Source organism: Leptospira noguchii serovar Panama str. CZ214 (genome assembly GCF_000306255.2).
GTDB classification, from domain to species: Bacteria; Spirochaetota; Leptospiria; order Leptospirales; family Leptospiraceae; genus Leptospira; species Leptospira noguchii.
The window spans coordinates 1-57671 of the sequence record NZ_AKWY02000019.1; the positions used below are offsets into that span (position 1 = coordinate 1).

At 34.0% G+C, this 57671-nt stretch carries 33 protein-coding genes and 3 pseudogenes; 20 read left to right on the forward strand and 16 right to left on the reverse strand.

Going from position 1 to position 57671, the window contains the following annotated elements; all coding sequences use genetic code 11:
* Positions 1-560, forward strand: a 560-nt coding sequence (locus LEP1GSC059_RS07610) for an IS982 family transposase (protein ID WP_020980620.1), incomplete at its 5' end; no start/stop codon positions are given.
* Positions 561-718: 158 nt separating this feature from the next.
* Here LEP1GSC059_RS07610 and LEP1GSC059_RS07615 read toward each other — a convergent pair.
* Entirely contained in the window at positions 719-1678 is a 960-nt protein-coding gene (locus LEP1GSC059_RS07615) for a lysophospholipid acyltransferase family protein (RefSeq protein ID WP_017213827.1), read from the reverse strand.
* Between the two features lie 682 nt (positions 1679-2360).
* Between LEP1GSC059_RS07615 and LEP1GSC059_RS07620 the strand changes: the two genes are divergently transcribed.
* The 4 genes from LEP1GSC059_RS07620 to LEP1GSC059_RS07635 all read left to right on the forward strand — a co-directional run bounded on the left by LEP1GSC059_RS07620 (position 2361) and on the right by LEP1GSC059_RS07635 (position 9391).
* Complete coding sequence (locus tag LEP1GSC059_RS07620) at positions 2361-3074, forward strand: 7-carboxy-7-deazaguanine synthase QueE (protein WP_020980628.1); 714 nt, start codon at positions 2361-2363, stop codon at positions 3072-3074.
* Positions 3075-5921: a DEAD/DEAH box helicase gene (locus LEP1GSC059_RS07625; protein WP_002176453.1), complete on the forward strand. Its 2847-nt coding sequence runs from the start codon at positions 3075-3077 to the stop codon at positions 5919-5921.
* Between the two features lie 78 nt (positions 5922-5999).
* On the forward strand, positions 6000-8426 hold the full coding sequence (pheT, locus tag LEP1GSC059_RS07630) for a phenylalanine--tRNA ligase subunit beta (protein ID WP_020980580.1): 2427 nt from the start codon (positions 6000-6002) through the stop codon (positions 8424-8426).
* A gap of 401 nt (positions 8427-8827) precedes the next feature.
* Positions 8828-9391: a gamma carbonic anhydrase family protein gene (locus LEP1GSC059_RS07635; protein WP_017213828.1), complete on the forward strand. Its 564-nt coding sequence runs from the start codon at positions 8828-8830 to the stop codon at positions 9389-9391.
* Positions 9392-9514: 123 nt separating this feature from the next.
* On the opposite strand, the pseudogene LEP1GSC059_RS07640 reads toward LEP1GSC059_RS07635, so the two are convergent.
* The 4 genes and pseudogenes from LEP1GSC059_RS07640 to LEP1GSC059_RS07655 all read right to left on the reverse strand — a co-directional run bounded on the left by LEP1GSC059_RS07640 (position 9515) and on the right by LEP1GSC059_RS07655 (position 13088).
* Positions 9515-10019: pseudogene (locus LEP1GSC059_RS07640) on the reverse strand (hypothetical protein).
* 192 nt (positions 10020-10211) lie between these two features.
* Complete coding sequence (locus tag LEP1GSC059_RS07645) at positions 10212-10844, reverse strand: LIC_13215 family putative lipoprotein (protein ID WP_017213829.1); 633 nt, start codon at positions 10842-10844, stop codon at positions 10212-10214.
* 317 nt (positions 10845-11161) lie between these two features.
* Positions 11162-11746, reverse strand: coding sequence for a cytochrome C oxidase subunit IV family protein (locus LEP1GSC059_RS07650; protein ID WP_002146746.1), 585 nt, complete (start codon positions 11744-11746; stop codon positions 11162-11164).
* Positions 11747-11819: 73 nt separating this feature from the next.
* Entirely contained in the window at positions 11820-13088 is a 1269-nt protein-coding gene (locus LEP1GSC059_RS07655; RefSeq protein WP_036057304.1) for a hypothetical protein, read from the reverse strand.
* A gap of 44 nt (positions 13089-13132) precedes the next feature.
* On the opposite strand from LEP1GSC059_RS07655, the gene LEP1GSC059_RS07660 reads away from it, so the two are divergent.
* Positions 13133-13927 (forward strand): LIC13212 family protein, encoded by a 795-nt coding sequence (locus tag LEP1GSC059_RS07660; protein WP_020980589.1) that lies wholly within the window; start codon positions 13133-13135, stop codon positions 13925-13927.
* 1076 nt (positions 13928-15003) lie between these two features.
* On the opposite strand, the gene LEP1GSC059_RS07665 is transcribed toward LEP1GSC059_RS07660, so the two are convergent.
* Entirely contained in the window at positions 15004-15213 is a 210-nt protein-coding gene (locus tag LEP1GSC059_RS07665) for a hypothetical protein (RefSeq protein WP_002176426.1), read from the reverse strand.
* A gap of 648 nt (positions 15214-15861) precedes the next feature.
* A complete protein-coding gene (locus LEP1GSC059_RS07670) occupies positions 15862-17199 on the reverse strand; it encodes an MFS transporter (RefSeq protein ID WP_002176419.1) in 1338 nt (445 codons plus the stop codon).
* A gap of 148 nt (positions 17200-17347) precedes the next feature.
* On the opposite strand from LEP1GSC059_RS07670, the gene LEP1GSC059_RS07675 reads away from it, so the two are divergent.
* The 4 genes from LEP1GSC059_RS07675 (at position 17348) to LEP1GSC059_RS07690 (ending at position 19642) form a co-directional block, all read left to right on the forward strand.
* Entirely contained in the window at positions 17348-17575 is a 228-nt protein-coding gene (locus LEP1GSC059_RS07675; RefSeq protein WP_002176430.1) for a (2Fe-2S)-binding protein, read from the forward strand.
* Positions 17572-18240: a RibD family protein gene (locus tag LEP1GSC059_RS07680; protein ID WP_002176436.1), complete on the forward strand. Its 669-nt coding sequence runs from the start codon at positions 17572-17574 to the stop codon at positions 18238-18240. The genes LEP1GSC059_RS07675 and LEP1GSC059_RS07680 overlap by 4 nt, the downstream gene beginning before the upstream one ends.
* A 217-nt stretch (positions 18241-18457) precedes the next feature.
* Positions 18458-19090 (forward strand): biosynthetic peptidoglycan transglycosylase, encoded by a 633-nt coding sequence (locus LEP1GSC059_RS07685; RefSeq protein ID WP_002176406.1) that lies wholly within the window; start codon positions 18458-18460, stop codon positions 19088-19090.
* Between the two features lie 51 nt (positions 19091-19141).
* Positions 19142-19642, forward strand: a complete 501-nt coding sequence (locus LEP1GSC059_RS07690; protein WP_036025185.1) for a PaaI family thioesterase — start codon at positions 19142-19144, stop codon at positions 19640-19642.
* A gap of 937 nt (positions 19643-20579) precedes the next feature.
* Here the strand turns inward: LEP1GSC059_RS07690 and LEP1GSC059_RS07695 are convergent.
* Positions 20580-21497: a cation diffusion facilitator family transporter gene (locus LEP1GSC059_RS07695; RefSeq protein WP_002176451.1), complete on the reverse strand. Its 918-nt coding sequence runs from the start codon at positions 21495-21497 to the stop codon at positions 20580-20582.
* 1264 nt (positions 21498-22761) lie between these two features.
* On the opposite strand from LEP1GSC059_RS07695, the gene LEP1GSC059_RS07705 reads away from it, so the two are divergent.
* The 4 genes from LEP1GSC059_RS07705 (at position 22762) to LEP1GSC059_RS07720 (ending at position 30478) form a co-directional block, all read left to right on the forward strand.
* Positions 22762-23775 (forward strand): hypothetical protein, encoded by a 1014-nt coding sequence (locus LEP1GSC059_RS07705; RefSeq protein WP_017213834.1) that lies wholly within the window; start codon positions 22762-22764, stop codon positions 23773-23775.
* Positions 23760-24206 carry a hypothetical protein gene (locus LEP1GSC059_RS07710; RefSeq protein ID WP_017213835.1) on the forward strand — a complete coding sequence of 149 codons (447 nt, stop codon included), beginning with the start codon at positions 23760-23762 and terminating at the stop codon, positions 24204-24206. The genes LEP1GSC059_RS07705 and LEP1GSC059_RS07710 overlap by 16 nt, the downstream gene beginning before the upstream one ends.
* A gap of 28 nt (positions 24207-24234) precedes the next feature.
* Entirely contained in the window at positions 24235-25959 is a 1725-nt protein-coding gene (locus LEP1GSC059_RS07715; protein WP_020980567.1) for a GMC oxidoreductase, read from the forward strand.
* 316 nt (positions 25960-26275) lie between these two features.
* Complete coding sequence (locus LEP1GSC059_RS07720) at positions 26276-30478, forward strand: adenylate/guanylate cyclase domain-containing protein (RefSeq protein ID WP_036025204.1); 4203 nt, start codon at positions 26276-26278, stop codon at positions 30476-30478.
* An 888-nt stretch (positions 30479-31366) separates the two neighbouring features.
* On the opposite strand, the gene sph (LEP1GSC059_RS07725) is transcribed toward LEP1GSC059_RS07720, so the two are convergent.
* Complete coding sequence (sph, locus tag LEP1GSC059_RS07725; RefSeq protein WP_017213838.1) at positions 31367-33043, reverse strand: sphingomyelin phosphodiesterase; 1677 nt, start codon at positions 33041-33043, stop codon at positions 31367-31369.
* A gap of 725 nt (positions 33044-33768) precedes the next feature.
* On the opposite strand from sph (LEP1GSC059_RS07725), the pseudogene LEP1GSC059_RS24130 reads away from it, so the two are divergent.
* A pseudogene (locus LEP1GSC059_RS24130) lies at positions 33769-34438 on the forward strand (LIC13197/LIC10919/LIC10469 family protein).
* Between the two features lie 543 nt (positions 34439-34981).
* On the opposite strand, the gene sph (LEP1GSC059_RS07735) reads toward LEP1GSC059_RS24130, so the two are convergent.
* The 4 genes from sph (LEP1GSC059_RS07735) to LEP1GSC059_RS07750 all read right to left on the reverse strand — a co-directional run bounded on the left by sph (LEP1GSC059_RS07735) (position 34982) and on the right by LEP1GSC059_RS07750 (position 44102).
* Positions 34982-36655 carry a sphingomyelin phosphodiesterase gene (gene sph, locus LEP1GSC059_RS07735; RefSeq protein WP_020980630.1) on the reverse strand — a complete coding sequence of 558 codons (1674 nt, stop codon included), beginning with the start codon at positions 36653-36655 and terminating at the stop codon, positions 34982-34984.
* A gap of 1480 nt (positions 36656-38135) precedes the next feature.
* Complete coding sequence (locus LEP1GSC059_RS07740; protein WP_017213842.1) at positions 38136-38846, reverse strand: class I SAM-dependent methyltransferase; 711 nt, start codon at positions 38844-38846, stop codon at positions 38136-38138.
* A gap of 233 nt (positions 38847-39079) precedes the next feature.
* Positions 39080-40648, reverse strand: coding sequence for a GMC oxidoreductase (locus LEP1GSC059_RS07745; protein ID WP_020980581.1), 1569 nt, complete (start codon positions 40646-40648; stop codon positions 39080-39082).
* 46 nt (positions 40649-40694) lie between these two features.
* Entirely contained in the window at positions 40695-44102 is a 3408-nt protein-coding gene (locus LEP1GSC059_RS07750; protein WP_017213843.1) for an alpha/beta fold hydrolase, read from the reverse strand.
* A 1215-nt stretch (positions 44103-45317) separates the two neighbouring features.
* On the opposite strand from LEP1GSC059_RS07750, the gene rsgA reads away from it, so the two are divergent.
* Both rsgA and LEP1GSC059_RS07760 read left to right on the forward strand, forming a co-directional pair.
* Positions 45318-46397: a ribosome small subunit-dependent GTPase A gene (rsgA, locus tag LEP1GSC059_RS07755; RefSeq protein ID WP_002176488.1), complete on the forward strand. Its 1080-nt coding sequence runs from the start codon at positions 45318-45320 to the stop codon at positions 46395-46397.
* Between the two features lie 506 nt (positions 46398-46903).
* Complete coding sequence (locus LEP1GSC059_RS07760) at positions 46904-49366, forward strand: hybrid sensor histidine kinase/response regulator (protein WP_020980594.1); 2463 nt, start codon at positions 46904-46906, stop codon at positions 49364-49366.
* Between the two features lie 58 nt (positions 49367-49424).
* Here the strand turns inward: LEP1GSC059_RS07760 and LEP1GSC059_RS07765 are convergent, their stop codons facing one another.
* Positions 49425-51119 (reverse strand): B12-binding domain-containing radical SAM protein, encoded by a 1695-nt coding sequence (locus LEP1GSC059_RS07765; protein ID WP_020980576.1) that lies wholly within the window; start codon positions 51117-51119, stop codon positions 49425-49427.
* 111 nt (positions 51120-51230) lie between these two features.
* Between LEP1GSC059_RS07765 and LEP1GSC059_RS07770 the strand changes: the two genes are divergently transcribed.
* Positions 51231-52517, forward strand: coding sequence for an esterase/lipase family protein (locus LEP1GSC059_RS07770; RefSeq protein WP_020980633.1), 1287 nt, complete (start codon positions 51231-51233; stop codon positions 52515-52517).
* Here the strand turns inward: LEP1GSC059_RS07770 and LEP1GSC059_RS07775 are convergent.
* On the reverse strand, positions 52507-53502 hold the full coding sequence (locus tag LEP1GSC059_RS07775) for a glycerophosphodiester phosphodiesterase (protein WP_201028163.1): 996 nt from the start codon (positions 53500-53502) through the stop codon (positions 52507-52509). The genes LEP1GSC059_RS07770 and LEP1GSC059_RS07775 overlap by 11 nt on opposite strands.
* Before the next feature lie 363 nt (positions 53503-53865).
* On the opposite strand from LEP1GSC059_RS07775, the gene LEP1GSC059_RS07780 reads away from it, so the two are divergent.
* Positions 53866-54357, forward strand: coding sequence for a GlcG/HbpS family heme-binding protein (locus tag LEP1GSC059_RS07780; protein WP_002176456.1), 492 nt, complete (start codon positions 53866-53868; stop codon positions 54355-54357).
* Positions 54358-55058: 701 nt separating this feature from the next.
* Here LEP1GSC059_RS07780 and LEP1GSC059_RS07785 read toward each other — a convergent pair.
* Complete coding sequence (locus LEP1GSC059_RS07785) at positions 55059-55466, reverse strand: GFA family protein (protein ID WP_002176493.1); 408 nt, start codon at positions 55464-55466, stop codon at positions 55059-55061.
* A gap of 1312 nt (positions 55467-56778) precedes the next feature.
* On the opposite strand from LEP1GSC059_RS07785, the pseudogene LEP1GSC059_RS22920 reads away from it, so the two are divergent.
* A pseudogene (locus LEP1GSC059_RS22920) lies at positions 56779-57516 on the forward strand (IS5 family transposase).
* Positions 57517-57671: the final 155 nt, after the last annotated feature.

The window sequence follows — 57671 nt, forward strand, 5'->3', positions numbered from 1 at the left end:
TCATTGATTCTACAATTCTCAAAGTATGCGACAACAGAAGAATCCATTCTCATAAAGTATTTAAAAACATTGCACAACGAGGGAAATCAAGCACAGGCTGGTTTTACGGCTTTAAATTACATTTAATCGTAAATGATCAAGGTGAAATATTATCATTTATGGTCACTCCTGGAAACGTCGACGACAGAAACTCGAAAGTGATTTTCCCACTTGTTAAAAAGATTTACGATAAACTTTTCGGAGATAGAGGATACATCAGTCAATCTCTATTTGAAAGTCTTTATGAAAAGGGAATTCAACTCATTACAAAACTTAAAAAGAATATGAAAAATAAATTAATGCCCTTGGTTGATAAAATTCTTCTAAGAAAAAGAGCTATCATTGAATCGGTTAACGATGAACTTAAAAATATCTGCCAAATTCAACATACTAGACATCGGAGTTTTTGCAATTGGGCTGTTAATCTTTTAAGTGGTTTAGTTGCATTTTCATTCTTTCCAAAAAAACCGTCTTTGAATTTGAGATCTAAAGACAATTTACAACTTTTAATCTCTCCTTAGACCGAATTCACGTTAATTAAATAGGTACTCTATTATGTAGTTCTGAATAAGACGAATGGATAAAAATCGTTTTTAGAGACGGCTTCTATATAAAAATCCAAACAATCAGCTTGAGTAAACTTAGAAATATTATAAAAACTTAAATTATGAAAAGTGAATTAAATTTGACCGGGAAAATCTCCCGGTTTTGTTCTCCAACGTCTATGGACCCAAAAGTATTGTTCTGGAAAAAGTTTTACTTCTTCTTCTAACGCCTTTGTCCAAACTTTGGTGTAGTGACGAATTGCGGTTTCTCTATCTGGAAACGCTTTTTTATCCACAAAACCTAAGTCTTTGACTCGAACGATCACCTTTCCATTTTCTCCGCAAAGAACCGAATACAAAAGCATCTTTGCGCCTGTAAGATAAGCCATTAAAGCGGGGCCCTGATAGGTGGAGGCGGGGCGATTGAAAAAATTTACAAAAATTCCGACTTTACCCGCATTTTGGTCCGAGCCAAAACCTATCCAATAACCTTGTTTTAACATTTTGGTCACTTGACTGGATTCTTCTGTGGAAACGAGTTTGATTCCGTTTTTTGTTCTAAGTTTATAAATCAGTTTATCCACGAGAGGATTTCTAACTTTTTTATAAATCCCTCCGCCTTTCATACGGATTCCCATAAACTGAACTAAAATTTCCCAAGTCCCAAAATGACCGGAAATCAAAACGACTCCTACACCTTCTTCGTTTGTTTTCTTTTCGATCTCTAGAGATTTCGGATCGTACACCAAATAACGGTCCATCCATTTTTGATTCAAACGAGGAGCAAATAAAGTACCTGCAACTAAATTCCCGATATGAAGAACACTTTTCCAAACGAGTTCTTTCTTTTGAGATTCAGTATATTCTGGAAAAGCGTAGGAAATGTTTTCGTACGCAATCTTTCTGTGTTTTCTTGCAAACGGATAAAGAAGAATTACAAGAAATTTTCCGTATAAAAGACACAAACGATACGGTAAAATTTGAAACGGAAGATAAAATAAATAAACAAAGATAAAAGCAGGTATATAACGAATCAAGAGGACCCCGGAATTTTCTTTTCTTACAAATGGATTGGGTTCTATCCGGATTGACAAGCAAAAGAACAAGCAAATTTTCTTTGAACTCAAATTGTATGAGTTCCTACACTTTGAGTAAATCAGAATCAATATAACGAATCTTACAAGTTTATTATTTAGAGTTATATAAAAGAATACCAATATTTTGCATTCAAGCAGTGTTTTGCATAAAATCCACTACTGAATTTATAGTTCTGAGTAAGATAAAATTCTTGAATGTGGGAACTCCCTGTTTTTAGGAATATGAAAACTGAATCCGAAAAAATGAAGTGAAATACTATCGTTTTTCAAAGAAATTAAAATTTGAATCACAAACCAAATGGCAGGAACTTTTACATTTCTTTTATGAAATCAAACTTACTATTAAATTAAATACCGCAAATTTTAATCATAAAACCCTGTTTCAATACGGAATGTTGAGGATTCTGTTATATAGTTCTGAGTAATAGATTCTTTGAAGTGTAGGAACTACTGCATTATTTTTGAGTTTACTGTCTAATCTGTCAAATTGTGAGAACTCTTACATTCTCAAAAAACTTTTTGTCTACACCAAGTGTTACAAAGGAAAAAATTTGTCTTTTAAAAATACAACTCCGAGGGTTGACCGCAAAGGGTAGTTTCTAAATTCTGGAATTTGGATTTTTATTTTTTTGCGAACTTATCTTTGGTCTAAAGAAAAATCTTGTACTCGAAAGAACCCATGGACAATCTGAAAACGTCTATACATGAAATCTATCTTTCTCTTTCGGGAGAAGGGATTTCAACGGGTATTCCGACTATATTTGTTCGAATGGCTGGGTGTTCTCTTCGTTGTGGAATGGTTGTCGGAAGAAAATTATGGTGTGATACTCCGTATGCGTTGTCTCCAAAAGCTGGAGAAGAGATGAGTGTAAACCAAGTCTTGGATAAAATCCAAGAATTAAGTGTTGTAAATATTCAGATTTTACTGACTGGGGGAGAGCCTCTGGAAGGAAGAAATCGAGAATTTAGTATCACTTTAGGAAACGAAATTTTTAGAACTAGAAATTCTTCCAGTCCTTACCCAAGACCTAGGGTGGAAACTAACGGAGCGGAATTGATCGAAGGAATGGATCAATTTGTTTTTACAATGGATTATAAACTTCCTGGTTCCGGAATGGAAGATCGAATGAATTTGAAAAACTTGGAAATTTATAAAGAAAGAAAAAATCCTTTGGATGAGATTAAATTTGTGATCCGAGATAAAAAAGATTTCGAAAGGTGTTTGGAAATAATCGAAAAACACGCGTTAGTTGGAAATCTTTTGGCATCTCCAGTTCAAGGAGAGTTATCCCCCGAAATTCTTTCAGAATGGATGAAATCTTCTCTTGGTTCTGGGCTTAGACTTTCATTACAAACTCATAAGTATATCTGGGGAGATCAAAGGGGAGTTTAGTTGGAAGAAGTTTTACAACTCAGCCTAGACTTTGAATCTAAATCAAGTTCTGGTTATCGAGGAGATTTTTGTTACCTAACTAATTCTCCCGAATCTGGAATCGGAAAGATAGTTTCTTCGGTTGAAGGTAAATTTGCAATTGAATTCTCCACTTCTCAAACGAAAAAGACAGTTTCCGAAAATTCTACTTATTTGAGAATTCTTCCCAGTTATCCATTATCGCTTCGAAATGTGGAAGAACACTCTCATCTGATGAATTTGGCTCTCACTGCCTACGAATTAAAACTCACACACGCATTTGATAAACTTTCGGCTCTTTCAAATTCGAGGACTAGACTACTTCCACATCAGATTGAATCCACGTATATCGTAGTTAATAGCTTACGTCCACGTTTTATTCTCGCGGATGAAGTTGGTTTAGGAAAAACGATCGAAGCCGCTCTGGTTATGAAGGAACTTATCTTTCGAAGGGGATATAAAAAAGTTTTGATCGTAGCACCTTCTCCTTTGTTGGTTCAGTGGCAACAGGAGTTGAAAAATAAATTCAACGAAGACTTTAAAATTGTTAAACGAAGAAATTTTCACACAGACGGAGAAAAGAACTGGAGAAATTTTCAACACGTAATCACTTCCATTGACTTTATTAAAAATCCAAAATATGCCGAAGAAATTCTAAAAACAAAATGGGACATCGTAATCTTTGACGAAGCTCACAGATTGAGAAGAGACTATCATAAAATTACACGTGCTTATCTATTTGCTGAAAAAATTTCTAAGAAATGCGAATGTCTTTTGCTTTTAACAGCAACTCCATTTCGTGGAAAATTAGAAGAACTTTATTATCTAATGCATCTTATCGATCCAAACATTTTGGGTCCGTATCATACATTCGTAAATGATTATATTCTAGGAAACAAAGCGGATCTTAAAGATAAAATTTCCAGGGTTTTACTACGAAGAAGAAAAATCGAAGTCGGCGGATTTACCAAACGATTTGCCAAAACGGTCCGAATAGAATTATCGCCGGTCGAAAGGGAGTTTTACGAAGAGACGACTAATTACGTCAGAAGAGAATACAATCTAGCTATGAGAACTCAAAACCGTGCGATTGGGTTTGTAATGATTGTATTCCAAAAACTTTTGGATTCTTCCGTGTTTGCACTTTTGTCTGCGCTTACAAAAAGAAAATTTCTTTTAGAAAACAGATTTCATCATATTCAAAAAATGGAATCTAATTTGGAAGAATGGGATTTAGACGAAACCGAAGACGTGGAGGAATTTGTTTCAGGTTTGGACGAATCGGTTCAATTGGATCTTCAAAGTTTAAAAAGGGAAATTCTTTCCCTCAATCGGTTGATACTTTTAGGAAAAAAAATCAAAGAAGATAAAAAGTCCATTAAATTAAAAGAAACGATTCTCAAACTTCAAAAAGAAGGACATTTAAAATTTATAATATTTACTCAGTTTAGAACCACCCAGGATTTTTTGGCCTCGGTTCTTTCTGATTTTCAAGTCACTTTGTTTCACGGTTCTTTGAGTGCCGACGCAAAGGAAAAAGCGATCGTAGAATTTAAAACAAAAACGGAAATTCTAATTTGTACTGAAGCCGGAGGAGAAGGAAGAAATCTTCAATTTGCAAATGTTCTTTTTAATTACGATCTTCCTTGGAGCCCGCTTAAGATAGAACAGAGGATTGGAAGGATCCATCGATTTGGTCAGAAGGACAACGTGTTCATATTTAACTTTGCAAGTAAGGACACCGTAGCAGAAAGAATTTTAGAAGTACTTACAAGTAAGATCCGTTTGTTTGAAGAGTCGATCGGATCTTCTGACGAACTTTTAGGCGCGATCGAAGACGAGTTGGATTTTAATTCTTCCTTTATGAAGTTCGTTACCGGTAATAAGTCCAAAACGGAAATGGAAGAAGAAATAGATAACCGGATCAAAATTGCCAAAAAAGGTTTTGAAAAGTTAGGCGCTCTTGTTACTCCTAAATTGATCGATTTTAATCTTCAAGATTATTACAGTCATACACTTGAAGAGCGTTCGTTTAACAATACTCATTTGGAAGAATTTGTTTCTCGTTTTACCAAAATTTTTCCGGAAGAAGCGGGTTTTCAATTGATCCGGAAAAAACCGCAAATTTACGAAATTGATTCTCCGCAATATAAAGGAAAATACGGAACGTTTGATTCCGAGTTGGCGCTTCAAAACGACAGTTTGGAGTTTTTGGCTTTTGGTCATCCTCTAATAGATAAAACGGTTTCTTATCTGATTCAAAATCAAAAAGGATGGAATACTTCTTTTCATTCTATTTCTAATAAAGAATATTATGTTTTTCTGGTAGAGTTTCAATTTACTCTCAATCGGACCGAGTTATTTTACTTTGAAACAAACCCTAATACTGGTTCTGTAAAACAAATTGAAACACTTCCAGAAGAGCTTAGGGAATACAATTCTTTGACAAGATCGTTGGCGATTTCTCCACATCCCGAGCTACCAACTCGACTGGAAGAAAATTTAATTCGAACTTTTATTTCTTTAGATGAAATTGTAGAATCAAGAAAAAAAGAACTCGGGGACCAAACCTTAGATCTTTTTCAAAAAGAAGAATTTAAAATCAGAACCAGCAATCAAAACACTCTAAGACAACTCGAAGAAAAATTGATGCGTCAAGAGGCCGCGTTTAAATGGGAAGGAAAGCCAGAAAAAAAATCGGCCATGAATCGAACTAGAAATGAAATTCAAAAAGTGAAAGAAGATTTTGATCGAGAGCTTCGTAAGGTGAGAAACGGCAAAACGATTCAACATCGATTTCAACTTTTTCAAGTATATCTTCCTTCTTGAACTGGAAAAGTTTTACTGCTCGACATCCGATTTTAATCGAGGTTTCTGGAACTTAATCATTGGACCGGAGTTCTATACGTGAAACTTTCTTTAGATTGGATGAACGATTTTACACCCTTGAAGGAGGTGGGACTCGATGCGATCTTAAAGAAGATTGCGATTTCTGTTTGTGAGATCGACGACGCGGCACAGTTTCGTCCTGAATTGGATTTTGTAAAAATTGTTCGGATCGAATCTCTGGAAAAACATCCTTCTGCGGATAAACTCCAAATTGCTCAGGTTTTTGATGGAGGTTCTAAATCTCAAATTGTAACCGGAGCGACTAACGTAAAAGTAGGCGATCTGGTTCCTCTAGCGATTCCGGGAGCAAAACTAGGGGACAAAGAAATTTTAGAATCTGAACTTAGGGGAATCAAAAGTTCGGGGATGTTATGCTCCGAAAAAGAACTTTTTTTGTCGGAAGAAAGTAACGGTGTCTGGATTTTAAATGGACTTGACGAAGCCAAGGTCGGCAAGACGGTTCGTTCATTGTTATATTATGATGATATTATATTTGAAGTTGATAATAAATCTATTACACATAGACCGGATCTTTGGAGCCACTTTGGTTTTGCGAGAGAACTCGCTTCTCAACTTCGTTTACCGATTATTTTTAATCCTTTCGAATCTCTTTGGAATTTTGACTTATCTGTCAAACTTCCGCAAGTATTAGAAAATCAGAATGCACATTCTTACTACGCGTCTTCAATTTCTGGGATTTCTGTCTTTCCCTCAAAAAGAAAATTTCAGTCCAGATTGCAAAAATGTGGAATTAGAGTGATTAACAACATAGTGGACGTTTCTAATTATGTGATGTTGGAAATGGGTCAACCCACTCATTTTTTTGATAAGAAATTTTTAGAAAATCAAGGTGGAATTTCTCTCGAAGTTTCTTTTGCAAAAAAAGGGGAAAGTTTTGCGCTTTTAGACGAAACTTCTCCTACTTTAGAAGAGGAAATTTTATTGATCCGTAATCAAGGGAAACCTGTAGCAATTGCAGGTGTGATGGGAGGTAAAGAATCTGCTGTACAAAATACTACGACGGAAATCGTAATGGAATCCGCAGTTTTTGCAAGAGAAAGGGTTCGTAAGTCTATACGTTCCACCGGCATTCGATCCGATTCGTCTGTTCGTTACGAAAAAGGGCTGGAAGCAACTACAACTCTTCCTGTAATTCGTCGCGCGCTTAATCTTTTAAAAGAAAATGGTTGTTCCAAATTGAAAGCAAGCGAGCCAGTAGGATTTTTACATACTCCTCATAAAGAAATTCGTATCCATACGGATATTCATTTTATTAATGCGAAGTTAGGTGTTACTTTGTCTCAAGGGGACATTACGGATATATTAGAAAGATTGCATTTTACAGTTTCTTGGAAAGGAGAACATTTGGAAGTTTTGGTCCCTAGGTTTCGTCATAATTACGACGTGACTATTCCGGAAGATCTTGTAGAGGAAATCGGAAGAACCAAGGGTTACGATACGATCCAAGTAGTTCCTTTGTTGGCGGAAGTCAAAACTCCAATCCGAAACCTAAGTAGGGAGTTGGAAAGAAAGTGTAAAACTTTTTTTGCTATAGCTTTAAAATATCATGAAGTTTTTAATTATTCTTTTCAATCTTACAAAGAAAACGAATTTTCTGGAGACCCTAAGCTTTCGGTAAAAATTAAAAACGAAATGCCAGAAGAACAATCCGTTTTGAGAAATTCGCTTTTGCCGTCCTTATTAAAAAATGTCCGTACTAATCAGGATCGATTTTCGGATATAAAGATTTTTGAATTTGGTCGTGTATATTTTAATCTTCCAGAACCGGAAAATGAAAAGAAAATTTTTGCTTTTGCGGTTTCCTTTGATAGAAAAAGTTCAGAAACCGATTTAAAACTTTTAGAAGAAGATTTTTTGAAAGTAAAAAAAGAGATGGAGTCTTTTTTAGAATCCATTCAAATTTTTGAATATACTTGGAAAATACAACAAGAAACTATCTTTCATCCGGGCGCAAATTTGTGTTTGGTGATAAAATCCAGAAAAGATGACTCAGAAGTCTTTGTAGGTTATTTAGGATATGTTCACCCAGCAATTTTAGATTCTTTTGAACTTAAAAAAAGGGTAATTTACGGTTCTTTTGAATTTGAACGGATTGTAGAACTTTGGAATCAGAATCGGAAAGTTTCTCGTTTTGTGACACCTTCTCAATTTCCGGAGGCAGAAATCGATCTTTCAATTTTGGTTGGAGAAAAAGAAAACACAAACGTATTTACAGATCTTGTAAAATTGGAAAAAATTCCCGAATTACAAGAAGGTTGGGTATATTCTCAATTTATGGGTGGGAACGTTCCCGAAGGAAAAAAGTCAGTGAGTTATCGTTTTCGATTGGTGAACTACGAAAAAACTTTTACTCAGGAAAGAATCAAAGAAATTTCGGACCAGTTAGTCGCTCTTGCGGGAAAAAGCGGATTTGTTTTGAGGTAGAAAACTAGCTTCAAAACCTAGAAGGAACTAAAAGATAATCCTTTAGAAATTTCTAATAAATGCTGTAGTTTTATAGAAATCCTCACATTTTTACGTTTATAAATTTTATAGTGGCGTTTTTGAAAAATGAATTCCCTATCTATTTTTTTTTATGGAAACGGTCAATTGAAAGCTTTTGTTAATCTGGGCTATGGAAATTTTCAAAAACCCTATTAAAATTTAGATTTTGGTATAAGTTCAAAATTCATTCTAAATATATAATTTATAAAAATTGAATTTACTGTATAAAATTTTATTTTTAAAAGTTTGCCATCAAATTTTATGAAAGGCTAATCAAAACATATCATTTTTTGTAGACTTGTTAGAATCCTTTATTAAAGTCGTTTGGGGAAAAAATCCAAATGAATATTCATCAAACTGCATTTATTCATCCTCAGGCGACTGCAATTGGTCTTGTTGAAATGGGGCCTTATTCTTCTCTTTGGCCAGGAGTGGTGGTTCGTGCTGACATGAATCGAATCGTTTTGGGTAAAGGGGTAAATATTCAAGACAATTCTACTCTTCATACTGATTCAAGTCGCGGAATCACGATTGGAGATTATACATTAGTTGGTCATAATACTATGTTACACGGATGTAAGATCGGAAAGGGTTGTCTGATCGGAATCGGAAGTATCGTTTTGGACGAGGCTGACGTTGGAGACGGGGCAATGGTAACCGCTGGTTGTATGATTCGAGGTGGAAAAAAAATTCCTCCTGGAGCTATGGTTATACAAAAAAATGGAGAATTAAAGATTTTAGAAGGAAAAGCAAAACCCATTTTAAGTGTAGCGGGTTGTTTGGAATATATTGCTCTTTCGGATCGATTTCAGAGAGGAATTTTTGGACCTTTTACTCCGGAAGAGGAAATTGAATTTCAAAACCGTGCAAAAACGATCTTAAAAGAAATTGGAATTCCTTATTAACATTAAATATATATTTTGCGAACATACGTTTATAAGTTGGAAAAGTTTACACATTTTGAAGAAATATTTTAATTTCGAAATTATTGTATATTCCATTTTTTAAAATTGTTTGTAGAACTTGAATCAATCTTTTTTCCTAAAACCTAATTCCAAAAAATTTTGGTTAAATAGAGTTTTATTTTTTGAATTGAGGGCGTTCACTTTTTTCTCTATAATCCTAATATGCAAATCGACGTAATCGTTTCGATAAGCGTCTCCTTCTTTTATTGTAAAATCTATGATCGAAAAAATTCTACCTCGTTTGGTAGGCTTACTGATTTGAAATGGAAGTTCTTTGTGACCTTCGCCGTTCAACGAAATTTTAAATAAAGATATAAAATTGGTAGGAAATTCTGTGTTTGCCACCCAATACGATCTGATATTTACCATGTGTTTTTGTCGGAAATCGAACCAATGCAGAAAAATCCTGATTCAATTTGAAGTTTAAATAAAATGGATAACTGGAAGTTTCTTCTTCTCTAAAATAATCAGTAAGTGTAATATCATGACTCCATATTTTATTTGTCGAAAGAAAAAATAGAAATAGTATCCATAAGAATAATTGAATTTGTTTTGAAAAAAGTTTCATTTAAGTATAACTCCTTTTTGCGATTTTAAGTTTCTAAAAATTTTATTGTTTTTATTAGAATTGTTGAAAAATTAATTTTCCATCAGTTTCTGTTTCATGAAACTGTAGATTAAAACAGTTTTGTTGATCTGAACTATGGAATTTTTCAACAACTCTATTATATTTCTGAATGTGGTTGATTTGAAATTAAGCTTATAATTTAACAAACTTATTTAGAAGTTCCAAAACTTTGGGGCCTTTGGATCGTGAGTCTTTATCTAAAAATGTTCCCGTAAAAACGTGAGCTTTTTTATTAACAATAAAAATTCTTTGGTAATTATGAACTTTAACATTTTTGCCGCCGATAAATTGTTCAAACCTACTTTCTAAAAGCAAACTTTCCATTCCGTGAATTTTAGATTTTTTAGGAGGGCTGATCATTTCGTATTTTTGAAAGGCTGTCGGATAGAATCCGGTGATTGCGGAAACATAATCATCCAAGGTAATCTCCCTAGGCTGCTTAGAAAGATCTTCAACCGTATAATTGATGTTTGTATTGAATGGTTGGACTTGTGTACTATTTTGAGGATATTCAAATAGAAAAAAATTAACTCCTACTATTTCCAAAGCCTTTTTGATCTCTGGGTTTGGTGTAGCGTTTTCTGTTTGGTCTATAAGATTTTGATTGTCGCTAAAATACCAACCTTCGTAATCAAGCCCGAGTCCGAGAGCTGGAATTTGAACCACTTGTGCATTTGGATCGAGTTTATGTTCTTTTTTACAACTCAGGAATATAAGTATCAAGATAAATAATAAAAATGGAATACGAATTAGATTGTGTTTCATAAAGGATTCTCCGGAAAATGAAAAAATCTTGGATTAAGAAAAGTGAGTCAATTGATTCTTAGGAAATTTTTTTAAAAACTCAAAAACAACGATTATTCAATCAAATTGTTATTATAAGACATTACTAAATTAAAAAATTATTTTATAAAGAACAATTCTATTTTAATTAGAACTTACGTTTTTAACTCTATCTAAAGAGTTCGAATTTTTACAAAAGTTTAAATCAAGTTGTTCTATGAATTAAATTTCCGAAAATAGAAAAGCCGATCATCAAGATCGGCTTAAGCTTACGTTTTAAAAAGATCAGCGTTTATCGATTAGAACGCAAAAGAAAGTAAAACCTTAAATCTTGTAAAAATATCCGCTGCAGAAAATCCGAACAATAGAAGAAGAAACAAAAATCCGGATCCGAAAATAACCCTGTTCATCAAAGTATCGTATTTAAGATGCATAAAATATCCGAGAACTAAGGAAGCCTTTGCAGTCGCTACCGCCATTGCTATGATTACGTTCATTGCACCGAAGTCGATACCCGCAACCCAAACGGTGACAAATGTAAAAAAAATCAAAGTAGCAAAAATCAGAGAATAAGTTTTAACAGAAATGATATGGTGTGAACCGTGCCCTTCTTCTTCGTGAGCCTTTTTTACAGGACTACCTTTTAATTTTTCTTGGCCTTTTAAAACTACTTCTTGAAGGAACTTTCCTAATTTATTGTCTTTGTTTCTTTCAATAAAATCTTGGAGTTTATTTTCTTCTAAAACTTGGGAAGAAAAGTTAACGGTAAACCCCACGAGAGTCGCTTTGATAATCGCTCCGGCTCCGATTACAAATCCGGTAAAGGGAATTAAAAATCCAATGCTGACGATTACGTAAAGTGCGTAGTTTAAAAACAGTTCCATTTTTTATCCTAAAGTTGGTTGCGGATGGTTTATAGGACATACTGCCAGGGTCTGAAAAAGCCTCAAGTACATTTCAGTAAAGAATTCGTTTCCTCCATTCGGAATAAAACTTTTGGATTCTGTCTTGCATCCTTTCTTCGGAGTTTTTTAAAAATTTCAAAAGAATCCAAGAAGTCCCATACGGTTTTCCGGATGCAAAACGATCCGGAGTTAAAGGAAAAATTTCGATTTCTTGGGATTTGCCCCAATCGTAAATCCATTGTGAATAATTCGGGATCGTTCGTTTCAAAGGCAAAGTAAGAATGGAAAGGTTTTTTTCGAACGTGTTTCTTTTTTGTTGAAATAGAACGGATTTAGAAAATTCGAATAGAATTCTTCCCATAGACCATCTGTAATTGGTTTCACTGATCCTTTGTATTTTTTTTATGTTTTGAGAGTAGAATTCGAAACCGTCGATTGAAACCGGACCTTGATATTCTGGAGAAAAATTTTCGGATAATTTTTTTACGATCGGTTCTAAAAGAAAAAAGAAAAATTCAGATTCTTTTTGGGAAGTAATATAAGCGCCGTTATATGTTCCTCTTTCATCGCAGATTTGGATCGTACTTCCTAAAAATGTGGGAACTACTGCATTAAAATCATAGAGGCACGAAAAATCATAAGTTCTCTGAACCCAAGGTTGTGCCACACAGGGAAACCAAGCAGATTCTTTTTGAAGGTCAGAGCTTCCCCACTGTTCCGAAGTAATAGAAGTGAATTTGAGAATTTTATGTCTTCCCGAAAAACTAAATTCCGGCTTAAGAACAATTTTATCTGTCTGTAGTTCCGACCATTCTGAAATTAAATCGTAGAGGTCGTAAGATCTCTCTAAAATTTTTGAGGGAATATCTTGAAAATCTTGTTCTGATTTCCAACGGGTCAAAAGGATCTTAGAGTTTAATCTTTTGGAAAGACTTGCTTTTTCAGAAGAAAAAAGAATTTCCCCCGAGTCGTTTAGATTGGAAACGGAGCCCCATTCTTCCCAGATTCTAATCGGATCGATAGTAGAAGAAGATTGAAGAATTTTCTTTGAGTTTTTTTTGAAAAGTTGGAAATCACAAAATTGAATTCCTCTATCTTTCCAAAACTGAGTCCAACTCGGGTCTGGAAGCTCGTGTAAAAACAAAATCGTAGAAGGATTACAAATCGATTGGAAAAGAAAAAATAGTGTTTCCAAAGACCGATTCTTTAAATCTAATCTTTCAGGTGCTATACTGGAAGATCTTAACTCTTCTTCGAAAAATCCGTTGAACCTACAATAACGAGTCATAATACTTCGAAATTTTTTAGTTTGTAAAATCAAGAATGAGGGATCAGAATTTCGATAATCTGAATAAGGGTAAATTTATGAACATCCGTATTTTTTTATTTCTGATCATTCTTACCATTTTTGGTTTAGGGGCAGCGCCTAACAAGGTATTAACGCTGGAAGAGAAGGAAGAATTAAGACAGGTTGAAACAGTACGCAAAAGTGGTTTTACGGATATAGAAGTGGATAATCTACACGCTTCGATTGCCGGAAATATTTTAAAAATCAATAATTTACTTGGAAACGAAACGTATAAAAAAGCGCTCCGATATATTGAAGACGAACCACGTGAAGCCGGTAAGTTTTTATTTCAAGACAAAGAAAATAAACAATACCTTCAATTGGATTTAGGTCTTGGTCAATCTTTTGCTGATTATCCGAAAACGTATCTATATCAATCTAAGATTTACATTTACCCTGGAACCGACGGTAAATCTCTGGAAAAGATCATTCTTCAGTTTAAAAGGACGAACGCAAAAGGAGAGGTTTTTATTCGAGAGATGAGAAGACTCATCAATCATTCTCCTAAAGGGCCAACTTTTTTAGGAGATGGAAAAAGAACCCCTAACAATAATAGTGAAATTCTTTTAGAATTTTTTTCGAGTCACGACACAGATTTTCTTTGGCCTGATAATCCTATTCAACCCGTACCTGCAAGTGTAACCACTAAGTTAAACGACGTCACAAATCCTCTTCCTTATAACAAACAAAAACAGATCATTCTCCAATACAAAAGATATTTGAGAAAGGTAGATAAGATGGTAAGTCTTAAACTCCATACTATGGAACTGGACCAGAAGATGATGATTTCTAAAATGTTGGAATTTCAGTGATTTAAAGAAAGTTACTATAAAATTTCAAAAGATGCACCAATCAAATTTTTGCATGAGATTGACCATTGCTAAATTAAACGTGAGTTCGACGTAAGAAAATTTGGACGAATCCGGCTGCCGTAAGCAGCCGGACCGGGCTCTCAGCTCTGGTCAATAAATTGCATGCAGGAAACGTTATATAATAATCTTCTTTAGTTTTTAATTTATTGACCTCGCATCGATCCCTTTCGCGTAAAATTCTTTTAGTTTTTTGGGACAAGTTCTTAATAAATGCGAAATCGATTATTATGTTGAGTTTGAGGAAGTTTTTGTTGAATTTAGTAAGTAAAAACGTTTTAGTTTCACAAATGTGGGAACTCCTGCTTTCGTCGGGAATTTAAAGGCCTTTACTCAGAGTGATATAACAAAGTACCGGGCATTTTGCTTTAAAACAAAGTTTTGCAATAGAGTTTTTGAAAAATGAATTCTCCATCTATTTCTGTTTTATGGAAACGATCAATTCAAGCAGTTTTGTTAATCTGGACTATGGAATTTTTCAACAACTCTAATATTCAATTTTATAGGATCAGTGGACAAATTCTAAATTCAATTGATACGAGACAATGATGATCAGATCTACTTCAAAACTTTGAATGTAGGAACTCATGCAAAAATCAAATCACTAAAAATTTTCAAAAAGTAGCAAGTTGTATAAAAAAACGGTTCCTGTGGGAACTCACACATTTTATTAAGAGCTTGTCCCAAGGCCTCAAAGAATTTTACGTGACCATTCTTTAGAAATTTTTAATAAAATATAGTAGTTCCTACAATTAAGTCACATTTGGGAATTTGCAAATTTCTAATATTGTTTAATTTTTGTAGTAGTTCCCACATTTTATCAAACTCAGCAAACACCTATCGGTGTTTAGGTTTTGGGACAAGCTCTAAAAGTTATTTCGAAAATATCTTAAAACAATTGAAATCGGTATTTTAAACAAAGATAAAATATTTTCGAGATAGGATCTAAAAAATTTCTAAAGGAAGTACTTCTGTCTTTGGAGTTTTGGAACAATTTCTGATAAAATTTAGAAATTCTCTTATTTTTTGATTAAAAAATCACTAATGACCTTTTCTTGGGTTAGGTATTTTTTATTGAGATAAGAGATCGCTAAATTGATAAATCTTGGAACTTCTTTTCTCGCTTCCAACAAATCCAATTTCGTTTGAGTCAATTCGTCGATCGTAGATAGAGCTAATCTTCTTTGACTTTGATGAGATTCAAATTCGTCTTCGGTTTCAAAAGCCATCTTTTTTTCCTTATTGGAACACTCTATCAGTTACTTTAGAAAATCTTTATAAAAAATCCATTCCAAAGTTTTAAAATCAAATTTTTTTTATGTTCGATAAAGTGTGGTAGTTCCCACAAGTTACGTCGCATTATAAATTACAGATTTGTAAAATCCTTCTTTACGGTTTAATTTTCGTATGAGTTCCCACATTTGAAGTTTTAGAACAAAATCAAAAATGAGTCTTCCAATTAAATTTCTGGATAGAATTTTCACTTTAAAAACTGTTATCAAATTAAAATTCGTTTTATAAAAGCTACCTTAGAAATAATTTATTGCGCTTGATAAAAGTGAAATTTACAAGATTCTAAACTCGTCTTTGATGTAACATTTATGAAAATTAAGTTCATTCCATCCAAACTTATTTTTTTAAAAAAATTGGTGCTAAAACATTCAAAAAACCCGTATACGATTAGAATAAAACTATCTTTAAAAAATGCAAGTCATTCCCAATAGGAAAACTTCTAAGAATTTATCTTAACGTGAGTTGGGTGTAAAAAATAAAATGTGGGAACTCACACAAAAGTAACATTTTCAAGAAGTTAGTAAGATTTCTTTATAAGAATATGTAATAGTTTCCACAAAATTTATTTTATAGCTTCCTTGAATTCAAATTTCTTTATACTCTATTGCTGCTTGAATTCCTCTTTTTTCATCTACAAAAAAGTTGATTAAAAGAGAAACGATAAAGAAAATAGAGACTACTAAAAAGGAATTTCTTAAATCAAAAAGAACCTGTAAACCTCCTACGGCAACTAAACCGAATGCTGCGGCTATTTTTCCGGATAAACCCCAAAGTCCGAAAAATTCTCCTGATTTAGATTCCGGAGCGAAAAGACCTACAATCGCTCGGCTTGCGGATTGTGTGGCTCCAAGACCTGCTCCTGCAAATACAGTAGTTCCTACAAATACCCATTGTTTTGTAGTTGGGATTCCGATACCGGTTAAAAATGTTGTTAGATCTTCTACCCAATAAATCAATAGAAGACAGGCAACCCATAATAAAAGTGTAATATTAAAAGTTTTCTTTGCGCCTATTCTATCTTGAATAAAACCGAATATGATTGCACCGATTGCCGCAAAAAGTTGGATCAACAAAAACATAGCAATCTCGTGTTCTTTTTGAGTTTTAATTTCCTGAGCTCCATAAATAAAAGCGAAACTGATTACGATTCCAAGTGCCGCCATTGCAAAAAATAAAGACACAAGATACAAAGCCATATCTCTGAATTTATGGATTTCTTTCAGAGTGGAGATGACTCTTTCCACTCCGATTTTAAGATAAGAAAGTCCTTCCGGTTTTTCTTTTCCTGCTGTATATTCTCTTAAAAGAAGAAAGGTAGGAATTCCGGCAAACAAAAAGAAAAATGCTGTGTAAGGACCAACCATACGAAGACTACCGAAGTTCTCTATCGTTTTTGGACCCAAAGTGTTGACTAACGCAACCGCCGCGATTCCTCCAAAGTATCCAATCCCCCAAGCATAACCGGAAATTTTACCTAGATCTTCTTTCGGTCCTAAATAAGGAAGAAAACTGGAAGCGAAATTTTCGCCGGATGCAAAAAAGAAATTAGAAAAGATGATTAAAATAAACGCTAAAAAATATTGCCCCGGAGCAATTACGAACCAAAGCGCGCCTGTTGAAATGATACAAAAAACGTAACTATAAAATAGAAATTGTTTTTTCCGCGCGGAATAATCTGTGATTGCTCCGAATATTGGACCCGTTACAACTACCAAAAGATAGGAAATTGCAAGCGCAATTGACCAAAGAAGATTTCCGTATTCGAATGGATTTTCTTGGTTGGAAGAAGCCGGGACTACCAATTGGCTGAAAATAATTCCGTAAGTTACACTAATGATGACTGTCGTATAAGATGAGTTCGCAAAATCGAACATACACCAGCCGAGAATTTCTCGAAATGGGGCTCTTTTAATGTCTTGCATGGTTTGCCTTTCTATTTTTGATCAGAAATTTCGAAAGCTATTTTTTTGAAAACAGGGTGTCAAATGAAAACCGTAAAAAATTTCTCTTGCATAGGATTTTCGAATCTTTAATCTGAATGAAAGACCTCGTCCAATAAAATAAAAGAATATGGATTCCTCCTTTTTTAATCAAGTTGATCTCTACCAACTCATGCGCCCTCGAAAGGTTTGTGTATGCAACCAAATTTCCGAAGAAGAAATTTTGACTTCTATCCGAAATGGAAACGATACACTTCAAAAACTTATGGATGATACCGGTGCTTCAACTGGCTGCGGAACTTGCTCCAATACAATTCTTAAAATTTTAGCCAAAGAACTTAAAGTTTCGAAAGAATGAATTCTCTTCCAAACGTATCCATCAATATGGCTATGACTTTGGACGGGAAGGTTTCTCGCCCGGATGGAAAGTGGTATGGACTTTCTTCCAGAAACGATAAAAAAAAAATGGATGAAATCCGCTCCAAGGCGGAGGTTTTAATTTTAGGAAAAAATTCAATTTTAAACGACGATCCTGTAGTACATCTTCGTTATGTTGATAACGCTCAAGATCCTCGTCCTGTGATTTTAGTCAGGTCCGGAACGATTCCGAAAGATAAAAAAGTATTCCGTTTTTCTAAAGAACTCCCTTTGATTTTTTGTTTAAACGAGAATCATCATTTGATCCAAGAAAATCTTTCTTCTTGCGCGCAAATCATTCCCATTTTAGGAAATGACTTGAGTCCTTTAGAAGTTCTCAAGGTTCTTTCCGAAATGGGTTATAAGGAGATTCTTTTAGAAGGTGGACCCTCTTTGAACGATTCTTTCTTTCGGTTGAATTTAGTTTCTAGAATTTATATTACGATCGTTCCTTTTATAATCGGAAAAAAGGATCTTCCTTCCATTACGGGCGGACATGAGGAATATTTTGGTTTTGATTTAAAAAAATGGAATTTGGTTTCTTCGAAAACATTAGAAAATGAAATTTTTCTAATTTATGAAAATGAGATTTTAATTCGGTATTGAGATTTTTTTAAATCTTGTAAAATGTCAAGTTTCGTTTCTTGGGCTAAATTTTTTTAAGATACAATGAATAGAGTTGAAAAATTAATTTGCTACTTAGTTTCTGTTTTATGGAAACGCTCGATTGAAGCAGTTTTTTTAATTTAAACTATGAATTTTTTCAACAACTCTAATACAAAATGAAAAGAAGTATAGTGAAACAAATTTGGTGTGAGTTTTTATGAAACAAAAAGATTCCTTTTATACTTTTTGTTTAAAGTTTCTTCTGATTTTTTTTGTAGTGGTTTTGATTTACGAACAATTCTTTCCGGAAAAAAAAATTTTAATACAACAAGATCGACTGGTTTATTTACCGGATCAAAAGAAATCTGTTCCGTTAGAATTGGAATGGGTGTTACTTTCTGAGATTCCTGAGGAATGGATTTTTTATACCGTTCAAGTGGAAGACAAAAGATTTTATTCTCATAAAGGTTATTCTATTTCTGATATTCATTCTAGTTTAATTTCCTCCGTTTTGTTTTTTAGGAAAATTAGAGGCGCAAGTACAATCACACAACAGTTGGCCCGAACTCTTTTTTTGTCTCGGGAAAAATCATTCTCTAGAAAATGGAAAGAAATTCAAATTGCTTCCGCGTTGGAAGATGAACTCGGTAAGAATACAATTTTAGAATACTATATCAATAGCGTTTACTGGGGAAGAGGAATGAACGGATTGAATCAGGCTTCAAGGTATTATTTTAAAAAGAAACCAACTGATTTGAAATCCAATCAGTTTAAGGCGTTGATTCAGATTTTAAAAAAACCGGATGCTTACACTCGAGAAGAAGTGATTTTACTTTCAAAGAACTTATAAATTATTTTTCGAAAACAATCAAAAATCTTAAATCTATGAAAGAATGGGAGCATAAATATGTCGGTTTCTGTAACACAAGCGTGGAGTGATATGAACAAGATGGCGGATAAAATGTTCAAGGAATATGGGCTTACTCTTGAACTTCCACCTAAATCATTCCAAGAAATGAAAGCTGAGTTCGTTGAATTTGAACCTCCGAAAAGGCTTGTGGTTCGAATTCCTTATGACGCTCGTTTTACAAATCCGGTTGGGATTTTTCAAGGTGGAATGCTTTGTACCGCTTTGGATAATACATTTGGTCCTCTTTCTTATCTTGCGGCCAAAAGACCCTGCGTTACAACCGATTTGTCCACTCAATTTTTTAGAACCTTCTCGCTAAAAGACGAATACGTTTTGATCGAAGCAAAGGTTGTTTCTAAATCTCCAGCTATGATGACTATGCAGGCAGAAGTTAGAAATCCTAAAAACAAACTCGTTGCAATCTCTACTGCAAGTGTTTTGATTTTACAGGAATCGATGTTAAAAAGAATGACGAGTAAACAAGAAGATTAAAATTTTTGAATTTACTTTTTGCTTTAATTAAGGGCTATCTCAAAAGTATTTTATCTTTTTCTAAATGCCAATTATTCTAAAATATTTTAGACGTCGTATGGAAAATTTTAGAAATATAAAATATACTAATATGCTTCTTGGAATTTGCGATTTCTGGCAAAGTTATAATTGTCTTCGAAATTGGTGAGTTTACTTCCTGGAAAGAATCTAATTTTATTAAATGAAATATAGTTTTGATATTAGAAAATCTATATAAAAACTAAAAGAGATCGTCGTTCAATCAAATGTTTGTATAAAATTGCCGTTTTGCAGTTATCGCAAAAATAAAAAAACTACTTTATCAATGAAGTTTTTATTAGAAAAAATTATGCCGTTTGAACGTATAAAAACGATACTTAAATTTTACGAACAAATTGTATAAAAATCAGTAGTGCGGGTTGTTTATAATATTATCTGATTTGCGCGCAAATCACTGTTTGAATGTGAGCTGGTGTAGGAAAATGGGGGAAGGGTTTTTCAAAAATGTGAGTTTTACAATTTGTTCGTAAAATTTCGATTTGCGGTAGTTCCTACAAATTAAGTCACATTGAGAATTTTTAAACATTTACTTTTTATAATTTAGTTTTCGTAGTAGTTCCTGCATTTTCAAAATCTATCTGTAAAAAATGGATTTGTAAGAGTTCCCACATTTTATCTTTACAGAAAATTCGGGTTTTATAGGAGGAATCTCTTACATCGAATTCACGTTGTTTTAAAACAGAAATTATCTATCAGGTCGGTTCTAAGTAACTTGAGTTGGTATAATCAATGCGAAAGCGATTATAATGTTAAATTAAGGAAAATAACATTGGGTTTTTATTTTCCCAAATTTTCTTACTATAAAATAGTATTATTTTTATTGAATGTACTAAAATGAAAAGTGGTTCTATGCAAAATGTCAGTTACAATCGATTTGTTCGCAGTTTTCTCTTTCTTCTTCTGTTTCTAGTGTAACGTGTTCAATTTTTAAGCCTTTTAAAATTTCTCTTGCTTTTGACTTTATAATTCTCTGATGTTCGAAAGTAAGGTCGTTTTTTAAAACGAGGTGTGCCGTAAGTGCGTTTTCAGTGGTACTTAAAGACCAAATATGAATATGATGAATATTTAATACACCCTCTATGGATTTGAGTTCTTTTTCTACGATTCTAGATTGTATTGTTTCCGGTGTGGAATCCAAGCTTAATCTTAGACTTTGCCTGAATAGAGGAATATTACCGTAAAGAATCACCGATCCCACTAAAAGGCCAACAATCGGATCGATCCAAAAAAATCCGAGCCACTGGATCAACAAACCGGAAACGATTACACCCAGAGATACCAATCCGTCCGCGAGAAGATGCAAATAGGCGCCTTTCATGTTGATATCTTGGTCTTTGCTTTTATGAAATAAAAAAGACGATGAAAAATTTACCACAACACCTACGAACGCTACTATAGCAATCATACCGCCTGGAACGGAGCTAGGTTTAGATAACTTTTCAATCGATTCGAATACAATAAAACCCACGGTTCCAAAAATAAGAATGGAATTGAGTAGGCTTACTAAAATTGTAGATTTTTTCCAGCCGTAAGTAAATCCAGGAAAAGGTTTTTTCTCTTGCAACTTAATTGCGATCCAAGCCAGTAACAAAGAACTTACATCCATTAAGTTATGGCCCGCGTCTGAAAGTAAGGCGAGAGATCCTGACGTTAAGCCGATTCCGGCTTCGATTCCGGCGTAAATTAGGTTAGCGATCATTGCAATGATAAGACTTTTACCCGCACGGGAGTTGTGGGAATGATCGTGAGAATGGTTATGCGAATGATGATGTCCCATGAGTTGTTGTAAACGATATAGTTCTCAGATTAGGGAAGCTACAAGTTTGTAAACTGAAAAATAGGTTCTTTGTTGAGAATCGATTCTCTGGAAGAAATTTTTTTCGTCGTCTGAGTAGAAAACTTTCTCTTATATATTCTATTTTTATAAAGTAATTTGTAAACTTTCATTTTATTAAAATTCGTTTTAGAGTCTTATTTTAATTTAGTTATAGTCTTTTTATTAAAATATAATCGAGTTATTCAAAAATTTCATAGCGACGATTAACAAAACTGTTTCAATCGACCGTTTCCATAAAACAAAAACTAAGTAGAAAATTAATTATTCAACAATTCTATTATAAATATTTTTTGGTATAAATTTTAAGAGAAATCTATCGTTGAACGCAGAATTTTATTCACTCTATTTTTATAACTCTGAGTAAGACTTATAAAAATAGAGTTGTTCAAAAATTTCATAGTGACGATCAATAAAACTGCTTCAATCGACCGTTTCCATAAAACAAAAACTAAGTGGAAAATTAATTATTCAACAATTCTAATCATATTGTGAGTTTGTCTAAAAAATTAAAACGTAGATTTTTTAAAAAAAGTGATCATTTGGAAATACGTGCGACTATAATCTATCTTTGCTTAAAATGTCGATTCCAATTATTTTAAGATGGCTTTTTCTGATTTCTATAAAATTAAGTGCCGCGAATTTTAATCGTAAAACTTTGTTTCAATATGAAATATTGGGAATTTATTATATAGCTCTGAGTAATACTTTTTTTAAAAATCTACAGTTTAGTTTTATACGTCTTTCTAGTAAAACCGGTTTTGGTAGAATGGATAACTTGTTTGACGTTTTAAGAATATTCCGGTTTTGAAAGTTTATTTTGTTCTTGAGAATCAAAGTTTCTCTAAATCCGATGTGTTTAAAAAAACGTATTTATATGAACTGATAGTTATCTATATGACGTGCACCTAATATTGTGCACTCGAACGTATTTTTCTGATAAGGATTCTTAATACTTTTTTATATAACTCTGAATTGGTTATAAACTGATCCTGCATAGAAGTAAGTAGTATGAATTTTAAGATGAATTTCCCGTTTAGAGGGGAATTTTGAACGATTTATTTCAGGCCAATCCGCATTCTTAAAATATCAATGTTTTGAAATTCAAACTTTTGATTTCAAACTACTTTAAAAAATATCTAGAAAGTCATCTGAAACCGAAACAATTGTTGCAATTGTTACTAAAAAAAGTATTCATTGTCGATCTATGTCTTGGAAGAAGTTGGTTTTATACGTTTCAATTTTCTCAATTCTACTATGTCACGGTTTAAATGCGTATCAAGAGGACGGACATTTTTATACGGTTCAAACTGTTTTAAATAACTTTCAGACTTCTTCTCCACTTACTAAAGAAGAAACTGCGCTCGTCGCTTTTTGCACTCAGCTGCCGGATGAAGTTCCAGAATTGGATGCGATTTCAGTATATCAAAAGTTTGCTCTCAAATATCCTTTGGATTATACTCGTTGGGTTTTTACGGATCAGGGTTCTCCCGAAATTTTAGGTAGAATGGCCGAAATACAACAGTTGTTACACGGTTTAACTGGCGGGAATAGCGAACATCTACGAAATGTTGTCATTGTAACGTTAGATCGATTGCGCACCGAGCTTACTTCTAAAAAGGAAAAGTCTCCAGAAAAATTATGTGCGTTAGGTTTTGCTTTTCATCTTTTGGGAGATTCATTCGCACATCGTAAATTACTGAATTCTAAAAAGATGTATCCTACGGGTAGAGGTCACGCTTCGGATATGACCTTGCCGGATCATCCGGTTTACAACGATGATAGAGTTTTAGAATGGGAAAAGTATGCAAAAGGGATTCCTGGTTTATTTCGTTCCGATTTAAAAGAAATTGTAATTAAAGACGACTTTCAAAAAGCCAGAAAACTTACCGGAAATAATTATCCTTGGCACTGTATTTTTGGAAGAAAATGCGAGGATAGACTGAGAAAAATTCTTTTGCATCGATTGAAAGAATCCGATTCTTTTCCGAAATACAATCCGATCCAGAAAGACCGTTATCCGGCCGCCAACTGTCAAGAATACGTTCAAAGAGTGGTGGAACAAAAAGATATTCCTTTTACTCCCGATTGTGGTAAGTCTTGGAAAATTTATAAACAAGTTTCTTTGGACGTTTGGAAACGTCTCGGTTACTTTCAAGACGAAAACTCCCGTAAACAAATCCAACTCTACGGCGGAGACGACTTATGGCAAAATCTTTGAGTAAAGTGGACCAAGAAGAACACCCTCGTAAAAAAAGAAAAAGAAAAGTAAAAAAGAAATCTATCTTTGGGGAAGTATTGATCGTATTTGCAGGTTTTCCGATTTTGATCGCTTGGATTTCACTTCGTACTTTCTTTTGTTGGGGTAATTTGAGTTATACGGGAGAAGCTTTTTGTACCGTTTCCGGTGCAATCAATCCACTCCTTTTGGTTTTAACTTCAGTTCTAATTTTTTTGACGTTTGTGGACCTTCATAAATTGGGAGATGAACTAGAAGAATTACCTAAATGGTCTTCGAAGCGGATTTATAAAGGGTTTCGATCTCTGGAAAAAGCGGATAAACTTCATTTTCTATTTTCGTTTGTTTCTTTTTTAGGAGCTTTGGTCATTGGCTTGTATCTTCTAAATTATTTTGAATTTAGTTTATTTTAATATATAAATATTATTATTCGGGGTTGTCATGAAAAAGTACGAAGCGGTCGTGATTGGTACTGGATTTGGTGGAGCCGTGAACGGTTGTAGGCTGAGTAAAAAATGGCCAGGTAAGGTTTTGATTCTGGAACGTGGAAAACGTTATCCAAAGGGTTCTTTTCCTCGTTCTCCTCACGATATGTCTAAGAATTTTTGGAATGTTCCCGAAGAGAACAGCTCTAAAGTTCGTCCTAAAAAACTTTCCAAATTAAATCAAACTGGTTTATTCGACATTCGAAATTACAAAAATATGGACGTGGTCATTTCTGCCGGACTTGGTGGAGGTTCTTTGATTTACGCGAACGTATTTTTAGAACCTCCGGATTATATCTTTGATGAGCGTTGGCCTGCAAACGTAAAAAAGAAAAGTTTAACACCATATTATAAAATTGTAAAGGAAGTTTTAGGTTCTAGGCCAATTCCTTTAAACAATGATCCTCGTAGAGAAATTGTTAGAACGGTTCTTTATCAAAAGTTTGCAAAACACGCGGGCAGAGAATCTAAACTGGCGGACATCAACGTATTTTTCGGAAACGATTTTAAAAAACCGACTCCGATAGGACTTCAGGAAAAAAATAGATACGGAGCTGTTCAGACTTCTTGTACGTATTGTGCGGAGTGTGATATAGGATGTAATACTCATTCTAAAAACACTTTAGATCTAAATTATCTTTTTGTTGCGGAAAATAAGTACAAGGCGGAAGTCAGGACGGAACATTTGGTTCAAAAGATTGTTCCTCTTGGTCCAGATGGAAACGACAATTCTTCTTATCACGGCGAAAACGGTTATCGTGTTTATTTTAGGGATCTTTCTGGTCAAAAAAGAGAACTGGTCTCTGTGTTTACAAAACGAGTTATAGTTTCCGCGGGCACGTTAGGAAGTACTGAACTTCTTTTAAAGTGTAAGGAAGAATTTAAAACCCTTCCAGACATTTCGGATTATTTAGGAAAACAATTTTCAGGCAACGGGGATTTTTTATCTTTTGCGATCAAAGGAAAGGAACCTGCTAATCCGAATTATGGCCCGGTGATCACTCAATATACCGATTATAATTTATTTAAGAGTTATAATCCTAAAAGGGCTTTTATACTTCAAGACGCGAGTTATCCTGTTTTTGCATCTTATTTTGCTGCAGCATCTGTTCCATGGTTTTTAAGAATTGGATTTTTCTTTCATATGTTTATAGAACTTTTTAAAAGATTTCTTAATGGAAAAATTTTTGGAAAGATAGGTTATCTGATGGGCGAATTGTTGAAAGGAGATCTCTCCTATACTTCAGCAGTGTTATTATGTATGGGAATGGATAGAGCGGACGGTTCGATGGTTTTAGATCGTAAAAAAAACCTTCAAGTTCAGTGGCCACAAAAGGATAACATGCCTCTTTATGAAGCCATTTTAGGTGTGATGAAGGATTTTGCTTCGTTTATCAAAACTGATTTTTATTTTCCACTTCCAACTTGGTCTTGGCCGATTCGAAATAACGTTTCCGTTCATCCACTTGGTGGTTGTATTCTCGGAAATTCTAAAACTGATTCTGTAACATCTTCGGATTCTAAAACTTTCGGACAGGTTTTTTCGTATCAAGGACTTTACGTTGCGGATGGAAGTCTTTCTCCTACTGCAATTGGAGCAAATCCTTCTATGACTATTGCTGCTCTTTCTGAAAAAGTCGCTGAGGGAATTACAGGAATCAAACCAACTGCCAATCTTTAGTTAGGATGTGTATAACTTCAGAATGTTGAATGTGGGAACTCATACGTTTTATATGTATTTGGAAATCAGATGAGGAGACGTAATTTGTGGGAACTACTGTGAAGTTTAATAATAAAAAGATAACGTTCTCAAACTATGCAAAGAGACGTAATCAGTGGAAACTACCGCATTTTGTTAAAAATTTACTGAATGATTTGAAACGATTTTGCTTGGGATTTTGTTATAAATCTTTAAGTCATATCGATTTATCTATCAGGCTTGCAAAATTGAATACACGAAAATAATATTCGTTTTTAGGATTATTATGAATAACACAATGGAATCTTTCAAAGACACACTGGAATTGATCAGACCTTATTTACCTTCCGGGATTGTTCGAAGGCTGGCGGATTTTGGAGAACCGAGACTACAGAGGTCTCAGTCTTTTGAGGGAGCCATTTTGTTTTTTGACGTTGTGGGTTTTACTCCTACAACTCTTGCATTGGCTGCTAAAGGTACAAGGGGAATAGACGCTTTACAAACTGTTCTTTCCAATTATTATACAGGATTGTTAAAACATCTCAGTGAATGGGGAGGAGCTGTTTATCAATTTGCTGGAGATTCTGTTTTAGTCAGTTTCGAAAAAAGAGAAGGAGAAACTGCCGAGGAGGCTGCGCTTCGTGTCGCAAATTGTGCATTAGGAATTTTTAATTCGATTTCAGAATATAGTTCCAACGAACTTTTAGGAGAAACCGTAAATCTCCCAGCTCGAGTTGGTTTAGCTTATGGAGTATATCAAGAATTTATATTAGGGGAACAGGACCGGTTTTTAAGGGCCGTGATTGCAGGACCTCCCGTGGATCAATCTATTGCCTCCGAAAAACAAGCGTTAGGTGGAGAAATAATTCTAAGTTCGAGTCTTTGGAATCTTCTTCCCGATTCTAAAGTAGGTGAGAACGTAAATTCAGATTTTTTTCGTTTAGTCGATTGCGAAAAATGCGAAAACCCACTTCCACCTCCTTCTCGTTCCACTACGGAAGAAAGGTTTTCCGACGAACGTTTCTTCAAACGTTGTAGACGTTTTATTGTTCCAGAATTGTATCAAAGAGTGACAAGTGTTCACAAGGCTTTTTCTGGAGATTATAGAGAAGTAGCTTCTGTGTTTGTACGAATCGACGCACCTTTGGAGTCACATACCGATTCCAAAAACTTCAATGACTTCTTTATTTATGTTCAAAGTGTTGCTGCTTCCTGTTCGGGAACTTTTGTACTTACAGATCTTTCCGATAAAGGAGGAGTTTTTAGTATTTTATTTGGAGCCCCCGCTGCTTTGGAAAATAAAGAAGCTCTTGCTGCTCGGTTTGCGGTTCGACTGATGGAAGGTGCTTCCAATTATTCTGCGGCCAAAAATTTACAAATTGGTATTTCGACTGGAATGGCTTATTGCGGAGATTTAGGCGCGCCTTTTAGAAAGGATTTTACTGCCATCGGAGAAATGATGAATATCGCCGCGAGACTTGCGACTCTTTCAGGTTATAGCGGAATCCTAATTGATTTTCAGACGAAAAGTAAATTAGGAAAAAATTTCTCCTTTCACGAAGTGGGCGACGTAGAACTCAAAGGTGTAACTGGTGCCAAGAAGATATTTCAACTAACGTCTGAGCAAAAAAATATTCCAGGACTTTTGATCCAGTATAAGGATAAAATGATCGGAAGAAAGGAAGAGATCGATCGCCTGCATAAGATGTTAGATTCTTCTATAGAAAAAGGAGGGGTGGTTTGTAGAATTATTGCGGATGCGGGTCTTGGTAAGTCTAGACTAACCAATACGTTTATTGATCAGGCATACGATCGTAACGTAGAAATTCTGATCGGTTATTGTTATCCCTACGAAAAATTTACTCCGTTTTATCCTTGGAAGGAATTATTAAGTTTATTTTTAGGAATTTTCGAAGATGATTCTAATGAAACAAGGGTTGCTAAGGCCGAAAAAGTATTAGTAAATTTGAATTCTTTTGATATCGCTTGGGCAAAAGCGTTAGTTGCTTTGATGGGAGTTCCCGTAGAAGAAGATCCTCTAACTAGGGAAATTGATCGAAAACAAAAGAATGAAAGACTTTTTGAAATTATCATTTCCTTATTACAGGAACGTGCAAACCAAAAACCTTTGATGCTTGTATTTGAAGACGTTCATTGGATTGACGAACTGTCCACCCGTCTTTTGGAAAAACTAGCGTTCCGATTGTCTGAAATGAAAGTTATGCTTCTTCTTGTGTCTAGACCCGAAGGACAATTTGCAGAAGACTCGGTTTCTCCGAACGAAGAATTGATTCGTTTGAAAGAATTCAAACCGGAGGAAGCAAAAGATTTTCTGATTCATAAATTTAAACTGGATACAAGCCAGGAGGAATTTTTAGATCAGATTCTCAATCGATCCAGTGGAAACCCATTCTTTCTTGAATCCATCGTACACAATTTAATTGAAGAAGGAACTCTTATAAAATTAGAAGATGGAACATTATCACCTTCCGATAAAACCAGAGATATTCAAATTCCGAATACGTTAAACGACGTTTTACTCGCTCGTGTGGATCGTCTTCAAGAAAGAGAGAAAATCGTTTTAAAAACAGCTTCTGTAATAGGTCGTTTGATCAACGTTGACACTCTCAATCATTTATTACCTGTCGAATTCCGTTCGCAAATTGATAATATTCTTCAGAGTTTGGAAGGGTTGGATCTGACTCCTCTCGAGGTTACAGAACCTCTTACATATATATTCAAACATATCGTAATTCGAGATATTGTTTATAATACTCTTTTGCATTCTACCAGAGAAGATCTTCACAAGAAAATTGCTTCGTTTATCGAAAAAGAAAATGAAAACAATTTAACAGAGATGGCTGACATTCTTGCGTTTCATTATCAGCAGTGTTCGGATTTTGAAAAGGCTTCTAAATATTCTCTGATGGCAGCTCGTAAAGCTAGAAGTAAATACGCAAATAGGGACGCCATTTATCACTATGGGAAAACGTTGGAAACGCTTTCTCAGTTTGAAAAAACGAAAAGTGAAACATATTACGAAATCAAGTTAGAACTTGCTCACGTTCATCGTCAGTTCGGTGAATATTCGATCGCCGAAGTTCTTTTTAAAGAATGTTTGGAAAATAAATCTACTCTCAATTTGATTCGTTCTTATACAGGACTCGGTCAGGTTTATCAAGAGCAGGATGATATTACTCGCGCAATGGAAACCTTGGAAAACGCATTAAGAATTACTGGAATTCGTCCGCCTGGAAGTAGACCTGATACCATCCTTAAGATCGTATTACAACTTACTTTAGTTCTTAGATTCTCTTTTTTTGGCCCTTCTTATACTTCTTCTAACAAAGCGGAACGTTTGAAACTCAGATGTATTATTTTAGCTACATTAGCAAAAATGTATATTATGAAAGACGTAAAGAAATTCGGTTGGTCTGTGTTTACTCAATATAACGCGACTCAAAGATTTAAAGATCCTGTTCGTTCTTCTCTTGCAGAATGTGCCCTCGGTCAAGTTTTTGTGGGAATGAATTTGTTCGGACCTTCGAAACATTTTTTACTAAAGGGAAGAGAACTCGCCGAGAAAACTGGAGATCCTTACGCGAGAGCGATCAGTCTTTTGGTACAAGGCGGATACTATATGATGCTCAATCGTCCTGAATTAGGACTTCCATTTCTTCAAGATTCGATTTCTATTTATCGTCAAGTCGGAGAGAAGTGGGATCTTTTATCTGCGCTTTCTTCCAGTGGATTTCTCTACTATTTTCAATCCGATTTTAGAACCGCAAAACAATACTTTGACGATATTGGAGAAATCGCTAGCGATTTAGGCGCTCAGTTGCAACTTAGATGGACTCGCATTTGGTCTCCGTATTTCGGTTATCTTTTAGGAGAGGTAGAACCCCTTGAGCTTGAAAAAAAATTGATCGTGGAAGTGGAAAGAGCCGCTTCGGAAAACGACGTCATGAATGAACTTTCCACTATCAATAAATTGTTGAAGCTTTCTATTTTGGAAGGTTGGCCCGAAAAAGCGGAGTTATGGGCTAAAAGAAGTTATGCGGGATTTCTAAAATGTGAAGTGAAATTTCCTCAACTTCAAATTGGAAACATATATCTTGCAGAGGCTGCATTGTACGTGCAAAAGGAAAACGGAAATAAGAGCCTTACTAAGATTATCAACTACGGACTTAAAAATGGGCTGAAACTTGGAAAATCACTTCCGTATTTGTACGGTCCTTCTTTGGTTCTAAAAGGAAAGTTATTGTTTTATTCTGGAAAACGTAAAAAAGCAGAAGCTATTTTTAAAGAGGCAGAATCTTTTCTTTCTAATACTCAAAATCGTTGGGAGTATGCTACTGCGTTATATGAAATCGGTGAACTTCTTGGCGACACAGAACGTATTTCCACATCTAAAAAAATTCTCCACGAATTAGGGGCAAAGGCAGATCTGAAGCGATTAGAAGAAATTTCGGTCGTAAAAGAAACTACACGGATTTCTTGAATTCGTATGTGATATCCGTTCGAGTAAAATTTAAAATTCTAATATTTAAAAACTTACCCCGTTCCGTGCTATAATTTTCTTCTGAATGAAAATGACGGCCAAATTGTTGGCGTTTGGAAAGTTATTTTAAACTTACTATATGGATTTTAAGTGAAGCCAGATTATACGATTGTATTTAAAGCCGTCCCATACGAACCCGATCGAAATTTCAAAAAATAATCGAATTTTTCCCAGATATCAATTTTTATTATCATTCAATTATATGCGAAAAAACAAATAAATTAAGAGAATATAAATTTGAAATCAGTGAAGAACGGAGGTTTTTTCAATTTCTAATAGGCAAGAATTCTTATTAAGAATGGAAGCCAACGGTTATCATTCTAAAGAATTCCAAAACGAAGATGTATATTTTAATGTATAGAGAAAAATTTTATTTGAAATCACTGCACTCGGAATCTCGGCAAAAACTACACTTAAAGAAATGACCATAAGAATTTTTGAAATTACATTTTGTAATTTCAAACCTATACTTAAAATCAGACTTTCTAACTATATCATTACAGAATACCAAACGAAATTTCGAGATCTTTTTACAATCTCAAGAATGTGACGCGTGTCCGTGGTATCACGGGCATCAGAAACCAACTGATCTAAAAAGTGATTGCTACAAGGATGAGTAGAATATCCGTCCAAAACGTTTGTTATATACCTTTTAGTTTAGAGATTAAAAAAGGAATATTAAGTTTTTGTGTTTTATTTGGCTTTAATGGTATTTAAAACGAGACCGAATCAATTGTTTCTTTCTTATGATCAATTTTTATGTAAAACAATTCTATTCGACTTCGTTTATAAATTCGAAATCGAAAGATTAATTCCTTTTTGTAAAATCTAACGATAAATTAGATCCTTGCTCCAATCTCTTTCAGGCAAGGTATTTAATTTAACGATAAAGTATGAATTTGGTTGGGCATTTGTGTACCAAAGATAGATATAATCTTTCCAACTTCCACTCTCCCAAACTGCAAGAAAGTAATAGTATTTCCCGTATGTATCAAAGTCTTTGAATACGACTAAACTTCCGTCTTCTAAACAACCTTGACGTACTATTATCATTTCGAGCAGTTTGGAGCCGCTGTCGAACTTAGGGTAATAGGCATAATTACCAGCTCCTCCTTGAAGCCACCAAGTCCAAAAGTAATTTAAATATTGAGAAGATTCTATTCTTACACGCCCACCTAACATGCAAAAGGTGTCCGAGTCAGGATCATATTCTTGCAATAAATTGAATTTCGTAAATTCTGTTCCTTTTTCTTCTACGAGTCCATCCGCTTTCAACCATCCGTCTGGTCTATTATGATCCGTTTGTACCGCTTTTCCGGTATATTTAGCTATTAAGGAAACTTGATCGTATTTTCTTCGATGCCCGGACTTTGTGGGGGTAGAAGAGTTAGCATAAACAAAACCATAAACTGGGAAATGATCGGAAAATTCGTAACTTGTATATCCGTTTTCTCTTTTCCAAGTAGTTGGTGAAATTGGATCATACGCTAAATTCTGCCAAACTGGAAGTTGAAAGTGTTTTTTGGAAATAAGTATATATTCCCCGTAATTTGAGGTTCGATTCCAAGAATAATGGGTGTTATTGTAAGCGGCAATTTTGTTTTTTTGAGTATCCCATGTAAAAGGAATTCCTGCATAATTTGGTTTGTTTACTTCTAAAATATTAAGCATATTATTATATTCTGATTTATTACTTTTGTTTACATTTAAACTTCCAGCAATCAATAAGATCTCTTTGTTGGATATATGTCTCGAATCGATGAACTCTTTGATTTCATTAAACTGATTGTTTCTTACATTCACTCCCAAATCAGAACAAGCCAAATCCTCCGATTGAGTATCGGTTCCTACAATATGAATTATCTGATCTCCTTTTTTAATTTTTACGTAAGCAAATCCTTTATTATAGAATGTGTCATTACCACATCCATGATTTTTAAAGATGTATTGTATTTTTTCTTGAATGGGCCATTTACTTAAAACTACAACCCCGCCGTTGTTGATCTGTGGTTTAAAATCTCCGAGAGTTCGATCCCAGTCGTCTTTAGTTTTTCCGATTACGCCAGTTTGAACTGGATATTCCAAGCTAAGATTGTTTAAGATTATATTTCGTGCGTTTGTATCAAACGCTCTGCTGAATACGATAATGTCTTGGTTTTTTATAAATTTTGATTTTCCAAGAAGTTCTACCCTTTCTTCCTCTTTCCAAAATCCGAAATATAGATCTTCTTTTGGATATAAGAAAAGATTATAACTGAGAATATTTAAATTTGTTTCTGGTTTTGGTGGAATGATCATTCTGGTTGGTTTAATATTTTCCAATTCAAAGTTTAGATTCGTATTTTTATTAAATAAATATATTTTAATATTTTTATATTCTAATGTATAATAAAATGTACAATTTAAAGGAAATAAAAATGGCAGAATACTAATTAGAATATTTTTATGTTTAAATTTGTTTGATTTTTTGCATTTGTTTAGAGTGGAATTTCGCTTTGTTTTCATATAACATTCTCCATGTATAATTTTGTTGTCTTTTATATTGTTCGAGAGCTATATTAATAGAATGTCCAAAATTTCGTCTTTAAACGGGAAATTTAGATCAAAATTCATGGTAATCTATTTTATAGAAATCAGTTTGATTCAAAATTTGGAAAGTGACATTTTTTAAAAAATTTTATAAAGATAAATCTTTATACACTGCTTGTGTAATTAAATTTAAAACAAATTAATTTTTTGTTGGCGTAATTGGATTTGAAATGAATTTGTTTTGTGTAAATTATTTAATATTCTAGATTAATTAAATTGCATGCCAATGTGGAATCGATTATTATATTGCGCTCCAACTTGTAGGAAGTTATATGCTTTAACTAAAGCGACTGGTTTCATTTAGTTGGAAAAAACAATGGATGTCTTCCTTAAACTCAGTACGTTGCTGCTAGAATGGCATTTAGAGAATCTTTGCATTGAGTTTTTATTTGCCAAGATTTTCTTACGCCGAAATTATATTAGTTATAGTAAATTTCTATAATAAAGTTGTTGAAAAATTCCATAATTCAGATTAACAAAACTCATTCAATCAACCGTTTCCATAAAACAGAAGTAGATGTTGAATTAATTTCTCAATAACTTTATTATATTAAAAAATTTTACGAACGTTTTAAGTTTCGAAAATTTAATTAGAACTTTTTAAAACAAATTTTTTATACCCGAAAAGGAAAGACAAATTTATGAGTGATCAAAGAGAACAAATCATCCAAGAATGGAGTGCAAATCTGGATCCGATCCGTTTTACGAATCGGGAAAATGGAATCAAAGAATGGCTCGTTCAAAACAACACAAAACGATTTTTGACCCGCACGGAAGAATTACTTTCTTCTCTTCCTAAAGAAGAGATACTCCATGAATTTGTTTCCGGAATTAACACTGCTATTCAATTTTGTGTCGAGCAAAACAAGATTGCGGCTTTGGATTTTTCTTGGTATTATGGCGGAGATCCCATCGATGTTGCATACGCTTATGCACTCGATTCTTGCAAGGACCAAGGAAAATTGAGTAAAAACAGATCTCGGCCCGAAAGAAATTCCCGGAATTGAATCTGATCTGAAACATGGAAGTTTATTGGAAGATGGTTTTTCGGAACTCCCCGTTGATCGAGCGATTAATCTTTGGGTGGAAAACTTAGATCCACACGTTCAAAAAGCAAAAGATAAAAAAGAACTTCCATTTGATGCAGATGACATCTTGGTCGATCTATTTCAAATATGGAATTATCAAATCGGTTTAGAAGCTTGCAAAAACATTTCTTTAGAATTCCAAGATATTTTGAAAAAAAGAAAACCATTTTGGATTACTATGTCGCAACACGAGAGATGGGCAGTTCCGATCGGTTTGATTTGATTGTATTTGAATAAAATACCTCTGAGAGTTTGTTCTAAAACTTAAATATTACTAAGATTTAATGATAAGAATTACTGAAAGTTTTACGAGTGAACGAATATAACCTGTATAAAATTTAGTAGATTATTATAAAATTCTTAAGCATTATTATTTATGCCTTGCGAGAATAGGATAACTTCTTAAAACAAATCGAAAGATGAGTTTCAACATGGAAAGGTGAATGTTGGGTTTCGGTTTTTTAATTTGACATTGGCTCTTAAATTAAAGTTCGACTTGATAAAATTCACTTCTTTGCGGTGTACTTCTTAAGTTTTTATAAGTAGCGAATTAGCTTTAAATATATTAAAAAAATAAATATTATATAAATAAATTATTCCTATATGTTTGTATTAAAAAAATGAATAGAGTTTTTTCAAAAAAATCTATCTACAAATGATTTTATCTATTTTTTTTAATGAAAAAAGAAAGTTAATTTTTCAACAACTCTATTAAACTAGAAATTTAAAAAAGAAGCGAGAAATCATCTCGCTTCTCAATAAAAGTTTAACGATAGATTAAATCTTTGCTCCAATTTCTTTCCGGTGTTCTATCTAAGACAACACGAAATTTAGAAGCGTTATGTGCAACCTTATCCCAAAGATAGATGTAATGCATCCAATGTCCCATTCTCCACGATTCAAGATAGTAATAATCATTTGAAATCATGTCGTAATCACGTAACCAAAAAATTCCAGATTCTAAACATCTGTCAAAAGGGACTTCAATTTCAAGACTTTTAGAGCCATAATTGAACTTTGGGTAGTAGGCATAGTTGCCACCGCCACCTCTTAGCCAATACGTCCAAAAATAATTTAGATATTCAGAAGGTTCGATTCGAATTTTTCCTCTGCCACTAATACAATCTGGATTTGAATCTAAATCTCCTTCTTGCAATAAATTGAATTTTGAAAATTTAAGCATTGTTGGTTGGCCTTGATAGTAATTAGAATTTTCCTCAGCTTTTAACCAACCATCCGGTCTTTTAGGGCTGGCTTGAATTCTACGAAATGCAGAATCTAAAATTATAACGTTATCGTATTTTCTTCTATGTCCAGACTGAGTAGGTGTGGAAGAATCTGCATAGGCAAAACCATATACTGGATAGTGGTCGGAAAATTCGTAATTTGTGTATCGATCTGATTTTCTTCTCCATGTAGTTGGAGAAATAGGATCGTAAGCCAAGTTTTGCCAAACAGGTGGTTGAGAATGATTTTGTGAAAGTAGAATATACTCTGTATATTGTTGTGTTTTTTTATCTGAGTTAATAAAAGCCGTAAGAGCATTTTTCTTTGGGTCCCATGTAAAAGGAATTCCCGCATAATGAGGGTTAGTTGCTTCTAGTATATAAAGCATACTTTCATAATATGCTTTTTCCTTTTTATCTACATTCAGACTTCCAACAATCATTACGGTTTCATTTTGTAATATTTGTTTTAAATTAATGAATTTTCTGATTTCAGCAAATTGATTTTCCCTAGCGTTATCTCCTTTATCGATACATCCTGTATCTTGGGATTGAGTATCAGTTCCCAGAATGTGAATGATCCGACTTCTTTTTTTAATTTTCACATAAACAAATCCTTTGTTGTATTGTGTGTCGTTGCCACAACCATGATCATTAAAGATATATTGTATTTTTTCTAAGATGGGCCATTTACTTAAAACTACAATACCTCCATTGTCAAAGGATGAATTTTGTCTGAAAGAACCTTGAGTATCGTTCCAGCCATCTTTGGTTTTTCCGAGCACATCTGTTTGATCTGGATACTGTGGCCGAAGTTTATCTAACAGAATTTTTCTTGCGTTATCATGAAAGACTCCTTCAAACACAATTACGTCTTGATTGTTTACAAATTTTGAATTTGCAAGTAATTCTGCCCTTTTTTCTTGTTCCCAGTTCCACCAGTTATAATGTTCTTCTGAATATAAAAAAAGGTTGTAAGTGAGTACATTTATATCTCCATTATCAACTTCTTCTATGTGTCTTTTGAAATTATGGTTTTGGAATTCTATACTTTGACTTTTTGAAGTTAACAAGAGAGACATTAATAAATTATTATATTCAGATTGTTTATCAGGCAAACAATTAAATAAAAATATAAAACAGGTCATAATAAGTCCCCAGGTTTTAGATTTTTTCTCTTCTTTTTTTTGCAATATATTTCGCATTGTTTTCATACACATCTCCATTCTTAATTTAGTTGTTTATGATAGGTTACAAAGTTCAAAGAAGATAGTAATTTATTAAAAAAATATTTTTATAAACATACATTATAAAGTTTCTTTAGTAATAGATCCAAAGGAAGCCTGTTTCTTAAGAAATTATAAAAATTGAATGAATCTATTTTCGAAAATCAAAAAAATTTAATACGAATTTTAGGTTTTATCTAAAAATTTTAGAAAATAGATCAAAATTAACTTTCATAAATGCCAAAAACCCGTGTGTTTTAAAGCAAAGATTAGCTGCAGGAGCCTGTTCTCGCTTTGGGCAAGTTCTTATAATCTTTTGGAAGAATGTTTAACGAGAAATAGAAAATTTTCTAAACTTTTAGAATTTAATTTATTTTCGAAGTTTAGATTAATTTTGCAAATATGTTTAAAAGTTATCTTAAAAATATTTGTCCAAAAACCTCAAAGAATTTTGCGCGATCATTCTTTAGAAATTTTTAATAAAATGCAGTAGTTTCTACATTTTGATGTTTCGGGACAAGCTCTTACTACTGGACGCATAAATAGAATACTTAGATTAGATTGTTTCAATAATTTGAATGTTTTATCCATGCTCTAAAATAGAGCAAATCCCGCATTTGCGTTATTTTTTTTAAATAACTCTATTTTTTCCCAAAATTCGACCGTTAATAACTTAGTATCATTTTTATGTGTCCGAGTAGTAATAAAAGAAAAATAAAGTATTTTTGAAATAGAATATAACAATAAATTATTATATTAAATTTTTTATTATATATTGTTTTATGTTTTTAGAATATACTTTTAATTTGAGAATTGAATAGTTTCAAAATGTTTTTAGACCTTTCGATAAATTTAAAGATTTTTATATTAGAAGTTTGATTTTTTCAAAAGTAGTTTTAGATTTTCGTAATTTACCGCTAATTCGATGTAATAAGTTTTTTTCTTAAAAAAGTTGAGATTTGAACTTTACAGATCGATTCTTAAAATGTGGGAACTACCGCATAAACATTAGTATGGAAAATTTGTTTTAAACTTTAATATGAACCTATGCGACGTAATCTGTGGGAACTACTGCAAACTTAGATTTTACAGTAAAATTTTCAAAATGTGGGAACTCATACTTTTAGAAAATTCTTTCTCATTTTCTTGCGGTGAACTTCAAGTTAATTTATAGGAACAAATACTTTGTAATTTCTAAATGTAATAGCGTGAATTCGGCTTAGGATCACTTTTACGATCTATAGTAGTTCCCACAGATTCAGTTTCATTTCGGTTCAACCTGTGCTGTGGTTTTGAAACATGTTTTCTTTGTAAAGTAATTGTAGTAGTTCCCGCATTTTCAATTCTATCTACAAATTGAATCGACTCATATGAAAAGATATTTTGCTTTTCTTTTTAGATAGATTTTTTCTGGTTTATAACATTAAAAATATATTATATTTTAATAATTTAATTTTTATAAGTATTTTTATTTTGCTTTTTTTCCTATGAAGAACGCAATTGCACCAATTACATACAATTCATATTCTTTAAAATTTTCTTTCAGAGCCGCTTCTAAATCTGGGAGAGTGTCTTCCGCATTGTGAAAAACTCCATTTCGGTTTAATCGTTTCATTCCTATTCTAGATAAAAAATGGGTTTGGCCTAGATCGTATAAACCAGTGGACCCAAAGATTACACCTTCCGGTTTGCAGATTTCTAAAAGATTTTTAAATGCGGTGGAAGCCTTTTTGCGAATCGGCCCAGGAACACAATGGAATAAAAAACTCAACCCGATTGAATCAAATTTTTCTGTTAGACGAATTGGTTCTAGTATGTTTGCTCTGTAGGCTTTGAATTGTCCCGCGATATTGGAAAGTCTTCTTCTAGATTTGATCAGAGTGTTCGGATTTAAATCCATTACGGAGATGGTTGGTTTTTCTATGGGAAACTTTGCTTTTTGTAAAAGATAACCAGTTCCTACTCCTATGTCCAAATGATTGCCGCTTACATTTTTACTATATAAATCGATCATGTTTTGAGGAGAACAACGCCAAAACCATTTGCTAATGATGTGCAAAACGATTAGATCATAAAACCTCAAAAAACTAGGAGTATAAACCTGTTGTCCTTCAATAATTTCTTTGCTATACTGATTTTCAGACATACCAAGATCGATATATAGTTCATCTTGTTGCATATTTTATCCTCTTTTATGTTTGGAATTCACCGATAAGGGAACGATTTATTTCCCAACTGAATTCTTCAAGTAAATTCTAAAAAATATATTAGAGTGTTCTTGTATTCAAAAAATATGTAAGATTACTCTTACTCAAAGTTATATAATCGAGACCCTGATTTTTTTATTCAAACAGTATTTTATGATAAAATTCATGATATTTAATATCATGAAACACTACTTTGTGTGCCGGATTATAATCCGGCACAGATGGAAGCTGCAGTATGTTCGGCTACGGCGGAAATTGTCATTACAGGATGAAATCCGATCGAAGAAGGAATTACAGATCCATCGGCGATGAATAAATTTTTATAACCGAATACTTCTCCTGTTTCAGATACAACTCCTTTGTCCGGATTAGCGGCGAGAATACAACCTCCTAAAGAATGTACTGAGATGATTCGATTGAATAACAAAAAGGTAGCTAACGGACCAAACTGTCCGCCATAAGCGTCCCCTATTTGTTGCATAGAAGTGGTCATGTTCTGAATGAGAGTTTGGTTTTCTTTAGAATATTTCCACTTTACATCTATGTTTTTACCTCGACGTACGATTTTTCCGTTTGCGTTGTCTCTTCCGATGGCGAATAGATTTGTCATATAATTTGGATTACCCGCTCCCGGAAGACCAGGTGGTAAGGGTTTGGAAAGTAATCCTTTTTTAAATACAAAAGGAAGAATCCATTTCAAACTTTTCCAAAAGATAGGGCCAATCAGTTTTAAAAACCAATTCGGTTTAGCAATTCCTAATGAAGCAAGTACTGCCATTACAGGTTGGTTGAACGTAGGCGCTGCCATTGTAAATTGAAATCCTTGCGGAAAATAATTGATTACGGTAGTCACATCCGGTCCGTCCCAAGGTATGAGTTCATTTTTACTCGATTCTATTCCGCCTAAAAAGTCCCCATTTCCAGAATATCCTTTTCCGAGTTGTTTGCTTAGATTTGGTAAGGTCTTGTATCTGTCTCTGCTATTGAAAAGGATTCGATTGGTTCCTAACGTTCCTGCAGAGAGTATGACTCTTTTTGCATATACAGATTTTTTTTCTCCGGTTTCTGTATTTTCATAGTAAACTACATAACCGTTTTGAGAATCCGGAGCAACATGAGATACTAAGGAATTAGTTTGAAACGCGGCACCGTTTTTTTTAGCGTCTGCAATATAATTAAAGTCTAATGTATTTTTGGCTCCGTAATTACATCCGAACTCACATTCCGCACAACGTATACAAGTAGATTGTCCCGGTCTGGAAGGTTTTAACCAACTTGCGGCTGCGTCCGGATCAAAATAAGTATGTCTGTTTAATTCCGCGGCGGCTTTAAATTTATTTCTTTTTGGAAGATCCCATTCTGGTGGAACCGGTTTTACATCGAATTTAGAGGCCACTTTATCAAAATAAGGATCCAAATAATTTCTGTTAAACGGAGCTGGCCAACGAGGATCTTCAAAAACCTTATGGTCGGGGCGAATGTGAATGTTCGCGTAGATCAAAGAACCTCCACCTAAACCGGAGGCGGTTACGGTTCCGAGTCCGCTAAAAAAGTTGAGTTCGTATAAACCCAAAGACTTTTTCTTTTTAGGATAACGCCAAAGAAGATTGTCTACTTTACGTACGTCCCTTGGAAAATCTCCGGGAGAATATTTTTTTCCCCTTTCTAAAACAAGAACCTTTTGACCTTTTTCTGAAAGTCTTAAAGCGCTAATGGAGCCACCAAATCCGGAGCCAATTACAATTGCGTCGTAATGAATATTATCTTTTGACATATTTTCCTGTAAAATAAAATTATAAATTTATAAAATTCAAAATTCTTTAATAACGATTTAAAGACTGTAGTATAAACGGATACACATCTTTATAGGCGCTTTTTCCAAATATACAATCTATATGTCCGTAATCAGGAATTACGTGACGTCTGTATTGATTTGGGTTAAAGCGATCGATTAGTTTTTTGTATGTTGTTTCCGTACTTTCTGGAAGATAACAACGATTTTGCGCTCCATGAATGAATGTGATTGGTAGATTGAGTCGATCCAAATGGGGAACGTAGACGTCTTGTCCTTCTGAATTTACCACCTTGTGGGCACGGATCATCTTGGATAAATGTTCAAATGCCTTAATGTTGGAAACTCCGAACATTTCTCCCAAACCGTAATGATAGGTTTCTTCATTCAAATTTTCTAATTTATAAAGGCTACCGTAAAGAAAGGAGATCCTTCTGCTGACTGGGTTTACGTCGTGAGAAAAAAGAAACTGTGGTTGTAACGCTAAAACGCTATTAAAGAATCGATCCAACCAATCGTCGTGATCGTTAGTATATGCGGTCATATCCTTGATTCCAAGGACATCTAAAATTTCCGCAGTATGAAGTCCTACTTTAATATCCATTGAGGTGGGAACTTCTACATCCGCAGAAATTTGAGAAAGTACCACAGAGCGAACTCCTTCTAAACCAGCGAGTAACGCCATTGTAAAAGTAGTTGCTCCAAAACAATGAGCTACTACTTGAATCTTGTCTACTTTGGTAAGTTCTCTTACTTTGTTAACCGCTGCCGGATAATCTTTGGTAGCGATCGCATCTCCCGTATTTGGAAGAGAAGCAGAAGGAAGAGCAATCGAAGTTCTATAATCGAAAAGCCAAACGTCGTATCGATTTTCAAAAAGATATTCTAAAAGATTTGTATCGATCGTATCTATACTAAATATCAAACTAGAAACACCTAGTCCGGGAGATAACAGAACCGGTCCCTTGTTGCCACCTTTATATCTTAAAAGTCTTAAGTTGGCTCCGTCTTCTGCTTTGAAAAAATGAACTTCGGGAGGAGAAACCCGTAGAGGTCTTTTGGTTCTAGGTCTTGCGTCCTTATCCCAAGGAACGATGGAACTCGCGATTCCCCCGTAAACGTCATACAATACACCCGCAAAAAAAGAACCGAACTTCGCCAATCCTTGGATTGTATCTATTAGAGATTTTGCATGAATGACTTTCATCGTGGTCATTTGTTTTGCAAAGTCTTCTGGAAGAATGTGTAAAATCCCTTTTCCTAAAACGGGAGAATTTTCGGTTTCACCTTCGTAGATTGTAGTGAAGAGTGTACTCGTGTCTCTCCAAATGTTTGTAAGTCCGTCGTCTTGGATCCACTTGGCTCCTACAAAAAGATATTTTTTACCTTCTTCCGTGTTAAGAATCATACGATAGACCATGTTTCTGGTTTCTACTTTGTCTTCTCTGGAAATAAAAAGTAAAAACTCTCCATTTGTTACGGTAATGACGTCTTTAGAAAGAATAGGAGCTTTTACAGTGCCGAATAACGTTGCCTTGTGATCCGGATTATGAATCATCTCATTTAGATTTTCGCTTCGGATCGTAAGTAAAAATTCTATGGAAGAACCTTCATCCTTACCGATTTGATAACCTCTTTCTGTATCTTCTTTCGATTGAGTGGAAAAAAATCCTTTCATACATTCCGTGAATTCGATGCCTAATGTTTTTTCATCTGGGATGTCTGTATGTTTAGGATAAGAAGGAAGATTGTAATTGATTGTAAGACCTTTTTGAGAGACTAATTTTTCGCAGGCTCTTTCCGAGATCGCACAGATCGTAAGTAGTGGATTAACTCCTAAAGATCTAGGAATTACGGAACCGTCCATAATGTACAATCCATTATACGTTTCTTTACCGCTTTTGCTGGAATAAACCTGACAATTTTCATTGACTGCTGCAGTGGAAGCGTCGTCTCCCATTGGACAACCACCGAGAGGATGTACAGAAATTAAATCTTGATCCGTTAGTCGGTTCCATACTGGATTTTTAATATAGGTTCCTTGGAGTGGAACTGTAGCTTCTTTTAGTATGGTGCTGATTTTTTCAAAGACCGGTCTTTTACCGACGTTCGGCCAGGAAATTCTCAGACGATCGTTTTGAAGAAACATTTTTCCGTCGTTTCCGTCGTGCGCCATCACTAAATAAGTCTGAGTGTTTTTGACCGCACCTCGATAGGCGCCTAAAATAAAACTTAAGAATATTCTAATTTTCTCAACTATCCATTGAACAAGACCTTTTTTGGTTTTTACTCCTGTGAATTTAGAAGCAATTGCAAAAATTTCTGGTAATTGACCTCGAATTGCACCTGGGATAGAACCTTCTTCTATGATCATTCCTTCGTTTAAAGGTGCACCTTTACGTGTGTCGATGACTCCTGTAATACAAGGACCTACATTTACGTTCGTTTTTTTAGAACCAAAACCGATTCCGTTGATCGTAGTATTTCCATTATAAGAAAAACCTAACATATCTCCGTTTCCACTAAAACGAACTCCTACAGAGTCAGAGACGTTTAGTCCTTTTTCTTTGGAGCGAAGTAGAATTTCAGTAGAACCTAAAGCGCCCGCAGAAAGAATCACGGTTTTAGCTCGGATAAATAATTCGTCTTTACTAAATTTTTCTCGATCGAGTCCGAGAGGAACAAAATGAATCAGCCAAGAATCTTCTTGTTTTTCGATATAACTTACTTTTACTTCCGTAAAAATTTGAGCGCCGAAGTTTGCTGCATCTGGAAGGTAATTCATCAGAGTTGTATTTTTAGAAGATACGTTACAACCGGTTACACAATCTCCGCAATTTGTACAAGCTTCTTGTTTAACTCCAACGTGATTGATTTTGGATTGGAACGTTACGTTAATCGGAGTAGGATAAAATTCTTTCTTTAAAAAAGAAGCGGATGTTTTAAGTGCTTGGTGTTTGGCGAGATTTCGATATTGATTCGGGATTGGGTTTGGTCTTAACATTTCTTCAGCGAGAGAATAATACGGATCTAATCCGTGTTTACTTGCTTCTTCTCGAATATTTTTAGGCCAAGCCGGATCTTGAAACACTTCCGGAACTGCTCTAAGACTTACGTTAGCGTTGATAAGCGACGTGCCTCCCAAACCACAACCTACTAAAACGTTAATGTCTTTATTAAAGTGAAAATCAAACAGACCGTTTTTAGGACCAATTTGTTTATCTTCGTAGTTCGCTTGTACTTCTTTTAAAGCGGAAATTTCTTTATTAGGAAATTCTCCCGGTCTGATTTCTTTACCTCTTTCTAAAAGACAGACTTCGATTCCGGCTCTAGAAAGCCTGGATGCTGCAATTGCGCCACCATAACCGGATCCGATTACGACTGTTTCGTATTGATTTTTAATTTTTTCGATAGGTTGGGATATTTTTTGAATCAATGTTTTTGCCTGGATTAAATTGGCAGAACATTTTCAAAAAAGAGAAATATTGCAAGAAAAATAGCGATTGTAACTTTGAATATTTAAATTTTCTATCAGTAGGTTTTAGACGTTCGGATAAACTATGTTAGCCGATTTTGCAATAGCTTTTGCTACAAACGGAGGAGAACGTTATTTTTATTACCGTAAAACATTTGATTTGAACTTTCTCAAAAATCCAGACATGGTTATGTAGAATTTTTATTTTGAAGCTCAATTGATAATCTAGAAATAAATTATAGATGAGGCTATCGTTTACTCTCGTTTGGCGAAGAGTTGTTTTATGTATTCTTCCGATCCATAATAATGGATCTTACAAATTTTGATTACAAAGACCTTTTTGAATGTAAAATGTGATATTTTATGAGTTATCAGTAGTTTCAGAATCTATTAGGTTGTTGAAAAATTCCGTAGTTCAGATCAATAAAATTGCTTCAATCGATTGTTTCTATGAAACAGAAAAATTGGATGGAGAATTCATTTTTCAACAACTCTATTGTAAAACCTGGGAACTCATACAATTTTAAACGGTAATAAAAACTACTATAGAAACCTATAATTGTCGAGTAGACGTAATTTGTAGGAACTACTGCAAATCACAATTTTACGAATGAATTTTAAAGTTGTTCAGGAGCCCAACTATTAAGGAAATTCTTTTTCATTTTCTTCACGAATTCACCTTTTTAAAGTTTGTTTTAAGGAACTTTCTATAAAATCTAAGAAGGATGATTATCCGGCCAAATTTCTACATGAAATCTCTGTTTTTCGATTTTCATAGAATCAAAAATTTATTTATAGAGTTTATTTACTTAGAAATAGAATTCTGTTTCCTCTAACGGGGATTTGTCTCAAAATTCATAGTATCATTTTCATATTTTTTCGGATTGAGTAAAACCTCAAAAAACAATTCAAATTTATCACCCGTAAAAATGTGAGAGTTCCCACAGATTTTGTCTCATTCGGTAGATTATAATTTACAAATGTAGAATCTCGTGGAAAAAAATTTTGTATTAGTTCCCACATGGGACGGTTTGAAACTGGATTTTACATTTTCTTAACCAAGCATGGGACCAATTCTAAGTTCTTAGAGAAGTTCATGGAATTGATTTTAGAATTTAAATTCGGAAGTTTGATCAATAAAATCTAAATTTTCAGAATCTAAAAAAAAGGAAAAGTATGTCACAATCAACTTCAATCCTAATTTCTTATGGTTGGGATCCGAGCATTTATTTAGAAGAACCGAAACTTGTCGAAGACCTAAAGCCGGGCCGGGTGCTTTCTGTCTATGGAGAATATTCAAAAATAATAATAGATCAGGGAGAACGGAAGGGTATTTTTTCCGGGGGACTGATGGCTTCTGGAGAATCGATTGCAACCGGAGATTGGGTGCTTGTACGAGAAATTGAAGGTGACGAACTTTGTATCGTAGAAAAAATTCTTCCCAGAAAAACTTTTTTAAAAAGAAGTAATCCAGGAACAAGAAAAGGTTCTCAGGCGATTGCATCAAATATAGATCTTTTACTGGTGATCATGGGTTTGGACAACGATTATAGCCCGAGAAGAATAGAACGTTATTTGTTCTTGGCGAAGATCAGCGGAGCACAAGTTACAATCGTTTTAAATAAAAAGGATCTTTGTACGGATCCTGAAAGTAAATTTGCGGAAATCAAAACGATCGCTGGGGAAATTCCGATCGAAATGATTTCGGCTTTGGATTTGAAACAGACTCGAACAATTTTGCAATGGATCGGTCCAGGAAAGACGATTGCGTTTTTAGGATCTTCGGGCGCGGGTAAATCCACTATCATTAATTCTTTGTTAGGTGAAGAGGTTCAAAAAACTAACGAGGTAAAAGTTTCCGACGGAACCGGAAGGCATACTACAACACGCAGAGAATTGTTTCTTTTACCTTCTGGTGGGGTTCTTATGGACAATCCAGGAATCAGAGAAGTAGGTTTGTTTTCGGAAGGAAACGAAGAAGAACTTGAGGAAGTCTTTCCAGAAATTGCAATGGCCGCGGAAGAATGTCGTTTTAACGATTGTTCACACAACGAAGAGCCCAATTGTGGAGTTGTCGCAGCTGTAAAAGCCGGAAAAATCAGCGAAGCTAGATACCTTTCTTATTTAAAACTTTCGAAAGAACTAATGGCTTACCAAGCCTTGAATGACCCGGAAGAAGCCAGAAAGAAAAAACAAAAAGATAAACAAATGTCCAAAGCTTTACAGAAGAGACTTAAAGAAAAGGGTAGAAAATAGTTTTTACGGATTACGTCGCTTAGAGTTTGAACAAATTTTTTGAATATTAGAGTTATTGAAAAATTTCATAGCGACGATTAACAAAACTACTTCAATGACCGTTTCCATAAAACAGGAATAGATGGAGAATGAATATTTCAACAACTCTATTGTAATTTTCAAATTTACTATTCGAGCACATGAAAATAATGCTATGAATTATTTTCAAAAAAACTAGAATTTCAAAAAGCTATGAATTCCAGGTTAGCTTTAATTTTTGAGAGTTTCTACATCTTTCGTAAAATGGCCCATTAATTTTTGGTGCCATTTTCATACGTTCGAGTGGTAAAGAATCCGTTTTTTTATTACTTAAATCTATAAAATAGAATGTTAAAATTCTACGTTTAAAAAGGGATTTGTCTTAAAATTCATGGTAGGATTAATAGGAATAAAAAAAGATTTTTACTCTAAAATAGATCCCGTAGAATAGATCAAAAATCACTTTCCCAGTTTTTACTTTTTTGAATATGAGATTTTTATTATTATATATCATATTTCTATTTCATTATTCTCTAATGGCTGAATCTTTGTCTCCGGTTTCTGGAAAAATTTCACAATTACAGAAAAATTCTGCTCTAAGTTTTTACATATATTACTTTAGAAATGGTGCGGACGAAAATTTTCGGGAAAGAATTTTTGCAAGAGATCCTTCTCTTGTTTTTCAAAATATTCCTGCGGAAGTATTTTCTCTCGGCTTTACTAATGATACGGCTTGGTTTTACATTCCTTTAAAAAACGATACTGAAAAAGATTATCATGGAAAATTCGAAATTTTTAATCCTTATTTGGAAGAAGTAGATATTTTTTATCGATATGGTCCTAAAGATTCAATTCATGAAATTCTTGCGGGAACAAATCGTGTTTACGAAAAAAGTTTTCCTATGCTCGATTTTTATCTTCCTCCTGGAGAAGAAATTCAAATCGTTTGTGAGATCAAAAGTGGAACTCCTATGCGAATTCCTATTGTATTGGAATCAGAAAAAAAACACGACTTTACCAAACTATCCAGATCGATTTTAGTCGGATTGACTTTAGGATTTGGAATTGCAATGGGTTTATATAATTTTTCGTTGTACATGTTTTTTAGAACGAAATCGTACTTATATTATTTTATTATGATTTTATTTTCGACGGCTTATTTAACTTCTTGGGACGGATTGATTTCTCCATTCTTTAAACCGAATTATGGGCGGTATTATCTTCCGTTTATATTGATTCTTTTTTATACTTCCACTTTGTTTCTTTTTCTTTTTTCTATGGAATTTTTATACCCTGAAAAAAAGGAAAAATATGCAAAAATTATAATGCTTATATATACAGCCGTTAATCTGCTTTTAATACCTCTTTCTGTTTTTTATCCTACTCAATTGAATCGGGTTTCTTATTATTTGGGATTGGTCAATAATCTAATCATTGTTTATTTTTGTATCGTGAGAATTAAAGAAGGTTTTAAGTCTGCAAAGAATTTTTTGATCATTCATCTTGTATTTCCTATCGCTGGGGGCCTCACAAATTTAAGTGCCTTCGGAGCGATTACGATCGATTATCTTTCGCTTCATCTTTTGAAATTGGCGTTTATTTCTCAGTCCGTTCTTTTTTCAGTTATGCTCGTCCAGAGAATTAAAGAATTGGAATTTAGGCTTAAGGATGGTTTACAATCTGAGATTCATAAGAACATTGTACTTCTTAAAAAAGAAATCCAACAGAGAAGAGAAACCGAGTGGGAATTGATTCAAGCCAAAGAGGTCGCGGAAAAGGCTTCTAAAGTCAAAAGTAGTTTTCTTGCAAATATGAGCCACGAAATTCGGACTCCTATGAACGGCGTTTTGGGAATGGTTCAACTTTTGGGAACAACTAAACTTAACGAAGAACAAAAAGAATACGTCGGAGTTCTTTCTGTTTCCGCCAAATCGTTGTTACAGATCATCAACGATATTTTAGATTTTTCTAAAATTGAAGCTGGAAAAATTATTTTGGAAAGGGAAGTTTTTTCGATTCGTTCTGTTTTAGACGAAATTCACGATCTTCTATTTCCTCTTGCAAAACAGAAAGAGATCAATTTTCGTTTAGAAGGTAAATTGGAAATTCAAGAATACGTTTACGGAGATCCGCTTAGACTTCGACAGATTTTATGGAATCTTGCAGGTAATGGAATTAAATTTACGAATCGTGGAGAAGTGGTTCTTAAGGTGGCTCAAAAAAAAATTTCTAAAGATAACGTATCTATAGAGTTTACAGTTATGGACTCTGGAATTGGAATTCCTTTGGAAAAACAAAAACAGGTCTTTGAAGCGTTTTCTCAAAATGATACGTCTACCGCCAGAAAGTTCGGAGGTTCCGGTTTGGGACTTAGTATCACCAAACAACTTGTGGAACTTCAAGGTGGAGCTTTACAATTAGAAAGCAAAGACGGTGAGGGTTCTAAGTTTACATTCACGATTGATTATGATATTCCTTCTGTGTTGGAAATAGAAAAAATTCTTGAAGCGGAAAAAACGAAAGATTTGGAAAAATCTTTTCAAGATGTTGTTTCTAAGAGCACTCGGATTCTAGTTGCAGAAGATAATGAAACGAATTGTCTTTTGATCGAAAGGGCTCTTAAAAAATTGGGATATGATCCGACGGTAGTGCATAACGGTAGGGAAGTCATTGAAAGGATGCAGTTAGGAAATTTTGATATAATTCTTATGGATATTCATATGCCAGAAGTGGATGGGATTGAGGCTACAAAATGGATTCGTTCAAAAAATCAAAATTCGGAATCTCCTATTATCATTGCTTTGACGGCGGATGTAATTGAAAGTAATAAAGAGAAATATGTTTCTAAGGGAATGAATGATTGTCTAACTAAACCTTTGGATTTGCCAATTCTTAAAAATACTCTTGATTTTTGGTCCAATCGAGTAGAAGTCTCTCATTGGAAGTTATAAAATTTTTTGTAATATTGATTTTATTTGTGAATGTATCTTTCTGGCTTTTGGTAACTCGTTAAAACGAATTCGAATTTAACTTTGATCTTGAATCCATTAAAGACGAAAAAAAATTTAGATCGATATTTCCACCGGAAAGAGTTGTGATCTTATCCAATCCCGAAAAGACCATTTCAAAAACGTTGTATCGAAATTTATCTAAAAAAAACCAACCTTGATGTGTATAAGCATATAGTTTTTTCTCTTCCAGCAACTTTTCAAAAAGTTTTACCCCTAAATAAGATCTAGAATCATAATTTTCTAATATTCTAAAGGTCTCATTTAGAGAGATTGAACTGTTCTTTGGTATTCTGGCGCTTTTTAGAAAATTTAACATTCTAGTAATTATAAAAAGAGAATAAATATCTTCCCTTTCAAAATATTCGGAAGAAATTGCCATAGAAGTAAGTCTTGCAAGAAAAATATCAGATTCGTTTCTTTCCGGAAAGTTAGCTGCAATCGGAGAATTTGGAGTCAGATAAAAAAGGGAAGCTCCCATTAAAACTGGTTGCTCCGTGTTAAACCGAAGCGTTTGAATCATGGATTCCAAAGTTTCCATTGGGAGTCCTAGAATTTGATAAGAGGTAATTTGAAATCCGAGTTCAAATCCTTCCCGAACGATTTGAAGATATTTTTCGATCGTATGAGGTCTTTTGGTAGTTTCTCGAACGAGTTTATCAGAGCTGACTAACGCTAAATTCAAATTTGTAAATCCAGCTTCTTTCATTAAACGAAGAAGTTCCGGATCTAAGCTGATATAAGAGATTCCGTTCATGGCCACAAACCGAACATCTTTTTTTGGAAAGGTGTCAATTAATTCTTCACAGAGCTGTTTCATTTCCGGACGGAAAAAGGTCAGGTTGTCGTCTTCGAAGTCAAATACTCGATAACCTAATTCATAAGAATTTTTGATTTCGTTTAACACACGTTTTATGGTGTTTCTTCTATATTTGGTTCCGAAAGTTGTGTGGACCGAACAAAAACTACAACGATGCGGACAACTTCTGGAAGTGATGATAAAGCGCATCGGTTTTCCTTCAAAAAGATAATGTGCTTTCGATAAAGAGGAAAGATCGGGAGGAGGTAGATCTTGAATTGGGAAATTTTCTCCGATCGGATTCAGATATATTTTTCCGTTTTCTTTCCATCCAAGGGAGTCAACTAGCGCATAACGTTTTTCGTTTTGAAATTCGTTTAGAAAGTCGCAAATTGCTTTTTCTCCTTCTCCTCGAATGATAAAATCTACGTTCGGATTTGAAAGCATCAGTTCGGGACAGGCGGAAACATGAGAACCTCCCATCAAAACGGGAACGTTTAGAACCTTTTTTATCTCTTCCGCGGTTTTTAAAGCTTCTCTATAATAAGGAGAAAACAAAGAGGAAATTCCCACGAGATCTGGGTTCAAGGATTTTACTTCTTTTGATATATCTTCGTAAGAAGCGCCAAAATGGAAATATTCAAAAAACGTTGAGAACGGACTTTTATCCGGAACCGGGTAGTATTCTTTTAGATATTTGAGTTCGTTTGGAATAGGAATCGTTCTTCTTCCGGCGAGTTTATCCCTTAATCCTCTATGAAAATCTTTAATCAGTACTTCTACAGTCGGTAAAAATTTTTGTATGGCTCCTTTGAGATAACAAAGTCCGATCGGTTGTAATCGAATGTCGGTATCGTAAAAATCTTCTACTGGGGGCTGAATGAGTAGTAGCCGCATGTCGTCATAGGAACATAAGGGATTACAAGATCAAGTCTTCGTTTTGTTCTAAGTGAGGATTCAATTTTATCCATTGACCTAAAGTAAATTTTGAGTTATACTTCGCGCGCTATGGAAAAAAAAGATAGAATACCTTACAAACCTACACAACCGAGTATGGACCTAAGCAAATTGTTGGTTCGATTTGCAAAAGATACTTCGGTGGGAACCTTGGAAATGGTTCGCTCCGTTTTAAGTGAATCTTTGGATTGGTCTTCAAAGCGGTTATCCGAACTTTCGGGCGCACCTTTGGTTCAGAATACGAGTTTGGCTGAATTCTTTTTTAAATCCGGAGAAGCTCTGAAAAACGCAGGTGAAAAAACGGAACAGGGATTAACGGATTCTCTGATTTCCACTGCAAATGCAATGCAGGTAGCGTTAGTCGCTCTTGAAAATGCGGATGAAGTTGTTAAAAGAGCCCTTTTTGAGAATATTCCGGTTTCTAGTATCGTAGGCGAATCTTTTGCGGGAGTTGTGACTACTTCCCAGATCCAAGCTTCTTTTAGGCTTGGGGGTAAAGATACAGAATATCAAGAAATTCTAATGGATTGGAAAAACTCAAAATTACCTCATTTGATTTTATGTATCCCAGGTCTTTTTTGTGACGAAGGACTTTGGAATACAAGTGGAGAGGTTCCAATTTCTGAAACGATGAAAGAATGCGGTTATTATCCCATTTATCTTCGGTTTAATCCCGGGATTCATCTTTCTACGAACGCGAAAAAAATGTTGGATCTTGTGGAAAATCTTTTAAATACTCCAGAGTTGAAAGATAAAACGTTAGATGTTATTTCCTATAGCCAGGGAGGTTTGATTTTCAGAAGCGCCTTGTATCAGTCCAAACAGAATGGTTCCCAGTTTTCAAAAAAGATTCGTCATGCGCTTGTGATCAATTCTCCTGATGGAGGATCGTATATTGAAAAGATTGGTTTTTGGTTAGGGCTTGGAGCGGAATCGTTGCCAATTCTTCCGGTTCATATTTTAGGTTTTATCGGAAATCAGAGAAGTGACGCGATCAAAGATCTTTCTCATGGGATTATACGAGAAGAGGATTGGATTCAGAATGATCAGATGAAAAGATATTTAAACGATTTGTATTTCGGAGAACTTGACGACGTAAACGCAACTCAAGTTTACAGTTTAGTAACAAAGACAGAATCCAGATGGTCCTCTTGGATTGGAGACGGGATCGTGGAAAAACCGAGTCTTACTTTATTAAGTGATAAAGTGTATCGAAAAAAATCCAATCCACAATCGCGGGTTCATTGTTTGTTTGGAACTTCTCATTATCAGGTGTTGGCACATCCTCAGACGAGTGAAATTCTACGAGTGGTATTAAGTGATCGAATTAATTCTTAATAGTATGTACCAATCGGTTGGGATAATCACTGATGATGCCGTCGACTCCCGCATCGATCAATCTTCTTATTTCTTCCGGGTCATTTACCGTCCAGGGGATCACGGATATATTATGAGAATGAGCTTCTTGAACAAATTCTTTCGTGACGTATAAAAAATAAGGAGAAACAATATTTGCTTTTACTTCAATTGTCTTTTTAAGAACGTCTTTTCTGAGTCCGTTTCCAAATCCCAATTTCATCATAGCGCCTTGAAAATAGGTAAGAGAAAAAAGAGCGCTTGTTTTGAGTTTTGGATTTTTATCTTTTACAATCGGCAAAGCTTGTAAGTAAAAAGATTGAATTGTAGTTCGATCTACAACCTTTGCATCTTCTATCGCTTGAACTAAAAAACTTACGTGTTCTTTTACTTTTTCTATTGAGATTTGAGAATTATTGTCGTTTGGAAATTTTGTTTCGATATTAAATCTTAACTTGGGTCGGCTTGGATTTTTCTTTTCGACGTTTGTAATAAGTGTAAAAAATTCTTCGATCGTAATCAGTTCAGTTCCAGGAACTGGAATCTGTTCGGGATATTTAGGATTTTTTTTTGTTCCACAATCAAGTTGTTTCAACTCGGAAAGAGTCAGATCGTATAATGAAGTTGATATGATCTGAGTCCCATCCTTTTTCTGGCAAATTGCAGGATTGGTAAACGAATCGTGATGAATGATAATTTTATTATCTTTGGTTAGAACCGTATCCAATTCTAAAGTAGTCATTTCGTATCGAATTGCTTCTTCAAAAGCAGGCCATGTATTTTCAGGTTTTAGACCTCTGGCTCCTCTATGCCCTTGTAAATCTAAACTTCCATTTAGAGGTTTATTGAGAATGGGATAGCTTGAACAAAAGTTTATTCCAAAATAAAAAGTGAAAACGACTAAAGGTTTTAAGAAAAGGCCAACTTTAATTTTAAAATTCATTGATTGAGAAATTCTTTTAATTATTGATTCTAGAAAAGCATTTTTTAAAAAATTCTACTTTTGTTTACTTTATTAAATAGAGTTTTTGAGAAATTAATTCTCCAACTGTTTTCTATCTCATGGAAACGGTTGATTGAAGCAGTTTTGTTAAACTGAACTATGGGATTTTTAACAACTCTAATATTTATTGTATGAAAATCTTATAAGATACAAAAAGAATTGTTGCCCATCAAAAATAATCAATCTAAGAATTAAATTTTTTAATAAGCTACCATTATCAAATTAAAAATTCATTTTATAAAATTTCTTGAAAGTAAAACCTGTACTTAAATATTTTTTTGAATCGATTTTATTCAATCATTGTTTTACAAACCTCAAGGAGAATTTATGTATCAAAAATTTTGGGTCATCGTTGCGATTTGTTTTTTGGTTACACTTCCTAATATGGGCCAAAATCAACTCAACTTTCCTGATTATGGAAATCCGATTCGGTTAGAAGTTGCAAAGAAGATTGTTTTCAAAGCTCAATCAGAAGCAAAGAAAAACGGATGGAAGATGGTAATTTCTGTCGTAGATTCCGGAGGAAATTTAGTGTTATTGGAAAAAATGGACGGAGCACAATTTGCTTCCATTGATATTTCTCAAGGAAAAGCCAAATGCGCGAACAATTTTCGTAGATCGACTAAGACGATGGAAGAAACTGTTGCGGCTGGCGGAATTGGACTTAGAATTTTAACTTTGCCTGGTGTTTATCCTCTTGAAGGAGGAGAATTGATTTTGATCGATGGAAAGATTGCGGGTGCAATTGGAGTTTCAGGTGGAACCTCCGTTCAGGATGGACAAGTTGCCAGAAGCGGTTTGGAAATTCTCAAGGAATAATTAGAATCACCAAATTGATGTTTGGTGAGTATGAAACTTTTTCTTTAGAACAACAAAAAAATTTAGATCAATTTAATTTTAAGACTCATGCTATAAATTGTCGACAGATTGTAAAATTCAAATTCTTGAAAGTAGCAAATCTATCAACTACCCAAAATCTAAAGATTATGAAGATTTGATAATGGAAAACTACTGTCAAGTTTATAAACGTCAGACGACTTTTGTGGAAACTTCAGCATTTACTTTTTGTATGAGTTCCCACATTTGATCCATAAAGTTCAGATTCCAACTTTTTTCAGAAAAATGAATTTCATATATCGAATTCACGTTAGTTAAATTTACAATTTTTTAAATGAATTTGAGAGTAGAATCAAGTTTTGAAAATCCTATTCAAAACGTAAGCAAAATTCAAAGCAAAACTTAACGTAAAATTACGTCATTCGATTGACCACTTAAAATGTAAGAGTTCCTACAAATTCTGATTTTATAGATAAATTCTAAAATTGTAGGAACTACTACTTTTAAAAGATTTTTCTAATATTTTTACGCCAAACACGTATTAGGTCGTATAATGAGACTTAATTTGTGGGAACTACTGCAAAGATTATCAATAGAAAATACGGATTGAATGGGATTTTCAAAGTGTCCTGTTCAATTCAAAAGTAACTTTTAAACTGATTCGACTTAAATTATAATCCAGGTCAGAGGTGACGAATTTCCGAAGGTTGTGCTCTCCAGTTGTTATGAAGTCCGTCCGCGTACCAAAGAGGTGAAGTGACCAACTCTTCGAGATCTATGTTATCCAATGTAACTAAACTTACGCTGATAAACGCACCTCCTAATTCTTCAAGGTGACCTTTGGTAAATATTCTTACTCCGCAATTTTTACAGAATTGATGAGTTGCACTTTTGGTTCCAAATTGATAACTTCCAAGTTCGTTTTCGCCAGTGATCAAACGGAATGCATCTGGTTTGACCATAGAACTCCAATTTCTTACTTTAGAACAATAAGAGCAATTGCATTTGCTTGTTCCTTTAGAAAGATCAAGATTTAGTTCGTAACGAATTTTACCACAATGACAACTTCCATTATATTTTTTCAAACTCATATTTTATTTCCTGAATGATCAGATTTTTTAAAAACAAAATAGAATCGATCTATAAGAATTCAAGTCCAAAAGAATTTTTAACTAGAAAGATTTTTTACCATAAAACGAGATTTTAATTCAGGCTGTCAAAGACTGTCATATATTTTAAGTTTGTAAAAACTCAGACAATTAGAGTTGTTGAAAAATTCCATAGCGACGATTAGTAAAACTGTTTTAATTACCGTTTCCATAAAACAGAAACAGATGGAGAATTAATTTTTCAATAACTCTATTATATGAAATTTTTAATAGCTTTATTCTATAGAATATAACAACTTTTTAAAGTAATCGACAAATCTAATTTCAAAAAACTTGAGTTTATAATGTCTGCATAATGAATTACTTTGGATTTGTGGATAAATTGTCGTTTAGAAATTAAATTTCCGATAATCTATTATAAACTTTCAGTAAGTAATTCTCATTTTAAAGTATATAAAAGATATCGAATATTTTGTATCGAAACAGAACTTTGTTATTTAACGTGAGTTTGGCGTAAGAAAATGAAAAAGGGTTTTCAAAAATGTAAGTTTCTGCAATTTTAGAATTTGTTTGTAAAATCGTGATTTGCAGTAGTTCTCACAGATTAGTCACATTACAAATTTTTAAACATTTACTTTTTGTATGAGTTCTCACATTGTAGGAATTGATCCATAAAGTTCAGATCCAACTTTTTCAAAAAAATGAATTCTATGTATCGAATTCACGTTAGTTAAATTTACAGTATTCAATTTTCTAAGTGAATTTGAGAGTAGGATCAAGTTTTGAAAATCCTATTCAAAACGTAAGAAAAATTCAAAGCAAAACTTAACGTAAAATCGCGTCATTCAATAAGCCATTTGATTTTTTCGAGAATACCTATACATTTTTGTAAGAATAAAATGGATCTTAAAAATGTGGGAACTACTGCAGATTCCTAAAGCTCTAAAGATATAGGTTAATTTTTTGAACTTATTTTCAATGGATTTTTAAATAATGACGAATCGTAACATTCGATTGACCACTCAAAATGTAAGAGTTCCTACAAATTTCAATTTTATAGATTAAGAGCTTGTCCCAAAACCTGTCGAACGCCAATAGAAGTGAGACGCTGAGTTTCATAAATACGGGAACTACTATGAAAATTGAACGAGATTAGAACTGCTCGAAAGTTCACAAATTGCTAAGAGCCGGTCTCAAAACTGTTTGTAGAGAGAAAGGGTAATAATATCAATGTGAAATGGACAAATATTATTCAGAGATACCGGATGCACTTTGGAAACAAATAGCCCCATTAATCCCGAAAGAAAATGTAAATCCGAAAGGAGGTCGCAATCGAGTACCAACACGAGTAGTAATGTCAGGTATCATCTATCGAATGAAAACAGGCTGTCAGTGGCGTGCCATTCCGAATGAGTTTGGATCAGGCCAAACTTGTCACAGAAGATTTCAAGAATGGGAACGAGCAGGAGTATTCAAAAAGATTTATAAATCTATTTTAAAATATTATGATGTAAAGAATCAAATAGCATGGGACTGGGCTTCGATGGATTCGGCAATGGTTAAAGCTCCCAAAGGGGGAGCTTAACTGGGAAAAACCCTACAGACCGTGCCAAATTAGGGGTTAAACGGCATATTCTTACAGATGGAAATGGAATTCCTTTGGCAATTACATTGACTGGAGCTAACGTTCATGACAAACACGGTGTAAAAGATACGTTGAATTCAATCCTAATATTTTCCGGAAAAAGAAGAAAGAAGCCAAAACATATTTGTTTAGATAAAGGTTATGATTTCAAAGATATAGAAGTTTTAATCAAAAGAAGAAACATTCAATCTCATATTCGGAAAAAAGGTGAAAAGCCTCTCATCGGTAAATATAAAGGAAAACCTAGACGTTGTCGTTGAAAGAACTAACAGTTGGCACAATCGATTCAGGGCTAACCTAATTCGTTGGGAAAGAAAATCTGAAAATTATCTTGCATCTCTTTATCTCGCAAGCTCTATCATTGCTTTTAACTTTTTTGATAGGTAGTTTTGAGACCGGCTCTAAATGCGACTTAAATTGTGGAACAACATTTTACTAAAAATTTCTAAAGAATAATCGCCTAAAATCCTTCGAGATTTTGGGACAAACTCTAATTTTGAAATTGTAGGAACTACTACTTTTAGAAGATTTTTACGCCAAAC

Coding starts and splice junctions, on each gene's coding strand:
- LEP1GSC059_RS07620 (WP_020980628.1), top strand. CDS start 2,361: ATGGACAATCTGAAAACGTCTATACATGAAATCTATCTTTCTCTTTCG.
- LEP1GSC059_RS07675 (WP_002176430.1), top strand. CDS start 17,348: ATGGATTCCTCCTTTTTTAATCAAGTTGATCTCTACCAACTCATGCGC.
- LEP1GSC059_RS07665 (WP_002176426.1), bottom strand. CDS start 15,213: ATGGCTTTTGAAACCGAAGACGAATTTGAATCTCATCAAAGTCAAAGA.
- LEP1GSC059_RS07780 (WP_002176456.1), top strand. CDS start 53,866: ATGTATCAAAAATTTTGGGTCATCGTTGCGATTTGTTTTTTGGTTACA.
- LEP1GSC059_RS07765 (WP_020980576.1), bottom strand. CDS start 51,119: ATGCGGCTACTACTCATTCAGCCCCCAGTAGAAGATTTTTACGATACC.
- LEP1GSC059_RS07760 (WP_020980594.1), top strand. CDS start 46,904: ATGAGATTTTTATTATTATATATCATATTTCTATTTCATTATTCTCTA.
- sph (WP_020980630.1), bottom strand. CDS start 36,655: ATGAAAACAATGCGAAATATATTGCAAAAAAAAGAAGAGAAAAAATCT.
- LEP1GSC059_RS07695 (WP_002176451.1), bottom strand. CDS start 21,497: ATGGGACATCATCATTCGCATAACCATTCTCACGATCATTCCCACAAC.
- LEP1GSC059_RS07635 (WP_017213828.1), top strand. CDS start 8,828: ATGAATATTCATCAAACTGCATTTATTCATCCTCAGGCGACTGCAATT.
- LEP1GSC059_RS07785 (WP_002176493.1), bottom strand. CDS start 55,466: ATGAGTTTGAAAAAATATAATGGAAGTTGTCATTGTGGTAAAATTCGT.
- LEP1GSC059_RS07705 (WP_017213834.1), top strand. CDS start 22,762: ATGTCTTGGAAGAAGTTGGTTTTATACGTTTCAATTTTCTCAATTCTA.
- LEP1GSC059_RS07720 (WP_036025204.1), top strand. CDS start 26,276: ATGGAATCTTTCAAAGACACACTGGAATTGATCAGACCTTATTTACCT.
- LEP1GSC059_RS07670 (WP_002176419.1), bottom strand. CDS start 17,199: ATGCAAGACATTAAAAGAGCCCCATTTCGAGAAATTCTCGGCTGGTGT.
- LEP1GSC059_RS07680 (WP_002176436.1), top strand. CDS start 17,572: ATGAATTCTCTTCCAAACGTATCCATCAATATGGCTATGACTTTGGAC.
- LEP1GSC059_RS07650 (WP_002146746.1), bottom strand. CDS start 11,746: ATGGAACTGTTTTTAAACTACGCACTTTACGTAATCGTCAGCATTGGA.
- LEP1GSC059_RS07715 (WP_020980567.1), top strand. CDS start 24,235: ATGAAAAAGTACGAAGCGGTCGTGATTGGTACTGGATTTGGTGGAGCC.
- LEP1GSC059_RS07770 (WP_020980633.1), top strand. CDS start 51,231: ATGGAAAAAAAAGATAGAATACCTTACAAACCTACACAACCGAGTATG.
- LEP1GSC059_RS07645 (WP_017213829.1), bottom strand. CDS start 10,844: ATGAAACACAATCTAATTCGTATTCCATTTTTATTATTTATCTTGATA.
- sph (WP_017213838.1), bottom strand. CDS start 33,043: ATGAAAACAAAGCGAAATTCCACTCTAAACAAATGCAAAAAATCAAAC.
- LEP1GSC059_RS07660 (WP_020980589.1), top strand. CDS start 13,133: ATGAACATCCGTATTTTTTTATTTCTGATCATTCTTACCATTTTTGGT.
- LEP1GSC059_RS07685 (WP_002176406.1), top strand. CDS start 18,458: ATGAAACAAAAAGATTCCTTTTATACTTTTTGTTTAAAGTTTCTTCTG.
- LEP1GSC059_RS07745 (WP_020980581.1), bottom strand. CDS start 40,648: ATGTCAAAAGATAATATTCATTACGACGCAATTGTAATTGGCTCCGGA.
- rsgA (WP_002176488.1), top strand. CDS start 45,318: ATGTCACAATCAACTTCAATCCTAATTTCTTATGGTTGGGATCCGAGC.
- LEP1GSC059_RS07710 (WP_017213835.1), top strand. CDS start 23,760: ATGGCAAAATCTTTGAGTAAAGTGGACCAAGAAGAACACCCTCGTAAA.
- LEP1GSC059_RS07740 (WP_017213842.1), bottom strand. CDS start 38,846: ATGCAACAAGATGAACTATATATCGATCTTGGTATGTCTGAAAATCAG.